General features: G+C 58.6%; 46 protein-coding genes (1 of these 46 running past the window's edge). 15 read left to right on the top strand and 31 right to left on the bottom strand.

From position 1 onward, the window contains the following. Positions 1 to 395, top strand: the 3' portion of a protein-coding gene (locus DQG13_RS13945; protein ID WP_113020383.1) for a sensor histidine kinase. 1,420 nt of this gene lie to the left of the window's left edge; 395 of the gene's 1,815 nt are visible here — the last part of the coding sequence; the start codon falls outside the window, past its left edge; it ends in the stop codon at positions 393 to 395. Positions 396 to 465: 70 nt separating this feature from the next. Here the strand turns inward: DQG13_RS13945 and DQG13_RS13940 are convergent, their stop codons facing one another. Beyond that, the gene (locus tag DQG13_RS13940; RefSeq protein WP_113020382.1) at positions 466 to 1,638 is read right to left on the bottom strand and encodes an aminotransferase-like domain-containing protein; all 1,173 of its coding nucleotides are present in this window, start codon (positions 1,636 to 1,638) and stop codon (positions 466 to 468) included. A 565-nt stretch (positions 1,639 to 2,203) separates the two neighbouring features. Here DQG13_RS13940 and DQG13_RS13935 point away from each other — a divergent pair. Continuing rightward, positions 2,204 to 8,143 carry an S-layer homology domain-containing protein gene (locus tag DQG13_RS13935; RefSeq protein WP_113020381.1) on the top strand — a complete coding sequence of 1,980 codons (5,940 nt, stop codon included), beginning with the start codon at positions 2,204 to 2,206 and terminating at the stop codon, positions 8,141 to 8,143. 113 nt (positions 8,144 to 8,256) lie between these two features. Then, positions 8,257 to 9,345 carry a Gfo/Idh/MocA family protein gene (locus DQG13_RS13930; protein ID WP_113020380.1) on the top strand — a complete coding sequence of 363 codons (1,089 nt, stop codon included), beginning with the start codon at positions 8,257 to 8,259 and terminating at the stop codon, positions 9,343 to 9,345. A gap of 109 nt (positions 9,346 to 9,454) precedes the next feature. On the opposite strand, the gene DQG13_RS13925 is transcribed toward DQG13_RS13930, so the two are convergent. Both DQG13_RS13925 and DQG13_RS13920 read right to left on the bottom strand, forming a co-directional pair. Further along, positions 9,455 to 9,910, bottom strand: a complete 456-nt coding sequence (locus DQG13_RS13925; protein WP_113020379.1) for a hypothetical protein — start codon at positions 9,908 to 9,910, stop codon at positions 9,455 to 9,457. A gap of 125 nt (positions 9,911 to 10,035) precedes the next feature. Continuing rightward, a complete protein-coding gene (locus DQG13_RS13920) occupies positions 10,036 to 10,497 on the bottom strand; it encodes a GNAT family N-acetyltransferase (RefSeq protein ID WP_113020378.1) in 462 nt (153 codons plus the stop codon). A 268-nt stretch (positions 10,498 to 10,765) separates the two neighbouring features. Between DQG13_RS13920 and DQG13_RS30780 the strand changes: the two genes are divergently transcribed. Next, the gene (locus DQG13_RS30780) at positions 10,766 to 10,909 is read left to right on the top strand and encodes a hypothetical protein (RefSeq protein WP_181592746.1); all 144 of its coding nucleotides are present in this window, start codon (positions 10,766 to 10,768) and stop codon (positions 10,907 to 10,909) included. A 156-nt stretch (positions 10,910 to 11,065) separates the two neighbouring features. Beyond that, positions 11,066 to 12,910 carry an asparagine synthase (glutamine-hydrolyzing) gene (gene asnB, locus DQG13_RS13915; RefSeq protein WP_113020377.1) on the top strand — a complete coding sequence of 615 codons (1,845 nt, stop codon included), beginning with the start codon at positions 11,066 to 11,068 and terminating at the stop codon, positions 12,908 to 12,910. Positions 12,911 to 13,193: 283 nt separating this feature from the next. Here asnB and DQG13_RS13910 read toward each other — a convergent pair whose 3' ends face one another. The 3 genes from DQG13_RS13910 to DQG13_RS13900 form a co-directional block, all read right to left on the bottom strand. Beyond that, positions 13,194 to 13,826 (bottom strand): XTP/dITP diphosphatase, encoded by a 633-nt coding sequence (locus tag DQG13_RS13910; RefSeq protein WP_113020376.1) that lies wholly within the window; start codon positions 13,824 to 13,826, stop codon positions 13,194 to 13,196. A 6-nt stretch (positions 13,827 to 13,832) separates the two neighbouring features. Beyond that, positions 13,833 to 14,585 carry a ribonuclease PH gene (gene rph, locus DQG13_RS13905; RefSeq protein WP_113020375.1) on the bottom strand — a complete coding sequence of 251 codons (753 nt, stop codon included), beginning with the start codon at positions 14,583 to 14,585 and terminating at the stop codon, positions 13,833 to 13,835. Between the two features lie 126 nt (positions 14,586 to 14,711). Next, positions 14,712 to 15,974, bottom strand: coding sequence for a hypothetical protein (locus tag DQG13_RS13900; protein ID WP_113020374.1), 1,263 nt, complete (start codon positions 15,972 to 15,974; stop codon positions 14,712 to 14,714). Between the two features lie 165 nt (positions 15,975 to 16,139). Between DQG13_RS13900 and DQG13_RS13895 the strand changes: the two genes are divergently transcribed. The 3 genes from DQG13_RS13895 to DQG13_RS13885 all read left to right on the top strand — a co-directional run bounded on the left by DQG13_RS13895 (position 16,140) and on the right by DQG13_RS13885 (position 19,220). Further along, complete coding sequence (locus DQG13_RS13895; RefSeq protein WP_113020373.1) at positions 16,140 to 16,763, top strand: TetR/AcrR family transcriptional regulator; 624 nt, start codon at positions 16,140 to 16,142, stop codon at positions 16,761 to 16,763. A 12-nt stretch (positions 16,764 to 16,775) separates the two neighbouring features. Then, entirely contained in the window at positions 16,776 to 17,474 is a 699-nt protein-coding gene (locus DQG13_RS13890) for a flavodoxin family protein (RefSeq protein ID WP_113020372.1), read from the top strand. A gap of 102 nt (positions 17,475 to 17,576) precedes the next feature. Then, positions 17,577 to 19,220 carry a glycoside hydrolase family 9 protein gene (locus DQG13_RS13885; RefSeq protein WP_258525675.1) on the top strand — a complete coding sequence of 548 codons (1,644 nt, stop codon included), beginning with the start codon at positions 17,577 to 17,579 and terminating at the stop codon, positions 19,218 to 19,220. Positions 19,221 to 19,908: 688 nt separating this feature from the next. On the opposite strand, the gene DQG13_RS13880 is transcribed toward DQG13_RS13885, so the two are convergent. From DQG13_RS13880 to DQG13_RS13870, 3 genes are read right to left on the bottom strand one after another with little or no spacing between them, the layout of a single operon-like run. Continuing rightward, complete coding sequence (locus tag DQG13_RS13880) at positions 19,909 to 20,991, bottom strand: glycosyltransferase family 2 protein (protein WP_258525674.1); 1,083 nt, start codon at positions 20,989 to 20,991, stop codon at positions 19,909 to 19,911. Then, complete coding sequence (locus DQG13_RS13875) at positions 20,988 to 22,334, bottom strand: nucleotide sugar dehydrogenase (protein ID WP_113020371.1); 1,347 nt, start codon at positions 22,332 to 22,334, stop codon at positions 20,988 to 20,990. Before DQG13_RS13875 ends, DQG13_RS13880 begins: the two co-directional genes overlap by 4 nt. Before the next feature lie 34 nt (positions 22,335 to 22,368). Then, positions 22,369 to 23,064, bottom strand: a complete 696-nt coding sequence (locus tag DQG13_RS13870; protein ID WP_113020370.1) for a glycosyltransferase — start codon at positions 23,062 to 23,064, stop codon at positions 22,369 to 22,371. Between the two features lie 193 nt (positions 23,065 to 23,257). Here DQG13_RS13870 and DQG13_RS13865 point away from each other — a divergent pair, with 193 nt between their 5' ends. Further along, positions 23,258 to 23,968, top strand: a complete 711-nt coding sequence (locus DQG13_RS13865; protein ID WP_113020369.1) for a GT-D fold domain-containing glycosyltransferase — start codon at positions 23,258 to 23,260, stop codon at positions 23,966 to 23,968. Between the two features lie 75 nt (positions 23,969 to 24,043). Here DQG13_RS13865 and DQG13_RS13860 read toward each other — a convergent pair whose 3' ends face one another. The 5 genes from DQG13_RS13860 to DQG13_RS13835 form a co-directional block, all read right to left on the bottom strand. Further along, positions 24,044 to 24,451 (bottom strand): hypothetical protein, encoded by a 408-nt coding sequence (locus tag DQG13_RS13860; protein ID WP_113020368.1) that lies wholly within the window; start codon positions 24,449 to 24,451, stop codon positions 24,044 to 24,046. 613 nt (positions 24,452 to 25,064) lie between these two features. Then, positions 25,065 to 27,377 (bottom strand): glycoside hydrolase family 95 protein, encoded by a 2,313-nt coding sequence (locus DQG13_RS13850; RefSeq protein WP_113020366.1) that lies wholly within the window; start codon positions 27,375 to 27,377, stop codon positions 25,065 to 25,067. Between the two features lie 63 nt (positions 27,378 to 27,440). After that, positions 27,441 to 28,454 (bottom strand): zinc-binding alcohol dehydrogenase family protein, encoded by a 1,014-nt coding sequence (locus DQG13_RS13845; RefSeq protein WP_113020365.1) that lies wholly within the window; start codon positions 28,452 to 28,454, stop codon positions 27,441 to 27,443. Further along, on the bottom strand, positions 28,451 to 29,398 hold the full coding sequence (locus DQG13_RS13840; RefSeq protein ID WP_113020364.1) for an aldo/keto reductase: 948 nt from the start codon (positions 29,396 to 29,398) through the stop codon (positions 28,451 to 28,453). The genes DQG13_RS13845 and DQG13_RS13840 overlap by 4 nt, the downstream gene beginning before the upstream one ends. 40 nt (positions 29,399 to 29,438) lie before the next feature. Next, positions 29,439 to 30,107, bottom strand: coding sequence for a cyclase family protein (locus DQG13_RS13835; RefSeq protein WP_113020363.1), 669 nt, complete (start codon positions 30,105 to 30,107; stop codon positions 29,439 to 29,441). 140 nt (positions 30,108 to 30,247) lie between these two features. Here DQG13_RS13835 and DQG13_RS13830 point away from each other — a divergent pair, with 140 nt between their 5' ends. Further along, complete coding sequence (locus tag DQG13_RS13830) at positions 30,248 to 31,270, top strand: LacI family DNA-binding transcriptional regulator (RefSeq protein ID WP_113020362.1); 1,023 nt, start codon at positions 30,248 to 30,250, stop codon at positions 31,268 to 31,270. A 91-nt stretch (positions 31,271 to 31,361) separates the two neighbouring features. Here the strand turns inward: DQG13_RS13830 and DQG13_RS13825 are convergent, their stop codons facing one another. Then, positions 31,362 to 33,431, bottom strand: coding sequence for a beta-galactosidase (locus tag DQG13_RS13825; RefSeq protein ID WP_113020361.1), 2,070 nt, complete (start codon positions 33,429 to 33,431; stop codon positions 31,362 to 31,364). 197 nt (positions 33,432 to 33,628) lie between these two features. Here DQG13_RS13825 and DQG13_RS13820 point away from each other — a divergent pair, with 197 nt between their 5' ends. Together DQG13_RS13820 and DQG13_RS13815 are read left to right on the top strand one after the other, a co-directional pair. Continuing rightward, complete coding sequence (locus tag DQG13_RS13820; protein WP_258525673.1) at positions 33,629 to 34,462, top strand: AraC family transcriptional regulator; 834 nt, start codon at positions 33,629 to 33,631, stop codon at positions 34,460 to 34,462. 49 nt (positions 34,463 to 34,511) lie between these two features. After that, entirely contained in the window at positions 34,512 to 34,703 is a 192-nt protein-coding gene (locus DQG13_RS13815; protein WP_113020359.1) for a hypothetical protein, read from the top strand. A gap of 554 nt (positions 34,704 to 35,257) precedes the next feature. Here the strand turns inward: DQG13_RS13815 and DQG13_RS13805 are convergent. Further along, positions 35,258 to 36,292: a GerMN domain-containing protein gene (locus tag DQG13_RS13805; protein WP_113020357.1), complete on the bottom strand. Its 1,035-nt coding sequence runs from the start codon at positions 36,290 to 36,292 to the stop codon at positions 35,258 to 35,260. Positions 36,293 to 36,466: 174 nt separating this feature from the next. Continuing rightward, positions 36,467 to 37,267: an HAD family hydrolase gene (locus DQG13_RS13800; protein WP_113020356.1), complete on the bottom strand. Its 801-nt coding sequence runs from the start codon at positions 37,265 to 37,267 to the stop codon at positions 36,467 to 36,469. A 171-nt stretch (positions 37,268 to 37,438) separates the two neighbouring features. On the opposite strand from DQG13_RS13800, the gene DQG13_RS13795 reads away from it, so the two are divergent. Further along, entirely contained in the window at positions 37,439 to 37,906 is a 468-nt protein-coding gene (locus DQG13_RS13795; RefSeq protein ID WP_309472237.1) for a VOC family protein, read from the top strand. Between the two features lie 20 nt (positions 37,907 to 37,926). On the opposite strand, the gene DQG13_RS13790 is transcribed toward DQG13_RS13795, so the two are convergent. From DQG13_RS13790 to DQG13_RS13735, 10 genes are all read right to left on the bottom strand, one after another. Continuing rightward, positions 37,927 to 39,075 (bottom strand): acyltransferase domain-containing protein, encoded by a 1,149-nt coding sequence (locus tag DQG13_RS13790; RefSeq protein WP_113020355.1) that lies wholly within the window; start codon positions 39,073 to 39,075, stop codon positions 37,927 to 37,929. Further along, positions 39,072 to 40,244 carry an N-acetylglucosamine-6-phosphate deacetylase gene (locus DQG13_RS13785; RefSeq protein WP_113020354.1) on the bottom strand — a complete coding sequence of 391 codons (1,173 nt, stop codon included), beginning with the start codon at positions 40,242 to 40,244 and terminating at the stop codon, positions 39,072 to 39,074. Before DQG13_RS13785 ends, DQG13_RS13790 begins: the two co-directional genes overlap by 4 nt. 50 nt (positions 40,245 to 40,294) lie before the next feature. Beyond that, positions 40,295 to 41,074 carry a glucosamine-6-phosphate deaminase gene (locus DQG13_RS13780; protein WP_258525672.1) on the bottom strand — a complete coding sequence of 260 codons (780 nt, stop codon included), beginning with the start codon at positions 41,072 to 41,074 and terminating at the stop codon, positions 40,295 to 40,297. Positions 41,075 to 41,089: 15 nt separating this feature from the next. Next, entirely contained in the window at positions 41,090 to 42,415 is a 1,326-nt protein-coding gene (locus tag DQG13_RS13775; protein ID WP_258525671.1) for a Gfo/Idh/MocA family protein, read from the bottom strand. A gap of 2 nt (positions 42,416 to 42,417) precedes the next feature. Next, positions 42,418 to 44,394: an alpha/beta hydrolase family protein gene (locus DQG13_RS13770; RefSeq protein WP_113020353.1), complete on the bottom strand. Its 1,977-nt coding sequence runs from the start codon at positions 44,392 to 44,394 to the stop codon at positions 42,418 to 42,420. 1 nt (position 44,395) lies between these two features. Next, a complete protein-coding gene (locus DQG13_RS13765) occupies positions 44,396 to 45,637 on the bottom strand; it encodes a Gfo/Idh/MocA family protein (protein WP_113020352.1) in 1,242 nt (413 codons plus the stop codon). A gap of 677 nt (positions 45,638 to 46,314) precedes the next feature. Then, on the bottom strand, positions 46,315 to 47,145 hold the full coding sequence (locus DQG13_RS13755) for a carbohydrate ABC transporter permease (RefSeq protein WP_113020350.1): 831 nt from the start codon (positions 47,143 to 47,145) through the stop codon (positions 46,315 to 46,317). Next, complete coding sequence (locus DQG13_RS13750) at positions 47,138 to 48,019, bottom strand: carbohydrate ABC transporter permease (protein WP_113020458.1); 882 nt, start codon at positions 48,017 to 48,019, stop codon at positions 47,138 to 47,140. The genes DQG13_RS13755 and DQG13_RS13750 overlap by 8 nt, the downstream gene beginning before the upstream one ends. A 78-nt stretch (positions 48,020 to 48,097) precedes the next feature. Next, positions 48,098 to 49,426 (bottom strand): ABC transporter substrate-binding protein, encoded by a 1,329-nt coding sequence (locus DQG13_RS13745; protein WP_113020349.1) that lies wholly within the window; start codon positions 49,424 to 49,426, stop codon positions 48,098 to 48,100. 534 nt (positions 49,427 to 49,960) lie between these two features. After that, the gene (locus DQG13_RS13735) at positions 49,961 to 50,992 is read right to left on the bottom strand and encodes a LacI family DNA-binding transcriptional regulator (protein WP_113020347.1); all 1,032 of its coding nucleotides are present in this window, start codon (positions 50,990 to 50,992) and stop codon (positions 49,961 to 49,963) included. A 162-nt stretch (positions 50,993 to 51,154) separates the two neighbouring features. Here DQG13_RS13735 and DQG13_RS13730 point away from each other — a divergent pair, with 162 nt between their 5' ends. Next, positions 51,155 to 52,468 (top strand): deoxyguanosinetriphosphate triphosphohydrolase family protein, encoded by a 1,314-nt coding sequence (locus tag DQG13_RS13730; RefSeq protein WP_113020346.1) that lies wholly within the window; start codon positions 51,155 to 51,157, stop codon positions 52,466 to 52,468. A gap of 101 nt (positions 52,469 to 52,569) precedes the next feature. Here DQG13_RS13730 and DQG13_RS13725 read toward each other — a convergent pair whose 3' ends face one another. Continuing rightward, entirely contained in the window at positions 52,570 to 54,219 is a 1,650-nt protein-coding gene (locus DQG13_RS13725) for a DUF6583 family protein (RefSeq protein WP_113020345.1), read from the bottom strand. Between the two features lie 231 nt (positions 54,220 to 54,450). After that, complete coding sequence (locus tag DQG13_RS13720; RefSeq protein WP_113020344.1) at positions 54,451 to 55,173, bottom strand: RNA polymerase sigma factor; 723 nt, start codon at positions 55,171 to 55,173, stop codon at positions 54,451 to 54,453. 150 nt (positions 55,174 to 55,323) lie between these two features. On the opposite strand from DQG13_RS13720, the gene clpP reads away from it, so the two are divergent. After that, positions 55,324 to 55,911 carry an ATP-dependent Clp endopeptidase proteolytic subunit ClpP gene (gene clpP, locus DQG13_RS13715; RefSeq protein WP_113020343.1) on the top strand — a complete coding sequence of 196 codons (588 nt, stop codon included), beginning with the start codon at positions 55,324 to 55,326 and terminating at the stop codon, positions 55,909 to 55,911. Here the strand turns inward: clpP and DQG13_RS13710 are convergent. Together DQG13_RS13710 and DQG13_RS13705 are read right to left on the bottom strand one after the other, a co-directional pair. After that, positions 55,883 to 56,905 (bottom strand): MBL fold metallo-hydrolase, encoded by a 1,023-nt coding sequence (locus DQG13_RS13710; protein ID WP_113020342.1) that lies wholly within the window; start codon positions 56,903 to 56,905, stop codon positions 55,883 to 55,885. The genes clpP and DQG13_RS13710 overlap by 29 nt on opposite strands. Continuing rightward, on the bottom strand, positions 56,902 to 57,642 hold the full coding sequence (locus DQG13_RS13705) for a class I SAM-dependent methyltransferase (protein ID WP_113020457.1): 741 nt from the start codon (positions 57,640 to 57,642) through the stop codon (positions 56,902 to 56,904). Before DQG13_RS13705 ends, DQG13_RS13710 begins: the two co-directional genes overlap by 4 nt. Positions 57,643 to 57,671 lie beyond the last annotated feature (29 nt).

Here is a 57,671-nt window from a genome sequence, read left to right as displayed (position 1 = left end):
TGGGGATGCCGGTGATGAAGCTGTCCATTCAGCCCTTTGTGGAGAACGCGCTGAAATACGGCTGGAGCCCCCGCATGAAGCCCGGAGAATTTGCCCTGCATCTCTCCGCCGCCAGGGAATCGGGGAAGCTGCGGATCATAGTGGACAATAACGGGGAGCCGATGAGCAGGGAAGTGCTGGACAAGCTGGAGCTGCTTGTGGCCGGGGACGGGGTCAGCGGGGATGATTTTTTCGCGTCCCATACGGGGATTCATAATGTGTTCCGCCGTCTTTATCTGGCCTACGGCAGCAGCGCCCGCCTCAGCTTCAGCGCAGGCGGCGGGGGAAAGGGAACCCGGGTGGAGCTGCTTTTGCCGCTGCATGAAGGAAGCCGGATGGCGGGGCAACAAACATGAATAAAGCAAGAATGCCCCGATATTTGACCGGGTCAAATTCGGGGCTTCCCTTATGGACTGCCGGGTTTCCTTATACGCCCGCCAGGATTTCGATTCCCTTGCGGATCTGCTCGTCCGAGGGTGTGGAGTAGTTAAGCCGGAAGGCGTTGCAGGGTTCGTCCTCCCGGATCAGGAAGGCATTGCCGGGAACTACTGCTACGCCTTGGGCGGCGGCTTTTTTGCAATAGTCGATCATGGAGATTTCCGGCGGCAGCATGCACCACAGGAACAGCCCGCCTTCCGGCACGGTGTAGGTGATGGCCGGGTTGAAGTGCTCCTTGATGCTGTCCAGCATCAGGCTGCTTTTGCGCCGGTACACCTCGCGGATGAGGGAGATATGGCTGTCATAGTCATACTCCGTCAGGAACTTGTAGGCCAGAAGCTGCGGCAGCATGGCGGTGTGGACATCCTCACCCTGCTTGGCCACCACCATTTTGTTCATGACGGTGGAGGGAGCCAGCACAAAGCCCACCCGCAAACCGGCGGAGAGAATCTTGGAGAAGGAGCCGACGTAGATCACCAGCCCGTCCTCGTCCATGGACTTCAGGGTGGGCAGGTCCTCACCCCGGAAGCGCAGCTCGCCGTAGGGGTTGTCCTCCAGAATCATCACCCCGTATTGCTTGGCCAGGGCGTAGATGGCCTTGCGTTTCTCCAGACTGGTGGTGATGCCCGTGGGGTTCTGGAAGCTGGGGATCAGATAGATCAGCTTCACGTTGGGCTCCGTCTTTAACGCATGCTCCAGGGCCTCGAGGTTGAGGCCGTCCTCCTCCATGGGCACGCCGGCCAGCCGGGCGCCCAGAGAGCGGAAGCAGTTCAGCGCGCCGATGAAGCTGGGGCTTTCGCAGATGATGGTGTCGCCTTCGTTGCACAGCACCTTGCACGCCAGCTCAATCCCCTGCTGGGCGCCGGAAACCACGAACAGGCTGTCGGACTCCCGCTCCGGCCCAAGGCTGGCGGCAAACCGTTGGCGGATGGTCTGGCGCAGCGGGGTATAACCTTCGGACAAGCCGTATTGCAGGGCGGCCACAGGGTCCTTTTCCAGGATCGCCTGGGTAAAGGAGCGGATGGCCTCTACGGGGAAGGTCTCCGCCGCAGGATTGCCTGCGGAGAAGGGAATGATGCCCTTGCCCTCGCTGGCCTTGAGAATCTCCCGGATAATGGAAGGCTGCAGCCCCGAGATGCGGTTTGAAAAGGAATAATCCATGGATGTCGTTCCTCCTTATGTCATCATTCTTTCCATCATACCGTATTTTGGCCGCGGCGTTAATACCCTCGCATTCCCTGCCCGTTACCTGCTTGCCCCGGCGGCCCGGACAGGGAATCCGTTATTTTGCCGAAATAGGCGCTTCTGAGGATTTCGCGGACACACGGTACGTTATTTCCTCAGCAAACCGCCCAAACCCGTTCTTTTCCATGACATAACGGATTCTGTGTCCGTCCCGATGGTAAAATCTCATTTTTGAGCCCAATAAAGGATCGTCTGTCCGTTTAAGCAGCCCATTCCGCATCTCTCCTGAGGATATATGCTGCACATCCCAGGTTATCTGCGGGTTATCCTCATGCTATTCTCGCACATTATCCTCCTCATATTCCCAAATGCGCAGATTTCCCCTGAACAAGTGGGCTGAGGATTATAGGCAATCCGGCCGCACATTGCGGATAATGGCCCTGGAGGCATAGCCGCCAGGCTTGTCCGCTCCGCGGTTGGAGCGGCGGCTCCTTGCGCCATGCCCGCGACTGCCATTTTATGCATGAGGGAGGAAAAGGAATTGCAATTTTTGTGGAATGGAAGAAAACGTGCGCTAAAGCAGACCGTTATCTACGCCATGCTGATGTCGCTTCTCTTCAGCCTGCTGCCCCCGGCCGCTTATGCCAGTGAGCCGCAGACGGGGCAAAGCGTCAGCTCACCCGCCTATCTGGTGAACGATACCTTCGAGGACGGTGTGCTGCCGCCGGAGTATGCCGTTGTCTCTCCCGGCAAACCGGAGGTTAACGGTGAAAAATCCGAGGTAAAGGTTGCGCCGATTCCCGCAGGGAATGCAGGAGAGTTTGCAAACAGCTCTTCCTATGCCTTAAACGTCAACAGCCTTGGAGAAGGGGATGTGAATTTTACACGCGCCTTCGAAGAGCAAGCCGGGGATTTCGTCGTGGAGGCCGACTTCATGTATCCCAAGGAAAGCGGCAACAGCTCCTTGTTTGAACTGGGCAGCTCCGACAATCCGACGAAGCCTGCTTTTGTTATCAGTGTCCGCAAGCCCAAGGAACCGGCCAATGCGGATACTGCCAACTACACCCTGGTCTACCGTAAATCGAATGCGGATTACGCTTTGGTTCAACCTGCCTTCAAAGCTGCCGGAGGTTATAAAGACCAATGGCATCATATCCGTCTCGCTGTAAAAACGGCAGAGAAAACGGCAGCCGTATTTATCGACGGCGTGAGAATAGAGGAATTTGCATTTACCAATCCGGTCACTTCCATTAATCAGCTTCAATCTAAAATTAATGGCACAGGAAAAGGCGGCTTCTGGCTGGATAACCTCCAAATCTACACCTCGCCAACAGGCGGCGGAGGGGATGGCGGAGACCTGGACGCCCCTGCGGCCCTGAATGGCTACGTAAACGAGGTTAACGGCGCGCCTGCCGTATGGCTCGGCTGGGAAGCCGTCACCGGCGCGGTTTATTACAACGTCAAGCGCAGCGACACCCGGGAGGGCCCATACAGCACCCTGCAATCCGTGGCCCAATCCGTGTATTCGGTGATGGACAACTCTGTTGCCGCCGGAAAAACCTACTTCTACACCGTAACTGCCAGCACCCATAATGTGGCGGCCGGAGCAACAGGAGGCGTCGAATCTGCTCCCTCCGCTGTATTCGAGATTACTGCGGCCCTGCCGGACAGCGGCATCGCCGTAAACATCCCCGCCTTCCCCGGCGCAGAGGGCGGCGGCAAATATGTCACCGGCGGACGGGGCGGCGAGGTCTATATCGTTGATACCCTGGCCGACTACACCAAGAACGAAACGGCCATTCCCGGCTCCCTGCGGGATGCGGTGAGCAAGGACAACCGCATGATTATTTTCCGCGTGGGCGGCACCATTCATCTGAAGGAGTCCCTGAACATTGCCGGCTCCAACCTGACCATTGCCGGGCAAACCGCGCCGGGAGAAGGCATTACCGTCAGCGATTATACCACCAACATCAACGCCGACAACATTGCCATCCGGTATGTGCGCTTCCGGCTTACGGACCGTTATGCCAGCGAGGATGACTCCTTGGGCTCCCGCTACCACAAGAACATTATCATCGACCATTGCTCCTTCAGTTGGGCGGTGGATGAGGTAGTCAGCCTCTACGACAATGTGAACACCACTGTCCAATGGTCCATTTCGTCGGAAAGCATGCTCATGACCACCCACCAGAAGGGCAGACATGGCTACGGCGGCATTTGGGGCGGCAAAAACTCCACCTACCACCACAACCTGATTGCCAACAGCACCAGCCGCAATCCCCGGTTTCCCACGGATAAGCGGGAATTTGACTCGGTGGATATGGCCAACAACGTCATTTACAACTGGGGCATGGCTTCCACCTACGGCGGCGGCGAAGGCGACTATAATATGCGGGACAATTATTACAAATACGGTCCCAGCACCTATTACAGCGTCCGCAGCCAGCTGTTCAGCGAAGCGGGAACCACCAATTACGACACCAACATGTACATTGGCGGCAACTATATGGACGGCTCTTCGTCCGTCACCCAGGATAACTGGAAGGGTGTCCTGAAGATCATTGACCCCACCGTTAAGCATGACACTCCCTTCGAAATCCGCGGGGAATATGACAACGGCGTGGCTCCCGAAAACTACGGCATCTACCAGTCCGTTCCGGCGCTGACTGCCTATGACCAGGTTCTGGCGGATGTAGGCGCGACGCTGCCCAGACGGGACGCCATCGACGCCCGGATTGTGAACGAGGTGAAAACCCGGACCGGCTACCACATCAACTCGCCCAAAGAGGTAGGCTGGCTCTACGAGGATTACACCGCAGTCCATTCCGATGTGGTGGATACGGACAAGGACGGCATTCCCGACAGCTGGGAAACAGAGCATGGTCTCGATCCCCGGAACGCCTCCGACCGCAACAAAACCAATCTGGCCGCAGCCGACAGCTTCGCCTCCATCGGCATTGTGCCCGGCTATACCAATCTGGAGGTTTATCTGGCCTGGTTGGTTGAGGACCTGAAGCAAGGAAGCAAGCATGTGGACAATCCCCGGGCTGCACTGCAATTGACCGACAGCCTGAACAACACACTGGGCAACAACACCATTGCCGAAACCGGCAGCAGCCTTACCCTGACGGCAACCGCTGAAGCAGGCGTAGGCAAAACCATCAGCAAGGTAGAGTTCCTTATCGACAGCCAGCTGGTGGGAACGGCAGCCTCGGCCCCCTACACCTGGCAATGGAGCAGTATCCCGGAGGGCACCCATTATCTGGTGGCCAAAGCTACCGACAGCGCCGGGCTGGCGACCCATTCCGGCAATCTGGCGGTTCATGTAAACACCTCCACCGCTACAGGCGTTTGGAGCTCCGCAGATATCGGCGGTTCTGCCTCCGGTTACATTCCGGGACATCTTGAGGTGAAGGGCGACGGCGGCATAACCCTGAAGTCTGCCGGAGACATCGGCGGCAAAGCCGACAGCTTCCATTTTGCCTATCAGGAGCTGACCGGCAACAGCGAAATCCTCGCCCGGATCGACCATATTACTGCTACGGATGACAATGCCGAAGCCGGTGTGATGATCCGCGAGTCCCTGGAGCCGGGTTCCAAAATGGCGTTAATGGCTATAGCCTATGTGAAATACGGCAAACAAGGCGTGATGCTGGTCCGCAATGAAACCGGCGGAAACACCCAGCGCATTGAGAATGAAGTATTTGTATCCACGCCCCACTGGGTCAGACTGGTCCGGTTCGGCAATCAGGTGACAGGCCTGCTTTCCGAGGATGGAGTGAGCAACTGGCGGAAAATCGGCACCGTGACTCTGGAGCTGCCCAACGACAAGCCGATTTATGTGGGACTTGCCGCAGACGCCTCCAAGCCGGATGACGATGTGTGGAAATACAATGCCTCTTCCTTCGGGCAAGCGGCCATCCATGCCCTGCCGGATGATTATCCGGTGGCTCCCGGAGGCTTGAAGACCTCCATTGATGAGGGCGACAATGAAATCAAGGTATCCTGGGACGCGGCGGAAAACGCCCACACCTATACCGTCAAGCGCGGGGATACCCCGGGCGGTCCGTACAAGGTGATCCAAACCGGCATTGCCGATACCTTCTTCACCGATTCCGGGCTGGTTGCCGGGAAAACCTACTACTATGTGGTGTCCGCCACCAACAAGGCCGGCGAGCAGGGTTTTGACTCCTCCGAGGTCAAAGGCACACCTACCGGTCCTGCGGAAAATATTTTCTATGTGGACGATAATTTCGAGGAAGAGGACATCGATGCCACACCGGCGGCTTATGTGCCCAGCCTGCCCAATAATGGCGGCTTTGAGGCCGTCAAGGTTGTCACGATGGAAAAGGACGGCAACCCGGACAACAAGGTTCTGCTTGTTGCCGACCAGGGAGCCAATTCGGATGAAATGCTGCAAAGCGTAAGCTTTTTCCGCCAGTTTGAATCCCTGAAGAATACGGTGGTCATCGAAGCGGACTACATGCTTCCGGAAGCAAGCGGCAACGCCGTCCTCATGCAGATCAAGAGCAGGGATGACAGCAAACGGGCCTTCTCCATCGGCATGCGCAAGCCGACTCTGCCTGCCGATGCCAATAAGAACGACATCACCCTTGTGTATGACAACGGCTCCTCCAGCTTTTATGCGCTGATGGATGTGCCGTTTGCCAGCTTCAAGAATCAATGGTTCCATATCCGGTTGAAAATGAATGTGGCCGAGGGCTATGTGACCGCCTACGTCAACGGCAAGGAAATCGCCACCTTTACAGACTACAAGGACATGGAGAACTTCAAGAACCTGGGCATCGGGCGGATATATTCCGCTACCCCGGGGGGCGGATCGGGAACGTATTACATCGATAATCTAAAAGTATATGTGGAGCCCATTGCCCATCCTACCGGGCTGGAGGCTGTGGCTGGCGACGGGGTGGTAAACCTGAGCTGGACCGCCTCGGAAAAGGCCGAGACCTACACGGTTCTGCGCAGCGCCAAGGAGGAAGGGCCGTTTACGCCCGTCGAGTCCACTGAGGCTCAGGCCAACCCGGTTGCGGCTTCGGAAACCCAATTTGCCGACGGAACAGTGGTCAACGGCGCAGCCTACTATTATGTGGTTATCGCCCAGAACCAGCAGGGCACATCGGGGTATTCCAACGTTGTGAGCGCAAAGCCAGCTGCTGCGGATAACGGCAGCGATGACGGAAACAGCGGAAACACCGGCAGCACCGGTGGCGGCAGTCCCGCTCCCTCCGCTCCTGACCAGCCTGCCGACCAGATTGTGTTGGGCAAGGACGCTGTCCAACTGCGGGAGGAGCAAACCGCCGATGGCGCTAAGCTGCAAGCCGCAGCCGTGGATGCAGCCAAGCTGGCGGATGCCCTGAAAAAGGCCGCAGCCGAAAAATCCGGCCGGGTCACACTGGATCTCAGCGCTTCAACCGGCGCAGCGGCAGTGCGTGCGGAGCTTCCGTTATCCGCCTTTGCCCAAGCGGGCAGCGCCGAACTGGTGATCAAAACCGGGCTGGCGGAAGTGAAGCTCCCGGCCCAGCTGATTCTGTCCCAGCTGAAGGATCAAGCGGCAGGCACTCTGCTGGCGAATCTTGCATCCGGAAGCGCGCAGCTTCAGGAAAAAGCTGCGCAAGCGGCCAAGCAGATGGGCTATCAGCTGTCAGCGCAGCCTGTGGCCGTATCCCTGGCTGTGGAAGCCGACGGCAAGAAGCAGGAGCTGGCGCTGAAGAATGGCTATGCTTCCCTGACATTGACCTACAACGGGCTGTTGGGCGGCGCTGCGGCTGCAGGCGTCAAAATTGATCCCGTTACCGGAGAAGCAAGCTTTGCCCCTGCCATTATTGAAACATCAGGGGGCATTACCCGGGTGACCGTGCTGCATGGTGGTGAGGGGATTTACACTATTGCCCAAATCTCCAAAATCTTCGCGGACACAGCGGGACATTGGGCCAAGCAGGATATTGAGCTGCTTGCCTCCAAGCTCCTGATCCAGGGAACCGATGCCAACCGCTACTCCCCGGATCAAGCCATTACACGGGCAGAGTTCGCCGCCCTTCTGGTCCGTTCGCTGGGCTTGCAGGCTTCCGGTCAAGCAGCCTCCTTCACGGATGTTGCCGCTGCCGACTGGTACGCGCAAGCGGTAGCCGCAGCCGCAGAGGCAGGTCTGATCGAAGGCCTGGACAACGGCGAATTCCGCCCGGACGCCACCATTTCCCGGGAGGAAATGGCTGTTATGGCGGCACGGGCAGCCCGCTATGCGGGGATGAATACCACCGCCTCCGCTCCGGCGGCAGGCTATGGCTATGCCGACAGCTCCGCCGTCAGCGGTTGGGCCCAAGCCTCCATGGCATGGGCCACGGAGAACGGCATTATCCAGGGAACCGGGGATCAGCTTCTGGCTCCCCAGGCTTCGGCCACACGGGCGCAGTCCGCAACCATCCTGAAGCGGATGCTGCAAACCATCGGCTTTATCAACTGATTCTGCGCTTGAATGAACAGGCAGAGGGGACCGGCTTCCCCTCCTGCCTGTTTTTGCTTGACGGCTTCTCTCATGCCATACTGGTACCAGGAATACTAAAGGAGGCAATCAGGATGAAACAGATACAATTTGCCATTATCGGAGGCGCAGGCTTCCGGGCCCAGGCCTACCTGCGGATCGCCCGCGCCCTGCCCCGCCATTTCCGCGTAACCGGACTGGTGGTCCGTCAGGCGGAAAAGGGACAAGCCATGGAGGTGGAATGGGGCATTCCCTCCTATCGGACCCTGGAGGAGCTGCTGGCTCACGGGCGTCCGGATTTTATTGTGGTATCCGCCGGCAAGGACGCCGCGGCGGAGATTCTGCCCGACCTGGCGGAGCGGGGGATTCCGGCGCTGCTGGAGACGCCTCCCGCCTCCGATCTGGCAGGACTCCGCCGCGTGCATGAAGAGCTGACCCTGCGGGGAGCCCTGGTTCAGGTGGCGGAGCAATACCACCTGTCTCCCCACCATGCGGCCAGGCTGGCTCTTATCGGTGAAGGCAGGCTGGGAAGGGTGACGGAGGCCACCGTTTCCATTTCCCAGTTTTACCATGCCATCAGCGTGATGCGAAAATATTTGGGCATCCAATATGAGGACGCAGAAGTGACGGGCATGCGGTTCCTGTCTCCGCAGATTGCCGGACCTGGGCGGGAGGGCGTTCCCCAGGAGGAGAAGCGGGTGCAGCAGCCACGGGACCTGGTCTGGTTCCATTTTGGCGACAGGCTGGGCATTTACGACTTTACCAAGGACCAGCACCGCTCCTGGATTCGCTCCAACCATGTTTCGGTGCGGGGAGAACGGGGCGAAATCTTCGACCGGCAGCTGAATCTGCTGGCCGATTACCAGACGCCGCTGCATCTGGAGCTCAAGCGGGTAAACCGGGGCGAGGAGGAAAATCTGGAGGGGTATTTTCTCGAAGGGATTCTTGCCGGGGAGCGCTACGCCTACCGGAACCCCTATACCCCGGCCCGGCTGCTGGACGATGAGCTGGCCATTGCCGGATGCCTGACCCGGATGGCCGAATATGCCGCCGGTGGCAAAAGCTTCTACAGCCTGGCCGAAGCCTGCCAGGATACGTACCTGGGCTTCGCAGCCGAGGAAGCCATCCGCACCGGCAAAACCCTGCGGACAGAGCCGCAGCCGTGGGCCGAACCGTCCGCCTAACGGCGCTGATCCATCAGCCATCGCGGCCGCCGCATTTCCGCACACATTCCAAAAAAGCAGGCCAACACTCCCAACCACGGGAGCGGGCCTGCTTTTTTAGCAAACACATCTATTCCACCGGACCGTCGGGACCGTCCAGCACATCCACCACGCCGACGGCAATGGCGCCTACCGCCGCCGTGTAAACCAGCCCCTTGACGCCGTGCTTCAGCAGGTCCTTATCCTTGTCGGCGATCCCCTTCGCCACATTGCCTGCATTCTCCGCCATATCGGTGAGGACATGGCCGGTGCCTTTCACCGTGGCGGTGACGGCTGCGCCGATATCCTGCATCCCTTCCTGGCGCTGCGTCTCATCCCGGGTTAACAGTCCTGCCGCCGTATCCCAGGTGCCGCTGGCCAGATTCCCCACGGTGCGCCCGGCGAACCGGCTGGTCCGCTCCACACCGTCGCCGATTTCCTTGACGAAATTGCTGCCGGTCAGCTCCCCCACCACCCGGACGGTGCCGCCCAGAACCAGCCCGGTCAGCTCTCCGGCTGCATTGCCGATCCCTTTTAACAAACGCATACGCGCTTCCTCCTCTATAGCCATCGGTGCCGCAGTTTGGTCCTCGCACCGGCAATCTTTTATCCAAGTATACGCGGCAGCCTGCAAAAGCGTTTCACGTGAGCGGGCAGCGGCGCGCCCGAACGCTACAAATATTTTTTCATGGTGATGTCCGTGGCCTGATAACCCGATTTTTCATACAGCCGCAAAGCCCGTTGGTTATGCCCGAACACATGGAGCCCCACCGACTTGGCCCCCAGCTCCTTCGCCTTCTGTTCCATGGCAGCCATGGTGGCTTTGCCCAGCCCCCGGCCGCGCCACTCCTCGTACAAGCTGATTTCGTAGAGAAACGCCTCCTGCTTGCCCTGATCCACATACAGCCAGATAAACCCGATTGGGACGCCGCTCTCCTCCTCAATCATGTACAGGTATTGATCCTTGGTGGCAAGCCCCTCCGGCAGCAGCCGAAGAATGGCCTCCCGGGACAAGTGCGGAGCTTCCTCCGCCCTCCAGACCCCTGCCTCCACCTTCTCCTTGGCATAATCGGGAATCAAATAATCAAGAAACGCCTGCAGCTCTTCCTCATTCATAGGCTTCAGCCTGACCATCTCCACGCACCTCTTTCACTTTAGTTTCTAGGGCGTGTCTGACAACCCGCTTGAGGGCATCTTTTACCGCCTTTTCGCCCCATGCTTCGTTACTTCCGCTTGACGTACCCCCGGTACGCCTTCACGAAAGTGCCTTGCCTGGAACGAAAATTCTGCAAAATCTGCTCCCCTCGGAGTTATCACACACGCCCTAAGCCGCTTTATTCATAATTGTTCCATATTGACGCATACTAAACCGGTGATCCTGCCGCTTAGGAGGTGAAATGCCATGGCCAGCAACGCTGTACGGGAGGAAGCCCGCAAGATTCAGGAAGCCTCCAGCAAGCTCCAGCACATGTCCACCGAAAGCGATATTGGGAATGAGCTGGAAAAAATCCGTCAATACTGCACCGCCATCGAGGCCCGCATTTAGCGGCGGCCTTGCCCGTCCCATCATCTGACCGAAGCCCCGAAGCCGGATCTCACCCCTGGCTGCCGGGGCTTTTCTCTTCGGGCGGGACACGCAACTAAGCCCACCCCACCGCATAGAGTATAGAATCATGTTTGTTTGAGAAAGGGTGAGGCAACCGTGTGCGGAATTACCGGATGGCTGAATTGGCAAAAAAATCTTACGCAATTTCCCAATGTGCTGGAGGCCATGACGGAGACGCTGGCTCCCCGGGGACCCGATGCGGCCGGTTCTTGGATTAACCATCACTGCGCCTTGGGCCACAGGCGGCTTTCCGTCATGGACCCGGCCAATGGCGCGCAGCCCATGGTGCGGGTTTTTGGCGAGGATACCTATTCCATCGTATATAACGGCGAGCTGTATAATGCCCCCGAGCTAAAAAAAGAGCTGGAGGGGCGCGGCCATGTTTTTCGGACCACCTGCGATACGGAGGTGCTCCTGGTTGCGTTTATTGAATGGGGCCGGGGATGTGTGGACCGGCTCAACGGGATTTTTGCCTTTGCCGTATGGAGCGACAAGGACGATGCGCTGTATCTGGTACGGGACCGGCTGGGGGTAAAGCCGCTGTTTTACGCCTACCGGGACGGGGAGCTGCTGTTCGGCTCCGAGCCCAAGGCGATTTTGGCCCATCCGGATTTTAAGGCGGAGGTGGATCAGGAGGGCATCTCCGAAATCTTCGCCATCGGCCCCGCCCGGACCCCCGGACACGGGGTATACAAGGGAATGGCCGAGCTTAAGCCGGGGCACTGCATGGTGGCAGACAAGAGTGGCCTCTCCATCCGGGCCTACTGGACCTTGGAGAGCAAGCCCCATGAGGAGAATGTGGAGGAAACGGCGGAAAAAATCCGCGGGCTGCTCAAGGATACCCTGGAGCGCCAGCTGATCTCCGACGTGCCCGTCTGCACCCTGCTGTCCGGCGGCCTGGATTCCAGCGCCCTGACGGCACTTGCCTCCACCTATTACGCCTCCACCGGGCAGGGGGTGGTGCCCACCTATTCGGTGGATTACGTGGACAATGACAAGAACTTCAAGTCCAGTGTCTTCCAGCCCAATGCCGATGCCCCCTGGATCAAACGGATGAGCGAGCATCTGGGAACCATCCATCACCCGGTGGAGTTTGACACCCCTGAGCTGGTCGATTCCCTGCGCGCCGCGGTCATTGCCCGGGATATGCCGGGGATGGCAGATGTGGACGGCTCGCTCTTGCTCTTTTGCCGGGAAATCAAAAAAGGCGCCACTGTGGCGATTTCCGGGGAGGCCGCAGACGAAATCTTCGGCGGGTATCCCTGGTTTCACCGTCAGGACGCCTTGGAGGCGGACACCTTTCCGTGGGCGCTGAAGGTGAAGGAGCGCACCTCGGTGCTGTCCTCCGAAGCCGCTGCCTTCATAAACCCGGAGGTCTATGCGAAGAACCGGTACCAGCAGGCCTTGGCCGAGGTGCCCCACCTTCAGGGCGAGGACGAAAAGCAGCGCAGAATGCGGGAAATCTCCTATCTCAATGTGACCCGCTTTATGCCCACGCTGCTGGACCGCAAGGACCGGATGAGCATGGCCTGCGGCCTGGAGGTGCGGGTGCCCTATTGCGACCACCGGCTGGTGCAGTATGTATGGAATATCCCCTGGGAGATCAAAACCGCCGGGGACCGGGAGAAGGGCATCCTGCGCAAGGCGCTCCAGGGCATTCTGCCCGACGATGTGCTGTTCCGCAAAAAAAGCCCCTACCCCAAAACCCACAACCCCAACTACATGAACGCGGTCCGCACGGAGCTGCGGGAAATTCTCCATGACCCGTCCTCGCCGCTTTTACCTTTGGTGAATGTGGCAGGGTTGAAGGAAATGACGAAGCCCGACAGCCCCAGCTCGGATTTCCCCTGGTTCGGCCAGCTGATGACGGGCCCTCAATTGTTCGCTTTCCTGATTCAGGCGGATCATTGGCTGCGCACCTACAAGATTTCCATTGTGTGAGTCGGCGGAGAGATAGCGATCAACAAATGTTCGCTATTGAGTCGCAACAGGCATTTTTCGGCTAATAGCGATCAACAAATGTTCGCTATCCCCTTAATCAAAGGCCCTTGCTCCGCCAAAAACGGAAATAGCACACATTGTTTGCCGCTTACATCCCTTTATGGAGCTTTCATATGCGAAATAAGATACATTGTTTGCCGCTTACACGCTGGAGATGCCCCTCATGATGGAAACCAAGCCAATTGCCCCATAAGCGCCGCATTCCACAATTAGGAAACTAAAATTAATAAACCAGCTCAATCAGCTGCCGGAGCGCCTTGCCCCGGTGGCTGATTTTGTTTTTCTCGTCGAGGGTCAGCTCGGCCATGGTCCTGCCGAACTCCGGCAAATAAAAGTACGGGTCATACCCGAAGCCGTTATGCCCCCGGGCCTCCCCCAGGATATAGCCCGGACAGCGGCCCTCGAAGCGGGCATGCTGCTTGCGGGCGGGATCGGCCAGGACGATGCAGCAAACAAACTCGGCTGCGCTCCACACAGGCGGATGCCCCACGGGCAGCTTGTCGGAGGGGAAGGTCAGCGCAAGCGACAGCTCCCGCAGCAGCTTGGCGTTGTTGTCGGCATCGTTGGCATCCTCCCCAGCATACCGGGCCGAGTATACCCCCGGCTTGCCGTCCAGCGCCTCCACCTCCAGGCCGGAATCGTCGGCAATGACGGGGACCTGCAAAAGCTCAGCCACATAGTGGGCTTTGATCAGGGCATTTTCATAAAAGGTGCTGCCCGTCTCCTCAATTTCGGGAATCCCCTCGTAGTCGTTCAGACTGTGAATCTGGAAGCCTCTTTTGCCAAACAGTTCTTCCATTTCCTTGACCTTGCCCTTGTTGCGGGTGGCGATGACCACCACCTGTTGCCTGTTCATGGGCTCCTAACACCTCCCTTTGTTTGCGCCGATCAGCTCCGCCACCGGGCCCAGCGCTTCCTTCTGCAGCTCGATCATCCGGTAGACGCCCTGCTCGCCCAGACCCAGAAGCCGGTCCAGCTCCTCCCGGGAAAAAGGCGCCTCTTCGCCGGTGCCCTGCAGCTCCACGAATTTGCCGGAGCCGGTCATCACCACGTTCATGTCCACCTTGGCCGAGGAATCCTCCTCATATTTCAGGTCCAGCATCGGTACTCCGGAAACTACGCCGACACTCACCGAAGCAAGAAAATCCCGAACGGGAAATACGCTCATCGGCTTCTCCTTGCACAGCTTGTGAATGGCCAGCGTCATGGCCACAAACGCCCCTGTAATGGAGGTGGTTCTGGTGCCCCCGTCCGCCTGGATGACATCGCAGTCCAGGGTAATGGTCCGCTCTCCCAGCTTCTCCAGATCCACTACCGAGCGCAGCGCCCGGCCGATAAGCCGCTGGATTTCCATGGTCCGGCCGGACAGCTTGCCTTTCACCGACTCCCGCTGGTTGCGGGTTTGGGTGGCCCGCGGCAGCATGGCATACTCCGCCGTGATCCAGCCCTTTCCCTGCCCCTTCATAAAAGGCGGCACCCGCTCCTCCAGAGTTGCCGTACACAGTACCTTGGTATCCCCTACTTCAATCCATACGGAGCCCTCCGCATGTTTGCTGTAAGGGGTAATAATATTTACCTGGCGGAGTTCGTCCGGCTGTCTTCCGTCTATGCGCATTCGATTATTCCTCCTGTAGTGGCGTTGCCCTGTCTTATCAAGCATACGCGTAATTGCCAATTGCTGTATCGACAAACACAAGTATACCTCATTTTAACAAAGGTTACGCCAGGTTGCACCACAGGATTACGGGTTCATCACCCACTTGTGGCCTATCCAGGTGGAAATATAGTACCAGCGTGTGCCGCCGGGGGAATCCCACACCCGCTCCGGGGTAACCTGCTGCCGGGTGAACACCAGAATCTCCTGGGGATTCTTCACCGCCCCCGGATACGGGTAATCCGTAGTGATAGTGGACTCGGAAATCTCAATGGGCTGCGTATATTCCTTTACTCCCAGCTCCCGGTCATGGTCCATGTCTCCAGTGATGCTGTAGGCAATCTCTGCGGACGGGTTCACCCATCGGCCCTCGCCGTTTACAAGCACCATCACCCAATCCCGGTGTTTGCCGATGGCTTGCAGCTCCTGGGGCGGCTCCTTCTGATCATCCGGTCGGAATGCACTGTAAGGGGTATCCTGCAGCCGAAAAGGAACCGGTATATGCAGTGTTTCGCTTACCTTTTCCACTCCTTCCACTCCCAAGCCGTACCGGCTGTCTTGCGCAATCCAGCGTTCACCCAGGGGAGTGTCAATTTTGTACCAAACTGCAGCAGGAGCCATACGTGCGTACTGCATGTACTTGGCCAAAGGCATCACCACCTGGGGCTGTATCTTCGGCTCATTTTCCAACGGCTGCTCATAGGGGTACAGATAAACCGGAGTTTCCCGGGAAACGGGGATGGCTCCCAGCGTCTCCACACCTCTGTATTTCTCCGCGTAATGGAAAGGCTTGATCCACATATCCCCCAGCCAGGAGGTATGGATCAAATAATAAGAATCCGAATTGTAGCAGGGGGTATACGGCTCGCAGGCAATAATGGACGCAACGGCCTGCACCTGTTGGGGAGCCAATGAATAGGGAGACGGCTTTCCAGGGGCATCAAACAGCACCGTCTCCTGCAGCAGATTCAGCGTCTCCTCTTTCGCTTCCAGCTTATTGAACTGGTAGGCCCCTTCCTTCAGATTGACCCATACGGGACCAAGCCAGGTATCCACCTCCACCTTCACCATGGCGGATAGGGAGAGCAGCTTATCCCGTTCGATGGGCGCCAGCTTTACAGACTGAAGCGGACTAAGGGCGCCCACAGCCTGATCCGGCCGGGTCTCCGGGCCCGAATACAGCGTAAACGAATCCACCAGGGTTACATAGGGCATTTGCTCCGGCGTCGCCATAACGGCTTCGGACGGCGGGGAATCGGCCCAAGCCGGGCTGCTCCCGGCTCCGGCTCCAAACAGGACAGCCAGAGTCAGCAGGGCGGCGGCTCCTTGGGTATGCCATTTATTTTTCAATGCGAAACATCTCCCTTCTCTACATAAATAAAAGACGTGTGCAAGTGGATAAAGTTGCTGCGGAGCCCACATTTCTCCACCCGAAGGGCAATTGGTTATTGGCAGACCCGCCGCTCTCCGCTATAATTAGGCTAACGATTGTTAGCCAAACGGAGATGGTCAACCATGAGGGATACCCGGTGGAGAATTATTCAAGAAGCCCTGCGGCTGTTTGCAGTCAAAGGGTATGACGGCGTGTCTGTCCGGGACATCGCCGGGGCGGTGGGGGTGAAGGAAAGCTCTCTGTATAAGCATTTTCCTGGCAAGCAGGCGATTTTTGAGGGAATTATCGGGGAGTTTCCCAAGCGGTATGGGGAAATCACGGAGAAGCTGGGAATCGGCCAGACTGACCCGGCGCAGTTGGCCCAGCACTATGCGGCCATGCCGGAGGAGGCCCTGCTGGAGCTGGGAGAGCGGCTGTTCCGGTTCTTTTCCGAGGATGAATTCAGCGCCTTGCTGCGGAAAATGCTGACCATGGCCCAATACTCCCACCCGCTGGCCCGGGAGGTTTACCGGCGGCTGTATCTGGAGAGTCCGGTTGAGTTTCAAAGCCGCCTGTTCCAGGAAATGATGGGGCTGGGCGTGTTCGTTGAAGCAGACCCGGGCAGTATGGCAGCGCAGTTTTATGGCCCGATTTTTTTGCTGCTGGGGTGGCGCGACCTTCATCCCGAAGGCGGGGAGCAGGCACTGGCCTCCCTGCGCAGCCATATCCGCCAGTTCAATGCCGTTTATGCCAGAGCCAAGGTCTAAGGAGGCCGCATCATGAAAATTGCCATCGTACATGGACAAATGCACCGCGGAAGCACCTTCCATATTGCGCGGATGGTCGCCGATCAATTGGCAGCGGGGGAGGAGGATGTGGAGGAATTTTTTCTGCCCAAGGACGGACCCGGCTTCTGTGTAGGCTGCTACAGCTGCTTCAATCAGGGGGAGGAGCATTGCGGCCACCACGCGCCGGTGCAGCGGATTGTGGAGGCGTTCTGGAGGGCGGATGTGATTATTCTGGATTCGCCGTGTTATGTTTTTGGGGTAAGCGGCCAAATGAAAGCCTTCCTGGACCATATGGGCTACGCCTGGATGTCCCACCGGCCCGACCCTTCCATGTTCCACAAAACGGCCCTGGTGATCTCCACCGCCGCAGGAGCGGGAGCCCGCGCCGTCACCAAACAGCTGAAGCAGAACCTCTTCTATTGGGGCGTGCCCTCGGTCTACCAGTATCCTTGCATTGTGGCCGCCGCCGGCTGGGCAGACGTTAAGGAGGAGAAAAAAGCCGCCATCCGCAGGGATACGGCAAGGCTGGCCGCCAAGCTGGGCAGGGCCGCAGGCACGGTCAAGCCGGGCTGGAAAACCCGGGCCATGTTCGCCATTATGCGTCTCAACCAAAAGCGGAACGCCTGGAATCCGCTGGACAAGGCGCATTGGGAGGAGCAGGGCTGGCTGGGGCGGAAGCGCCCTTGGTAGTTGGGCAGGATGTTTGCTTTACGCACTTTGGCGCTTGAAAATGTTAAACGCACACTGATGTGGTAAAATGAGGGCATCTCCATTGTTCCGGCAGACCAATTTATGGGCAAAGGACTGATTCTCATGCGTGATGCGCAAGACTCTGTATTTGTAAACCAGTTGGGCTATCCGCGGCAAGGGCTAAAAGTCTTTACCGCCGCTGTATCGGGGAAGTTCGAGCTGGTGGAGCTGGATTCGGGGCTCTCCGTTTTTGCAGGGGCAATGTCTCCCCTTAAGCAGGACCCGGCCTCCGGACTGGCCGTTGCCAAAGGGGATTTTACCGGTGTTGAGCGGCCGGGCAGTTATTTTGTGAGGATGAAGGAATCTGGGGCGGTTTCGCCGGTGTTTGTGATCGAAGAACGTCCTTACGCCTCCGTCGGGAAGGCGCTGCTCAAGTGCTTCTACTTCCAGCGCTGCGGCGTGGAGCTGACGGAGGAGTATGCCGGGCCATGGTCCCATGGCGCCTGTCATCTGGGGGATGCCCATGTCCACGGAAATCCGGAAGAACGGCACCCCCAGGCAGGAGGCTGGCATGACGCGGGGGATTACGGCAAATATACAGTGGCAGGCGTGAAAGCGGTTGCGGATTTGTTATTGGCGTATGAGCGGTTTCCGGGGGCTTTTGTTGAGCCTGCGGGAATTCCCAACTCCAGCGGGCTTCCCGATGTGCTGGAGGAGGTCAAGGTTGAATTGGAATTTCTGCTGCTGATGCAGCGCTCCGACGGTGCGGTGTACCATAAGGTGACCACCGCCGGTTTTCCGCCTTTGGACTGTATGCCCGAGTTGGATGGAGCGGAGCTGATCTTTTCGCCGGTGTCGGATACGGCGACAGGTTCTTTTGCCGCAGGTCTGGCCTTGGCCGCCCGAATCTACCGGGGGCTGGACCCGGACCTGGCGGAGCGCTGCGCCGATGCGGCCAAACGGGCCTGGCGCAGCCTGCAGGGACGGCCTGCGGCTGAGGGCTTCCGCAATCCGCCCGACATTGTGACGGGCGAATACGGGGACAGCTCCCGGGAGGATGAGCTGTATTGGGCGGCCGCCGAGCTGTTCCGGCTCACCGGAGAGGCGGAATATTTGCAGGCAGCAGAGGCCTTGGCGGAGGCAGGGGGCTTCCCCCTGTGCGAGCTGGGCTGGGCCGATACCGGCGGATACGGCACTCTGAGCCTGCTGGACGCCGGGCCCGGTCTGGTGCCGGAGGCTCTCCGCACCCGGCTCTTGGCTGCCTGGGTGGCGGAGGCGGAGCTGTATGCGGAGCGCAGCGCCGCCGACGGCTTTAGCATTTCCCTGCTGCCGGAGGAGTACATCTGGGGCAGCAATATGCTGGTGCTGAACCGGGCCATGCTGCTGATTGCCGCAGAGGAGCTTACCGGCGAACAGCGCTTCGGCCAGGCCGCTCTGGCCCACTGGGACTATCTGCTGGGCCGCAATGTACTGGGTTATTGCTATGTAACCGACTTTGGCGCCAAGTCGGTGCTGTATCCCCATCACCGGCCCTCCGAAGGGGACGGCGTAGCCGAGCCGGTGCCGGGCATGGTGGCAGGCGGGCCCAATCTCCACCTGCAGGACGAAGCGGCTGCCGCCTTGCTGGCCGGAGCCGCCCCCGCCGCCTGCTATGTGGACCATAAGGAAAGTTACTCCACCAACGAAATGACCATATACTGGAACTCGCCCGCTGTGTTTGTGGCGGCATATGCCGGGAGGCTTTAGCGGGTGACGCGGCGGGGCATTTTAGCCGAGTGATAAAAGTAACCCCGCGATATCACGCTCGCCGGGTGAATTAGCCGGGCAGCTTGAGCTCAGAGCTTAAGCTGCCTCACTTTTGCCGGTATTTTGGCGGAAGCTGAAGAACCCGGACACCGCTGCTTTATATCACCGCCTTTTGTTTTACCTTATATTTCCACTCTGCAAATGCAAAAATGCAATTAAAATCCAGGCTCGGCCGACATCTGCCAGCCCATCCTGCAATAGTGCAGTTAAATGTGGCCAAAACGGCATCCACTGCCGTCCACGAGCACAAATAACTGCATTTTTGCATTTGAGCCTGCCAAAATCCCGCAAAAACCTAAAAATAACTGCACTTTTGCAAGATGAGCACCTGCACACGCTGCCCTACACCTACTGCCCCGGCACCCACGGCCACCGTACCCCTGGCCACCGCACCCACGGCCACCGCACCCACGGCCACCGCACCCACGGCACCGCACCCCCGGCCACCGCACCCACGGCACCGTACCCCTGGCCACCGCACCCACGGCCACCGCACCCCCGGCACCGTACCTCCGGTCCCGGCACCTGCCACTCCTGCAGCTGGCGTCTCTGCACCCACGGCCACCGCCCCTGTACGCGCCAACAGGCGGCGGCCTCTCTGCATGCCGCCGCACCCAAGGCCCGGCGGTCAGGAGCGGAGCGCCGCTTCCAGCCGGGCCCGGTTGCCCAACAGGCCCGGGTCATCCGGCAGATGGCGCAGCGCCTGCTCATTGTGCCGGTAAGCCGCCCCGGCGTCCCCCAGCCGCAGGCATACCGCCGCCAGCCGGGCATGGGGCAGCCAGGTCAGAGCCGCCGAAGCCACCGGCCGCAAACCCGTGTCCAGGCCGCTGACCGCGATGGCCTGGGTGTACCAATAGGCGGCCGTCCTCCAATCGGCCCGCTCCTCGAACCACTCCCCGAGCTGGCAGCAGAAATCCGCCTGGGGCGGACCGTAGTGGAAGGAGCCCAGCAGGCTCTCCAGGCGGCCTCGCCCGTCCCCCAGCCGCCGGCAGCAGTCGGCCAGCCGGAAGCAGGCGATGAGCCGGTCCTCGCGGAAGCCCGACGGCTCCAAGAGCAGCTTCCGGTAGCCCTTGGCCGCCTGCCCGTAGTGTCCCCGCTCGTAGCAGATGTGGGCATACCACAGCAGCCGTCTGCCCGATACCCCCGGCTCCTCCGCAATCCACCGCCGCAAAATCCGCAGATTCCGGCGGGAGTGGTCTGCCCGGCCGGTATGCCGGATCATGGCGTCCCACACTCGGATTTCCCCCTTCCGGGGAAACTCCAGATACTCGTGCACCCGCCCGCTCCAGCGGCAGCCCGACTCCCGCCGGACCAGCCGGAGCCGGCGGTCGGCCACCAGCGGACGGCCGACGGCATCCTCTGCCAGACAATAGGGCATCACCACACCGGACACCTCCGCCGTGAGCTCCCTCTTTAGCGCCAGCAGCTTCTTCAGGTCCTCCCCGGCGATCCGGTCGTCCGCATCCAGCCACAGGATAAACGTCCCGTTGGCCAGGCTGAAGGCATAATTCCGCGCCGCTGCAAAATCATCCTGCCAGTCATACGCCGCCACCCGGCCATTATACGCCTCGGCCACCCGGCGGGTGCCGTCCACCGAGCCGGTATCCACAATAATAATCTCGTCGGCCAACCCCTGAACCGATGCCAGGCATCCGCCCAGCGTCTCCTCCTCATCCCGGACGATCATACACAAGCTGATGGTTGCGGTCACTGTCCCCCGCCCCCTCCGCCTTCGCCGCCTCTCCCCCCGCTTCCGCCGAAAAGCACAATCCTCCCGCCGATGCAGTCTCTGGCGGCATTCCGGGTGTCGAACACCAGCGGAGCATAATCCGCCACCTGCTGGTAATCCACCGCCGTATGGTCGGTAGCGATCACTACCAGATCCGCATGGGCCCACAGCTGCGGCTCTGCCGTCTGCGAGGCCCAAGCAGTGCCGTTAACCTGGCATACAGGCACATGGGGATCATGGTAAACCACCCGGGCCCCTTTTTCCAGCAGATGCTCCATCAGCTCCAAAGCGGGGGATTCCCGGATATCATCCGTATCCTTCTTGTACGCAATGCCGCATAGCACAATGCTTGCCCCCGCCAGCCGTTTGCCTTCTCCTTCCAGCAGCGCCCCGATGCGGGCGGCCAGCCGTTCGGGCATGCTCCGGTGCAGCTCATCCGCCAGCTCGATAAATTTCAGGCGGACACCCATCCGCCCCGCTTTCCACGATAAATAAAGGGGATCGACGGGAATGCAATGCCCGCCGACACCCGGCCCGGGGTAAAAGGGCATAAACCCGAAGGGTTTGGTGGCAGCGGCCTCCACCACCTCCCAGATGCTGACCCCCATCCGCTCGCAGAGCAGAGCCATTTCATTGACCAGGGCGATATTCACGCTGCGGAAGGTATTTTCCAGGAGCTTCGCCAGCTCGGCGGCCTCATTGGAGCTGACCGCCACCACCCGCTCGAACACCGCTGCATAAAAATTCCGGCCCACCTCCAGACAGGCCGGGGTGCTTCCCCCGATCACCTTGGGCGTGGAGCGCAGGGAGAATTGGCGGTTGCCTGGATCTACCCGTTCCGGGGAGAAGGACACATAAAAATCCCGGCCAGCCTGCCAGCCCTTCTCCTCCTCAATCCGCCTGCGCACCAACAGCTCCGTCGTTCCCGGATAAGTGGTGCTCTCCAGAATAATAAGCGTCCCTTTTCGCAGATACCGGACCATTTGGCCAACCGCCTCCTCAATAAAGGAGGTATCCGGCTCCCGCAGACCGTTTAAGGGGGTCGGCACACAAAGCACGGCAATGTCCGCCTGGCCCAGCACCGCATAATCCGTCCCGGGCCGGAGGGCGCCGCACGCGGTCCAACGGCTCAATTCCGCATCCGCCACATCCAGGATATAGGAGACTCCTGCCTGAAGCTTTGCCACCTTCCCGGCATCGGTATCGATACCGTACACTGTATAACCCGCACGGGCAATGGCCACGGCCAAGGGCAAGCCCACATAGCCCATCCCCACCACAGCCACCTTCGCTGCTCCGTCTTCAATTCCGGCAATCCGTTCCATGTCGTGTCCTCCTTCCGCCCTTTGCCCCAACGGGTCACTGCGGCGTCATAAATTGGCTGAGCACTTGCTGTATCTCCTGGGGCGTCAGCAGCTCCTTGCTGCGGATTTTCTTCGCTGAGCTGTTGGAGGCATGGATGACATTGACATAATTGCGTCGGGGGAAAATCTCATGGGGCAGCTCAATGACATTGCCGTGGGTGCCCCTGCCGGGAATCTTCACTCTGTAGCCCGCCAAAAATTCCGCAACCGGGTAGATAAACGTGTAGAACTGCGGGGAGCGGTGATAGTCCTCCGCCATATGGCCGGCCGTAATGTCCCACAAATACCCGTAGCAATTCACCAGCACTGCCGTCTCCGGCCGCGGCCGGTAATCGTGAAGCTGCTGGACGAAGCTTTCATGGTACAGATCATCGGAGTCGATGCGGGCCACATACAGCTCCCGGGCTCCCTGGACATACTCCTCCATCATCTGCTTGCACTCGAGGCTGGTTCCAAACCGGATATGGGGCGGCAGCGGCTCCTGGTTGCGGAGGATCTCCTCCACAATCTCCGTGCAGCCTCCCGCCAGCTTCAGAACCGTCAAAAAATTCTGGTTGGTCTGCTTTTTCAGGCTCCTCAGGGTCAGCCCTCTGAAAATGCCGATGCGGTTCTCCAGCCATTGGCGGCTGAGCCGGTCCGGATTAATCCCGAAATTGTTGAAGTTGATTTCAATCACGATTTTTCTGCTCATGGTTTGGCCTCCTTGAAAGGGCTGTACAATAGTCAACCTATGTAAGCCCCCCGCAAAGCTACACGGACAACGGACCAGCACAACGGAAATCGGGGCAAATTCGGCGCCCAAAATAGGGACGAATCCAATAATTCGCCCGCCTGCAATCATACAGATATAACAGTTGATCTATGAAAGGGGAACAGATAACCATATGGAAAGCATCCCGTTGAATATGATGCAGGTCCTGGACCGGCTGAACCTGGCGCTGGAGCAGCGTCTTCCCTTTTCCCTGGTGCGGATCGGAGACGGGGAAAATCTGGTGCTGGCCCAGGATTCGGTCTGGCCCATGGAAGCTGTGCTGAAGGAACGATGGGCCATCAAGGCCAACCGCGGCCAAAAAGGACTGCATCTGCCCAATTTGCCTCTCCGCGACGCTGTCCGCGATGCGGCGGCAAAGGCCGATGTGGTAGGCATTCTGCCCCATGAGGACACCACCATCCTCGCCCCCGCCTATTTGAAAAGGCAGCTCACCGATCAGCTCTTCCAGCATTACGGCCTCCGGCCCAAGGCGGTTTGCGATGCCCGGATCAACCGGGAAATGCTGTTCTCCCAAACCTTCTGGTCGGTGGTGACGCCCAGGCGGATCGTGCTGGCCACCCGGGACCCGGAGCCGCTGAGGCAGGCCTTGACGGCTCCCCCCTACCTGCTCAACATCGTCCACACCCTTCCTTTTGGCGATTACAGCCAGATGGACGCCACCCTGGAATGGTTGCGGCAAAACAGCGATACCTTTGATCTGGCGCTGTTCAGCTGCGGTGTCAATGCTGTGGTGCTGGCCCAGAAAACCGCCGAGCTTACCGGCAGGGCAGCCCTCGATTTCGGCAAGGCAGCCAACATTATTCTGAAGGGCACCCCCAATTAACAGCCCCTCCTCCAACGCGAAAAAGCCTTCAACCGGAAACCGGTTGAAGGCCAATGGAGGCGGCGGCCGTTTCGTTTATCTCATGGACGCAATCCCGTAAAAGGATTCCGGCCCGCTGCGGATAGAGGTGGATACCCCTGCAATATAGGCGGAATAATTGATAAACGGCTGGGTAGGCGGTGCAAAATCCGCTGTCTGGAACGAATGCAGCTCATTGCCGCCTGTGGTGGCGACGGTCCCCTCGGCGAAGTAAATGATGCTGGCCGGGTCGAATACCGTTCCCCGGACAATAAACAGCGTGAAGGGATCTCCTTCCTCCCCCGTCAGGCTGATGGTGCCCCCCAAGGAAATCACCGGATTCACATTGGACTGGGTGGCCAGCCCGATTGCGCCGAACAGCTCCGGGGCTCCCGTCAGCCCCGTATTGGGAAAGCCGGTATTGCCGGAGTTCACGGAAGTAGCCATATCAAGAAATTGTGCCATCGTGCCCTGGTCCTCCTCTCCTGGAAATGCTTCATATTATGACCAAGCCGGCGCGGATGCTTGGGTGGGACTTCCTCCTGTCCGGCAGATCCTTGTCCCATCCGCAGCCAAAAAGCCCCTTCAGAGAAAAGGGGCTTCCTGTATTTTCCTGTTTCCGGTGATGCATGACCCATTTTTTAAAGGCAACTCTCCCGGCTTCCTTCTCCCGCCAGCCCGGCAAGCCGCAAGCCCGCCGCTCCTGAAAATGGGTATTGCCCCGGCGGGAAAGTCCCAGACCTGGTAGCCCCATTGCAATACAACGCTCCCTGTCGAACCGCGCCGTTGCTCCCCGTCCTTTCCTTGAACGAAAGATTCATGCCCTTGAAGGGGGAAGAGCATCTGTCAAAATGCAAATGTGCATTTATTTTATGGATCATCCGCTTAAATGGGGGCCAAAATGCAAATGTGCATTTATTTCACGCGATTTCCATCCGTTTGGCGGTTTCAGCAAAAAATAGATGCACTTTTGCAGGATAGGAGCCCAAAAGAGGGCTCACGGTCAAAAATAACTGCACTTTTGCAAGATAGACTCGCCTGATGATAGTAGCCGTGCTGCAATTAGCCGCGGCGCTGATTACGGTTGGATCAAGTAGGTTTCCCCTGAAGCTGTGGGCCATTCCAGAAGGCTGCCTTGCTGCCGGACCGCCACCTCGGCGCCGTCGGAGCGGCTGACCCGCAGCTTGCCTTCGGCATACAGCCGGAGTGTGGAGCCGTTTACGGAGGTGACGGCCGCTTTCCTCAGCTTGTGGTCCTCCCACTCAAGATCCACCGTAAATCCGCCTCTTGCCCGGAGGCCTGTGACGGCCCCGGCGGGCCATTGGGGCGGCAATGCAGGCAGCAATTGAATATAATCCAGATGGCTTTGCAGCAGCATTTCGGCAATGCCTGCCGCAGCGCCGAAGTTGCCGTCAATCTGGAAGGGCGGGTGGTTGTCAAACAGATTGGGCAGGGTGGATTTTTTGAGCAGCTCCTTCAGATGGAGATAGGCTTCCTCCCCATCCAGCAGACGGGCCCAGAAGTTGATGATCCATGCCCGGCTCCAGCCGGTATGGCCGCCTCCGTTTGCCAGGCGGCGCTGCAGGGTCACCCTGGCGGCCTCCGCCAATTCCGGGGTCAAACCCGGGCTGATGGCGGAGCCGGGATGCAGGGCAAACAGATGGGAGATATGGCGGTGGCCGGGGTCCACTTCCTCATAGTCCACCAGCCATTCCTGGAGCTGCCCGTGTTTGCCGATCTTCATGGCCGGCAGCCGGGAGCGGATGGATTGCCATTCCGCCCGCAGGTCCCTGTCGGTGTCCAGGAGCGAAGCGGCTTCCGCGCAGGCATCCAGCAGCTCGGTGATGATCTGGGTGTCCATGGACGGCCCATAGCACAGAGTTCCCGCTTCCCCGCCCGGCAGCCTGTAGCGGTTTTCCGGCGAAACGGAAGGCGCCGTAACCAGGAAACCCTCCGGACTTTCCACGAGAAAATCCATAAAGAACAGGGCGGCCTCCTTCATGAGGCTGTAAGCCCGCTTAAGCGTCTCCTCATTCGGGTTAAAGCGGTAATGCTCCCAGGCGTGCAGGGTCAGCCAGGCGCCGCCCATCACCCACTGGGTAGCCGGTCCGTAAATATCCTGGGGAGCCGTATCCGCCCAGATGTCCGTATTATGATGGGCCACAAAACCGCGGCAGCCGTACATGGTCTGTGCGGTAACTCTCCCTTTCTTGATCATCCGCTCGATCAGCTCGAACAGGGGCTCATGGCATTCCGCCAGATTGCAGGTTTCGGCAGGCCAATAGTTCATCTGCGTGTTGATATTGATGGTGAATTTGCTGTCCCAGGGAGGCGTCATGGAATCATTCCAGATGCCCTGGAGGTTGGCGGGCAACCCGCCGGGACGGCTGCAGGAAATAAGCAGATACCGGCCGAACTGGAAGTACAGGGTGAGCAAACCCGGGTCATCGGCCCCTTCCTTCAGCCGCTCCAGCCGTTTGGGAACGGGCAAGCTCCCCAGACTCTCTTCGGAGGAGGACTGCTCCGCCAATTGAAGGGCAACCCGCCCGAACAAGGCCCGGTAGTCGGCCATATGCCGTTCCTTCAGCAGCGCATACGGCAAAGCCGCCGCCTGCTCCAGCAGGCCAAAGCAGTGCTGGTCCGGCTCCGGATGGCGGAAGGTGCTTGCCACAGCCAGGAGCAGCGTCACCTCATCCGCCTGCTCCACCAGGAGATGCTCGCCGATGACCCGGACGCTGCCGCCTGCGGCAACCGCCTTGACCACGGCGCTGTAGCTGCCTCCGTCTCGCCCTCCGCAATCATTGGTCATGACCAAGGTGCCTTGGCCGTGTTTGCAGACGGCATCCACATGCCGCCCCTTCTTGCGCTCAAACCGGGCCGTAAAGGTCAAGGCTCCGGGGCGGTCGGCGGTCAGCCGGATGGCCATCACCTGATCGGGGAAGCTGGCGAACACCTCCCGGCGGAAGGTGACTCCCCCGCATTCGTAAGAGACGGAAGCCAGCGCCTGGTCCAGATCCAGCTCTCTCCGGTACTGGACCGGCTCCCCCTCCCCGGCAGGATGCTCAAAGCGGATCATCAGATCGCCGGCGGTCAAATAATACCGCTGGTTTCTCGGCGTGCCGGAGAAGGCCGTCTCCGCCAGTTGATGAGCCTCCTTCAGCCTGCCCTCAAACAGCAGCTTCCGGATAAGCGGCAGATTTTCCAATGCGTCGGGATTGTTGCGGTTCCGCGGTCCGCCATACCAGACGGAATCCTCATTGAATTGGATCTGCTCCTGCTCCACCGTTCCGTACACCATGCCGCCCAAGCAGCCGTTGCCCACAGGCAGCGCCTCCTCCCACACCCGGGCAGGGGCATCGAACCACATTGCCGTTTCCGATCGAAGAGTCATGAACTGTACCACCTTTTATAGAAATGGAAAAATAATGACCTTACGTTCTTCTTCCCCCAGGAGCTACAGCTCCACAATAGCCTTGATCACGCCTGTCTCCGGACGGAGCCACTCCTCGTAATGCCCGGTCATGTCCCTGAAGCTGGCCCGATGGGTAATAAAGGAATCCGTGTCGATCCTGCCGGTCCGTATAGCCTCAATCACATCCAGGAAATCCTGCCGCATGGCATTGCGGCTGCCCATAATGGCCATTTCCCGCTTGTGGAAGTCGGGGTCATGGAAGGTAATATCCGATTTGACCAGACCCACATACACAAGCCTGCCCCCATGGGCCACAAAATGGAGGGCCTGCTCCATGGAGCCGCTGTTGCCGGTGGCGTCGATGACTGCTACCGGATAATCCCCTCCCGTTATCTTCTCCACCGCTGCCAGCGCCTCCTGCCCGGCGGCCACTGTCTCGTCCACGGAGGCCCACCGCTGGCAGAAGCGCAGCCGCTCCTCATTGATATCCATGGCAATAACCCGGGCTCCCGCCAGCTTGGCAAGCCGCATGGCGCCCAATCCGATGGGCCCTGCGCCGATAACCATAACGGAGTCGCCGGGACGGGCATTGGCCACCCGGACGGCATGGGCCCCGATGCTGAGGCATTCCACAATGGCGGCTTGCTCGGGAGCCAGCCCCTCCGTTTTGAGCAGATGCCGCAGGGGCACTGTCATATATTCCCGCAAACCGCCGTCCTGATGCACGCCCATGACGCTCATGCGGGTGCAGCAGTTGGTTTTGCCGCTGCGGCAGGCGATGCATTCCCCGCAATGCACATATGGAATGACGCAAACCTGATCGCCGGCTGTCAGATCCGGGCTGTGTCCGTTTATCTCCACAATCTCGCCGGACAATTCATGCCCCAGTATCCGGGGATATTCAAAATACGGCTGCTTTCCCCTGTAGGCATGAAAATCCGTGCCGCAGATCCCCACCCGGAGAATCCGCACCAGCGCTTCCCCCGGACCGGGTACAGGAACAGGCGCCTCTCTCATTTCCAAACGCCCCGGCTCCACACATACGATGCTTTTCATACCAGCCGCACCTCCTCATTATGCTCCGGCCTGCCGCTGATCCACGAGATCCGCTGGGCAGGCTTCAGAATCTCCAGCACCTGCTTCATAATTTCCATGTCCGGCTCTTCCATGGCATAAACGGCATTCTGGCAGATATTCTCCGCGCTGGCCGTACTGACCAGAGTTGTGGGGATGCCGGAATGGCCGACAGAAAATTGAATAGCCAGCTTGGGCAAGGAATACCCGTTGGCTTCGCAGAATTCATGGGCCCTCCGACAAGCCTCCCGGATAGGCGGAGTCGCCGGATGCCAAGCGGGCAGCGGGTTTCCGGTCAACAGCCCCATGGACAGCGGCGAGGCATTCACCAATCCTGTCCCGGCGGCGGCAAGTTCGGGGAGAAGCTCCGTCAACGAATCGTCGTTGAGGGAATAATGGCAGTAAGATAAGATCACATCTACCGGATGCTCCTTCAGCACCTTTTTGAAAATGGACAAAGGCAGGGCCGAAATACCGGTATACCGGATTTTCCCTTGGGCCTTCAGCTCCTCCAGGGCGGGCAGGGCCTCCCCGAGAATTTGGTTCACATCGGCAAACTCAATGTCATGAAGGTACAGAATGTCCAGATAATCCGTATGCAGCCGCCGCATACTTTCCTCCGCGCTCCGGATGATGCGGCTGTAGGAGAAATCAAATTCATTCTCCCCATAACGTCCGGCCTTGGTGCTCAGTATGCAGCTGTCCCGGGGGATGCCCTTCAGGGCCTGGCCTAGCACCCGCTCCGCCTTCAACAGCCCGTAATAGGGGGACACATCCAGATAATTCATGCCGCAATCCAAGGCGGTATGGACGGTGCGGACGCTTTCCCCATCGTCGGTTGCATGAAAAACAGAGCCCAAAGATGAGGCGCCAAAGCTCAAAACCGGCACATTCAAATCCGTATTTCCCAATCTGCGGTACTTCATTTGCAGTTGTTCCTTCTTTCTTTTGGGCTTTTGGGGATAGCTATTCCCACTGGATGGCGACAACTCTTGCAGGAGCTCCGCTGCTGTCTCTGATTTTCACCGGAAGGGAAAATACATGCCACTCCCCGCTCCGCAGCGCCGGGTCATCCAGCTGCAGGCCCTCCGCAATCCATATTCCGGATTGGAGCAGTGTCCGGTGGGTGGCTTCATTGTCCGGGCCGGTTCCCCCGATGCTGAAGTGGTCGATGCCCACTCCCCGCACTCCCCGCTCCGCCAAATATCCGGCCCCCTCGGGAGAGAGGTAAGGGGATTCATAAATAAACTCCCTGGTCCAGGACCGTTTTTGCCCCCAGCCCGTGTACAGGAAAACCACCGGCTCCCCGGACAGCCGGTCTCCGTAAGGCAGCAGGTCCGCCACCGTCACCGGTTCGCCCGGCTGCTTCCCGAAGAGATCAAGGACGACCAGTCTGCCCTGGAAGCGCTCCACGGGGATTGCATCCAGAGTCAGCCGGAAATCCGCCATATGGGCGGGAGCATCCATATGGGTGGCGGTGTGCAGATTCATGGTCAGCTGCTCCAGATTCCAGCCGTCCCGGGGCCCAACCAGTATATAGTCCAGCTTCGGCGGGGCAAACTCCGGAAGGACCGGGCAATTGTGGTACAGCTCCTGGGACAGGTCAATCATTTTGGCGATGTTCACCCTATCCATCCCTTCTTGATATTTTATTGTTACCGATAACAAAATAATAACACCCGCTTTTGCCCCGGTCAACCACATGGGACTTGAAAATTTACCGGGTTTGTTTCATCATGGGTAATAAGCAGAAGCCGAAAGGAAGAACCCCCTTTATGGTCACCATTTACGATATCGCCAAACGGGCCAATGTTTCTCCCATGACCGTTTCACGGGTCATCAACAAATCTCCGCTGATCAAGGAATCCACCCGTTTGAAGGTGGAGGCGGTGATCCGCGAGCTGGACTATGTGCCCAACAAGCAGGCCCGCAGCCTGACCTCCAAGGAAACCCGGCTGGTGGCGCTGGTGATTCCCGATATCTCCAACCCCTTCTTCACCAATGTCGCCCGGGGGGCGGAGGACAAGGCTTTGCAGCTGGGCTACCATCTGATTCTGGGCAATACCGACGAAAATCCGGACAAGGAGTCCCAATATATCAACATGCTCATGTCCGCCGGGGTGGACGGCGTGCTGCTGGTGCCCTCCGGCGAGGCTTCCGCCAGCCATGTCAAAAAGCTGGTGAAGCGGAATATTCCCTTTGTATACGTGGACCGCACCATTCCCCAGGTGCCTGCGGACTCCATCTCCGGGGACAACTTCCAGACAACCCGACAGCTGACGCAGCATCTGATTGCTTTGGGGCACCGGAAAATCGCCTTGATCAACGGGCCGTCCTCCCTCTCCAATGTCCGGGAGCGGGATCAGGCCTTCCGGGAAACGCTGCAGCTTGCCGGGATTGAGCCCAACCCTGCTTATATGATCGAAACCCACTTCAAGCAGGACAACCTCGGCGAAATTATCGCCAAGCTGGTTTCCCTGCAGCAGGGAGAACGGCCCACTGCCATTCTGGCGGCCAACAACTTCATTGGCGTGAATACGCTGCGGGCCCTGCGCACCCTGCAGATCCGCGTTCCGGAGGAGATGGCCGTCACTTGCTTCGATGATCCGGACATGATCCCGGATTATAATCCTTTCCTGACAGTGGCGAAGCAGCCCGCTTACGATATGGGCTTTCTCGGCATGCAGCTTTTGATCGAGCGCATCCAGTCCGGCGCGCCTGCCGCCACACGCAAAATTGTGCTGCCCTCCGAGCTGATCATCCGCAGCTCCACGGGGAAGCCGCAGGACGGAAATTAACTGCCGCACACGCCGCGGGGCAAAAAAAGGAACTGTTCCCACAGCAGATTAGTCTGCAGGGGACAGTTCCTTTGCCGCTTCCGGCAACAAATCATCCTTTCGCTTCCGGAAGCTCCAGAATCCACACGCCATAGGTCGGCAGGACCGGTTCCTTCTCCAGGACCGCTCCCGACAGCAGGTCCTTCAGCGCGGCTTTTAACCGGATCGGGGCAGGCTCCGCCGAATAATTCAGGACGAACAGGAAGCGTCTGTCTCCGGCAGCCCGGATGCCCAGCTCCACTTCCTCCGGTGCCTCCAGAAAGCGGTCCGCCGGAGAAACCAATTCCAGCTCATCCATGATGGCGTCGACTACAGCCTCCGAGAATGCCGCGCCGTAATACCAGGCCTGCCCTTTTTCCACCCTGCGCCGCGTCAAAGCGGGTTTGCCTGCATAATATTCCGTGGCATATTCCGCCAGAACCTCTGTCCCGGAAGCCTCCACCTGCAGCACCTCATTGAAGCCCTCGGCTTTGGCGCACTCCGCCAGGCGGCTTCCCTTCCAGCGCAGCTCCGCCGGGGCAACCGTCCCCTTCACCAATGTAAAATCCTCCACCGTAATGCCGCACAGTCCGGCAACCGGTCCGGGAAAGGGCCGCATATAGCAGTGGCCATGGATGTTCTTAAAGCCGGTGCGGGCGCCAAAAATGATGATGCCCCCCTGCTCCGCATACCGGGTGAGAAGCGCCGCCGTCTCATCGGTCATGATCGCCGGATGCGGGTACACGATGACCTTGTACCGGGCCAACTCCTCCAGAGCGGTGTTCTGCCGCAGGGTGATCATATCCGCCGGAATGTGTCGGTACTGGAGCCGCTTGTACCAGGCCCGGACGCTTTGGCGCTGGAGCGGACCGCACCAGGCATCCAGCTCCCCGTCCCAGCTGTTGTCGTAATCCTGCATGACGGCAATCTCCGCTTGATAAGCCGTCCCTATCAGTTCTTCTCCCAGCCTGGCGAACTCTCCGCCAATCTGCGCCACCTCCCGCACCCGGCGGTTGGGCCGGTTGTGGTAATCGTTAATGCCGTGCCAATATATTTCGGTGCCCACTGTGGCTGTCCGCCAGCGGAAATAGACCAGCAGATCCGTCCCGTGCAGCACGGACTGGTAGGACCACAGCCGGATTTGTCCCGGCCTTGGCGTACCCATGGCCATGCCGTCCACCCAGCCGCCCGGTCCCGACTGCTGCTCCATCACGCAAAAATTCGGCGAAATGGAGCGAACCTGCGCTAATTTCATGCTCCACGCCCGGTCCAGAAGCGGCGCTTCTTCCTCTCCCGAGGAGATGGAGCCAAACTGCGGGTAAGAATCATACGAGAAGAAATCCAGCAGCTCATCTGTCAGCTCATGGTTGTCCAGGTGCCCGAACATGCCGTTGGTGGTAATCCAATGATGCGGCGCCAGCTCCCGGATAATATCCGTTTGCAGCCTGGCGAAGGAAATGGTGACGGCGGAGATGAATCTTTTTTCGTCCAGGGCCAAATGGGGGTTGGGGGAACGGTTGACCATATGCCGGGTGAGATGCACCTGCTCCCAGGCGGTATAGGTCTGGCTCCAAAAAACAGCGCCCCACGCTTCATTCAGCTTGTCCAGCGTCCCATACCGCTCCTTCAGCCACTCCCGGAAGGCCATATGGTCGGTTTCGGCGTAGAATACATCCATGTGGCAGTTGAATTCATTGTCAATCTGCCAGCCGATGACGGCGGGATGATCCTTGTAGGCCTCCACCATTCTGCGGACGATTGTCTGACACAGCTCCCGGTATTTCGGGCTGGTGTAGTTGGTATGACGCCTTAAGCCGTGCCGGTACAAATCCCCCTTCACATCCGCATTGAGCACCTCCGGGTACTTATGGGTCAGCCAAACAGGGGGCGCCGCAGTGGGCGTGCCCAGAATCACCTTTAGCCCGTAACGGTGGGCCAGATCCAAAACCCGGTGAAACACGCTGAAATCAAATCGGCCTTCTTCCGGTTCAAAAATAGCCCAGGCAAATTCCGCCATCCGTACCACGGAAATATTCATCTCCCGCATTCTGCGGAAGTCATCCTCCCACAGCGACTCCGGCCAATGCTCGGGATAATAGCATACGCCCAGCGTCAATTGGTCCATACGAATCGACTTTGCCACCGGTCCACACGTCCTTCCATTCTTAGTCCCCTTCATTGTAGCTAGGGTTCCCCAGGTTTGAAATGACAAAATCCTGCGAATGGTATTAAAATATTGTTATAGGTTGCGATTCACATGTCGGAGTTCCATAGCTGCAACGAAATTATGTATCAAATTTTTGTGCTTATACGAGGTGACAGATGCAGGAGCATATTTTTTTGCCCAAGCCGGTTTTTCCCCGGCATATCTGCTTTCCGGATTTTCTGGGCGGCTACAGCGAATTTCCCGAGCACCGGGTAAACCGGGAGTACCGGACCACCGAAAACAACCTGGACCGGAATTACAATCTGCATATTGTGCTGGAGGGCAAGGGTTACCTCCACACCGAAACCAAATCCTACGAGCTGACTCGGGGGCAAGGCTTCCTGTACGGGCCCGGCCTCCGCCAAACCTACCATTCGGATTCCCGGGAGCCGTGGAATATCCGGTGGGTCCATTTTTTCGGCGTCCATCTGGAGGAGCTGCTGAACGGCAAAGGTCTGGATGAGCCGTGGCTGTTCGGCCTGTCCCATCTGGCTTCCATTGAAGCGCTTCTGGAAAAATTGCTGCACTTGGGCCGGGCCTACCAGGTGGATGACGAACACAGCGTGGCCGCCGCCTTGTACGAGCTTCTGACCCGGCTGCAGTCCGCCGCCACCCAGATGAACGTCCCGGCCAATCTGTCCGCGGACAAGCTCCGGGCTGCCGCCAACTATATCCGCGCCCATAGCCACGAGCCGCTGACTCTGGAGCAGGCGGCTGCCGTTGCCGGGTACAGCCCCCACCACTTCAGCCGCAAATTCAGCGCCGCCTTCGGCATGTCCTTCCCCGATTTCCTGCTGGAGGCCCGGCTGCTCCATGCCAAACGGCTGCTGGCCACCACCGGTCTGCCCGTCAAAACCGTGGCGCTGGAGGCGGGCTTCTCCCAAACCAGCTACTTCGGCAAATGCTTCCGCCAGCGGGAGGGGTTGACCCCGCTGGAGTTCAGGAGCCTCCACAGCCTGACGGAGTGAGAGGCAGGGACGGATGGGGAGCGGGTCAGAGGGATGGAAGGCTAGGTGATTGGCGGACTATGAAACTGGAGAGATTGGGGCGGGCGGCTGGGAGCGGGAGGACTGGGAGACTGAGGAGATCGGGGGTTCAGATTGGCGGACTGATGGCTGGGGACGGGAAACTAGCTGGCCGGAAGCGGCAAAAGTGGGGTGGTGCGTCAGCAATTGGCGTTACGGAACTGAGAAGCTCTTAATCAACTAAATCGACGGTTTTGCCTGTGTTGCGGAACTGAGAAGCGCTTATTCGCCGCTGTGCGCATCTGTTTCTGCTGGCTAAGCTGCCTAAGCCCAATAAGGAGCTCTCAGTTCCGCTAATTTTCCAAAAACGAACTTTTGCGCCAATAAGAGTCGCTCAGTTCCGTTCGCGTAATCCCCCTTACCCAGACGTAGCCTTGTCACCCCACTCTCCGCATCATGCCCCCCTACCCAGACGTAGGTCTTGCCACCCCACTGCCTGCATCATGCTCCCCTGCCCAGACAGAGCCTTTGGCGGCCCTGATCTCTGCATCATGCCCACACCCTGCCCAATGGGCAACAACAGCGGCGCAACCGCGCGCGACTCCGGCTCAGACAGGCAGGAGAATGCCCCCACCGGCAGCCCCTCCCCGCGCCCCAACACAAAACAGCCTGCTGAGCGGACTCAGTCAGGCTGTTTTATCAGTGCGCCGGGCAGCGGAGAGGCCGCACACCTGCCGGCGAAGCAAGCTGCCGCATCGGCTGCTGGCTACCGCCGCCGCTCCTCACGCCATCGCTGGGCTACATCTTGGCGGGATTAATATGATCCGGCGCAGCCACCGGCTTGGCGTAGCTGGTTTTGTCCGTAGCCGAAACCTTGGTGTCCCCGTTGACCATCAGCTGCACCTTGCCTGCGCCGGTGGTTTCCGTCAGGGACAGAATCAGCGCCTGGGCTGCGCTGGCTGGGATCAGCTTGTCGGAACCCAGCAGCTTGTCATCGAAGTTGGCGGTGACCACGCTGTTGTCCTGGGACAGCTGGATTTGCAGCAGTCCGGTATCCGCCGCCAGCACGGAGGCCAGCCCCTTGCTGCTGTCCGGGCCCTTGATCAGCTGCTCCACGGCAGCTGCGGCAATATCCTCGGTCCGCTTGACCATCCGGGTAACCGGCACATAATAGCTGAATTCATCTTCCGTTTTATTTTGGAAGTAGAGCGTTACCGGAACGGACTGGCCGAGATTAAGCCCGCTGCCGAACTCCAGATTGATGCCCATAGCCCGGCTCATTTCCGTATCCACCGGCGTTTTGGCAAGAGCCATCTGCGTAAGCTCCTTGCCTTCTACCCGCAAAGTTACCTTTTCCACATTGTCCAGCTCCGTCAGCGTCCAGACCACAGCCTCCAGAACCTTCCGCTCGTCCTCGGCCTTGTAGTTATTGAATTCTTTGGAGAAATCCACTACAGCCAGCTTTTGGTCGGCCTTCAGGTCAATACCCTTAATGGCAGTGCCTTTGGGCAAAAGCGCCTGGAAGCCGTTGGGAACGACAGCCGTCCCTTCCACCATATACTCCAGAGACTTCCGCGCCACCTCCAGGGTTTTCGGAATGTACACGGATAATGGCGCCACCATTCCCTTAGGGTCCTTGAAGTACAGCGTAACCTGCCTTCCGGTTTCGGCGGTGACGGGAACGGCGGAGGTTTGAACCACGGCATCCGCGCCGGTGGGAGGCGGATCAATGGATTGTGCCCCCTCCTTCTTGTTGATCAGGGAGCAGCCGGTGGAGAGCATGGCGGTGACGGTTGCCACAGCGGCCAGCCGCAGCACGGTTTGCAGTTTCATGCCTGAATCCTCCTCTTGTTTGCCGCGGGACTTGCCCGCGGATTGTGGACTTGTTCAACTTGTACTATATGTATACGGGCCTGGCCGCATTTTATAACCTCATATTGTCCACTGGGCAAAAGAATCGGATCATCCGCAAAAACTCACAAAAACTGCCGCTGCCAATGTCTGCCGTCAATCCAGCGGGGCATTCAGCCAGGCTTCCTCCGTGCCGCCGGGAATGTGCGGTCCGCCTTGCTTCCGCTCCTGCTCCAGGACATAATTGCGGATGGCCCCCGCCACCTGACTCAGACTGTTCAGAGTGAGAAACGCCCCTTTGGGCTCCACCGCAATGTCCACCACATTGTAATGCCATTCGTTGGATGCGGGAATATAGATGACATTGATCCCCTGCTCCAAGCCGGGAAGGACATCCGTTCGCAGAGAATTGCCCACCATCCAGGTGACAGCAGGCAAAAAAACCATCCGGTCCATAATTTTGGCCAAGGCATCCCGATCCTTATGCCGGGAAACGAATACCCGGTTGTCAAAGTAAGCCGCCAGCTGCAGCTGGGTTATTTTGCGCCACTGGTTTTTTTCCTCGCCGCCGGTATGCAGGTACAGGTCATGTCCCTCCTCCTTCAGCTCCTCCAAGGTTTCATACATGTGGGGTAGGGGCTCGACAGGCATGGTGAAAACGCTATAGCCCAACTCCTCCAGTTCCTTTATCTCCTCCCCGCTGGGCGTTCTCCCGGTTTCCTTGCAGAAATAGCCGTAGGCCGACAGAAAGGATTGGGGCACATGGTCCACCGTCAGGCCGTTTTTGTCCACTACCGCCAGGTCGTATTCAATCTGCTTGGCTCTTACCGTTTCTACAGGAACGCCGGGAAACCATTCCTTCATCCGGGCAGCATATAGCTCGTTGACGAGATGGAAATATTTATTGCATTCGATCAGCGTATCGTCCAGATTGAAGATAATATTTTGCTTCTGCATGCGCATCCCCCTTTTCGCTTCATTATTTCCCCTGCCAGGTTCTGCTACTCGCAAAAAGTGCGAAAAAAGCAGCCTCATAAGAGACTGCTCCGGCTTCCGCTATAATCTTTCAGCAAAATGGGGTACACTTTGTATGGGAAGATACCATTACGAACAGAGGGTGAATGCGCTATGGTGGTGGGTGTAGAAATTGATTTTGTTGTTCCGGACAGCCTGGAAGCCTTGCATTGGCTGGAAGCCGTATTTGAGGTGGAACGTGTCGAGGTGTCCGATTTTGTCAAAGGGCAAAATGAGGTTGTGTTCAACCTCTACGGCACCCGGTTTCATCTGCTGGATGAAAATCACCAGTATCATTTGTTCGCGCCCAAAGCGGACAGCTCCAAGTCCATGTGGCTGAATATTGCCGTGCCCAATATCAAGGACACATACCAAAAAGCGATGGACAAAGGCGGCAAGGAGGTCCAGCCGGTTACCGAAATGCCGGAAATGGGCATTGCCAATGCCGTGTTCGAGGACCCTTTTGGATACGTATGGATGCTGCATCAAATCGACACAATCGTGGATCATGAGGAGCGGGTCAAGATTCTGGAGGAGATGGGCTTTGAACGGAAATCCGCCTCCGATGAGGCCAACGCCTGACCCGATTAGCCCCTTCCGCCCTACTCGCGGAATTCCTCCGTTTGCAACCCGGCCAAAACAGCGGCGCCAGAGTTCTCCGCCACTCCTTCGGGAGGAATAAAGCCGCTTCGCGCCGTAAACCATCGTCCTTCCTCAAGGAGCCTGCGGGCTCCTTTTTGCAGGGCGGTGGAGGGGGTATGGCGCCTGAAGTCCTCCCGTTTTTTGTCCATGCCGAATATCCACTTATAGATTAGCTCATGCTCCCGCCGCTGTCCCGCACAGCGGGTGAACAGCCGGGAGAACCGGACCAGATTGGCATCCTCCGGAAGTATCTCCGCCACCTCGTCGCTGAGCAGCCAGCTGGAGCAGACAAAACCCCGGTAGCGGGCATCCGGGAAGTACCGTTTTCCGAAAGCCCAGGCCATCTGCAGAGAGACCGCCACATCCCCGGCAGACATCTTACCGTCGGCGGGAATATGAATGTCGATGACCGGATCGCCGTCCCGGACCACACAATCGTAGTGTCCGTCAGGCAGATGCACCTTCTCCCGGAGAATATTGCCCGCCGGGTCGATGCGGTTGGCCGTCACTGCCTCTTCTCCAACCTCCAGCTCCGTCACGAATACCCCTTCCCCGGCAACGGCAACAAAACCCTGCCCGTCCACCGCCAGTCCTCCCTCCGCCACTGCCGTCAGGGAGCCGTCCAGGCGGCCTCTGTATATCTGCGTTCCGTAAACGAAAGGTCTGTTGTACACAAACTGGAGGCGTCCCAGCCGGAACACCGTTCCCGTCATATGCCGGGTCAGCCAGCGGTAATCGTCAATGCCCGCCCGTCCGCCATGCATATCCCGGTAGTTGCGGGCGCGCAGATCGAAGTCCGACAGGGTAGCGGCCAGCACCTGCCTGGGGTAACCACGGCGCTCATAGAGAGCAGCCAGTCGGGGGAAGCCCAGCTCATACACATAGGCCAGGTAGCAGTCCGCGTCCTCTCCCAGAAGCTGCTCCAGCTCCTCCCAGCTGCGGGTGTACAAGGCCCAAAACTGCGGCTCGCCCCCTTCTCCATAAAGAAGGGCAAGCAGCTCGGCCGCCAGTTCCGGCAGCCGTCTGTTGCCCTCCGCCGCCCGGGCTACCCGCTCCATACCCGCCAGAAGCTCCCGGTCGGTAATATAGCCGGACAGTCCCTCTGTCATGACCGGCTCATACCGGGGACGCGGTAGACGCTTGTTCCGGCTACCACTGTTTCCCGCACCCGAATGGCGCCGGCGGTGGAATCATAATCGAACAGCGTCAGGTCAGCGATGACGCCTTCCGCGAGAATTCCCCGTCCGGCCAGCCCCATCACCAGAGCCGGACGTTCGGTTACCGCCGCAACCGCTTCAGCCAGGTTCATATCCGTATAGCGCACCGCATTGGCGATGCCTGAATCCAAGGCTGCAGCGGAGCCTGCCAGAATGGCCGGGTTGGCCGCGGTTTGCAGCCGCTCATTCTCCAGAAGCTCCACCTCTCCGCCGATCAGGCTTTGGTAGCGGCCCGGAGGCATTCCGCCGAATTGGGTGCAGTCGCTGACCAGAACGGACCGGCCGCCCTTGGCCCGCAGCATGGCCTTCAGCACAGGCGGAGCAAGATGGTGGCCGTCGGGAATAAAAGTGCCCCATAGCCGGTCCTCCGCCAGCTGATGCCAAATGTAGTTGGGGTGGCGGGGAAGTATCGGCTGGGAGCCGTTGCCCAGATGGGTGGAAACCGTAGCCCCGGCCTCCACCGCCGCCTCAATTTCCTCTCCCGCAGCCATGGTGTGGCCAATGGCGACGACAACGCCGCTATCCGCCAGCCGCCGGATAAAGGGAATGGCCCCCTCACGCTCCGGGGCCAGCGTCACCATCCGGATCAGCCCCCCGGCCGCCTCCTGGAGGCGCTGGAATTCATCCCAGTCCGGGTTGCGGATATGCTCCCTGGGGTGGGCTCCCCGGCTGCCGTCCTCGCCGGAGAGATAAGGGCCCTCCATGTGAATCCCCCACACAGAATGAGCCTCCGCACAGCCGCTGCCGCAAAACGCCGCAACCGCCGCCATCGCCTGGCGCATGCGCTCATAGCTGCCCGTGATGACCGTGGGCAGGAAACCCGCCACGCCACGTTTGTGCAGGGCGCGGGCTACTCCCGACACATCCTCCGGGACAGTGGTCTCCCCGTTCAGGTCATACCCGCCGAAGCCGTTTACCTGCAAATCCATCCAGCCTGCGGATATCCAGGGCAGACCGGGAACCTCCTCCGGGAGAGGACGGATCTTCCCGATCCTTCCCCCGGCATCCGTTTCAATTTCTACAGCCGCACCGTTTGCGGCCAATTTTCCTTGCCAGATCATACTGCCCCTCCTTCCTCCGGCGCCTTCCGGGCTGCCTCAGCCGCCGGGCATTAGCACCAGGCATATACCAAACCCGCCGATTCCTTGTCCAGGAACAATTGCCAGCTGGCGTGAGTTTTCAGAATGGTGGCCGGATACTGGCAGTCCACCTCCTGCTTGACCGTATCGGCAATGGCCTGGGCCTTGGCGGCATGGGGCACCACCGACACAATGTGGCGGCTCCGGAGAATTTGCTTCACCGTCATGCTGATGGCCTGCTTGGGCACCTCGCCGGAATTGGCGAACCAGCCCTCGTTGACCTGCTGGGCTTTGCAGGTGTCGCTGAGGTTCACTACCATATACGGCTCCTCCACCTCAAAGTTGGCCGGCGGATCATTAAAAGCAATATGCCCGTTTTCGCCGATTCCGATCAATGCCAGGTCCACCGGCTCCTCGGCTATCCTCCTGTTCAGCTCCTCCACCATCTGCCGGGGATCGCCTTCGCCGTCCACCAGCCATGCCTTGCCCACCGGGACGTATTGCAGGAACCGTTCCTTCAGATACTTGCGGAAGCTGGCGGGATGGGATTCCGGCAGTCCTACATACTCATCCAGATGGAACATCTCCACCTTGTCCCATTCGATATCCATTTTCACAAAATGCTTCAAAAATTCAAACTGGGAGGCTCCGGTAGAGAGCACAATTCTGGCCTTGCCCTGGGCCCGCACCGCTTCCTGCACAATCTGCGCGCTGGCCCGCGCCGCTTCCAATCCCATTTGATCCGCTTGTTCGTATATGTTCATTTTCATGTTGATTTTCCTCTCCTCATGAATCGTTGTTTGCTTGTTCATTGGCCGGACGGCTCCTTAAGCTTGCTGGAACTCCTCCAGCCGGACCATCCGTTTTTCCAGCCGGGAGCGCTCTGCGGCGAAGGCCATCAGATGGCTCTGGATCGAAGCTCTGGCCGAAGTGGCGCTGGTATGGGCCCCTTGGGTGCGGACGGTTCTGAGGAAGTCGGCCACCAGCCGGCTGTCGCCGCCGCCATGACCCACATGTCCTCCCGCATCCGTCAATTGGATGGTTTCCTCCGTGCCGCTGCCGAAGCGGCGGATTTGAATCTCATTGGTTTCCATAGTAGCCCGAAGCTCGCCCTCCGTGCCCATCAGCTTCAGGGTCCGGTTGCATTTTTCCGTGAAGGCGCTCATGGTGAAAACGGCGGTGATGTCATGCTCAAATTCCATGCTGACCACCTGATGGTCCACAACATCGTTGTCGCAATGGTAGACGCAGCGGCCGAAGGGGCCTTCCTTGATGGCTTTGTACCGGGCCTCGTAGCTGGGGTCGCTGCAGGCGGCCTCGGCTTTCCAGCCTCCATTTTCGATCAGATAGATGTTGGGCGCATAATACTTGCACTCCTGTGATACGGGACAGCCGTCGAGACAATACTTCGGCGCCCCCGGGGGAGCGAATTCCGGGCGAAAATAGGTAAGATGCCCGTAGGAAGCCACGCTTAGGCAGTCGCCGCCCGCCAGCCAGGCCATAATATCCAGGTCATGGCAGGACTTGGCCAGAATCATCGGACTGGCTTCGCCGCTTTTGCTGAAATAGCCCCGGACATAGCTGTGGGCCTGATGCCAATATGCCACATTCTCATTGTGCTGAATGGACATCAGACGCCCGATCCGCCCTTCATCCAACAGCCGCTTGATTTCCCGGAAAAACGGGGCATAGCGCAGCACGTGGCAGATGGTGAGAATCCGGTTGTACTGCTCCGCCTGGCGGCCAAGGGCCACACATTCCTCCCAGTCGGGAGACATGGGCTTCTCCAGCAAAACATGATAACCTGCCGCCAGAGCCTTCATGGCCGGCTCGAAGTGGTCCTTGTCCCGGGTGCAGATGAACACCGCATCCGCCAGCTTCGGCCCGGCAAACAGCTCATCCCAGTTGGCAAAGCATTTGTCGCTTGGGATGGAGAATTTCTCCCGGAACCGCTCCCGGCGTTCTGTCCGGGGATCGGCTACGGCCACAATCCGCATGTTGTATTGGCGGTCCAGGGCAAAGCTGCTGTAAATCATGCCCCGCAGGCCAGCCCCAATTACGGCGACTGTCACTGTGGCTGACGGGTTGTTCCCATTCTCCCCGCCGCCAAAATCCTCCGGCCCCGCCGCCGCAATCTTCATCTTCCTGTCCATTGTCATTCCCTCCTGTGGGCTGTCGCCGACAGCCACTGCTCAAGCTCCGCCAGGTCCAAAAACCCAAGAATCCCCGGCATAACCAAACTCATGGCATCCTCTTCGTCATAATTCGACGCGCCAACCCATTCCTCTATTCCGGCAAAAGAACCGCTTGCCCTCTCCGTCTCCACCCGTTCCTCCAACGCGGTCGCCAGGCGGGCATAGAGGGCGTACTGGTCAGGGGTGTAAAAGGTGATCCGCTTCCCCGCCGCGCCCAGCCAATCCGCCAGCTCCAGGGTCCGCAGCACATCGTGGACGCGGAGGGCGGCCAGACTGTCTCCCAGCCACAACAGCTCATCCGCCAGCTTGTGCATGATGCCGAAAAAACGCCGGGACGGCTTGCCGTAAAGGGGATAAGGCTCGTGGGGGCCTTCCCCCGACACATTCAGCACCAGCACAGAGCGGCCGGCGCGGCAGGCTTCCGCAAGCCACTCCCAATGGCCGGCCAGCCGGGAGGTGCCCCCCTGCCAAACCGCCACCGTCAAGGGAGACGGTCCGTCAGAGGATGGCGCGGCGCTGCGGAACAGATAGCCGCTGTTCATCAGCCCCGGCTGGGACCACCAGAGCAGGTAATCCGCCAGCAGTCCGTCCGTCTCCCCCAGCGGCACCCGCCGGGGATTCAGGCTGCAGGACTGCCGCGGGGCAAGCACCCGGGCGGCCAGCCAGTCCCGGGCCCGCTGCAAGGCTTCGCCGGGGCCGTGTCCCGCCCGCTCCTGCCTGAGCCGGGCGGCTATTTCCCGGTTCTCCTCCAGCACCGAGCGGGAGCGGGGAGCGGGCATATCCAGCCGCACCTGTCCCGTGGCGGTGCAGATCAGGCAGCCCGTGGGCAGCGCAGGCAGCTCCTTCGCCGGGGCTGTCCATTGTTTCCCGTTCAGCAGCGTCCGGGCGAAAAACGCGGCAGCCTCCAACGCCAGCCTATCGGTATAGCGGTGGGTTGTGGCGTCCTCCGCGAGGATAAGTTCCTCCTCCCGGCCCAGCATGCCCCAGAACCTGCGGCAGCGCTCCACCGTCCGCCGGGTTGCTTCAATGGGGAAAAAATCATATTGAGCCGCCAGCACCAGAAGCGGCTTGGGTGCAAAAGCCAGCAGCAGGTCCTCATGGTCGAAGCCCTCCGCCGACCAGCCCGGCCACACCTGCTCCGCATCCTGCACCCCTCCGGCATGCATGTACTGCTGCCGGTTCATGATGAAGGTGCCCGGCGCAGCAGCCGCCAGCCTGTCGTCGCAAACCATCAGCATGGCGGTTTGGGTGCCTCCGCCGGAGTTGCCGGTGACCCCCAAACGGGCCGGGTCCACCTCGGGACGGGCGGCTAGGTAATCCAAGGCCCGGATGGCATCGTGAACGAAGTAGCGGGCGATGCTGTGACCCGCCATGTAGCATTGGGCCCCCAATTGCTGATGCTCCTTCGTGCCCCATACGGTCGGACGGTCCGGGTCCAGACTCTCCGGCCAGGACAGCCGCTCCCCCTGGCCCAGAGGGTCAAGGGCCAGGACGATTAAGCCTGCCTGCACCAGCCTTAACACTACCCGGTGATAATACGGGCTGTGTTTGCCCTCCAGCTCATGGCCGCACAGGAACAGCACCGCTCCGGTCCGTTCCTCTCTTTCATGGGGCAAATACAGATTGGCGGTTGCATAATGCCCCGGCCGCGGCTCCAGCACAAGGTTTTCCACCGTGTACCCGGCCGCTTCATGCCGCCCCGTTGCCTTCGCCTCAAGAGGCCCGTTGTCTCCGGGAAGACCGCCAATGGCGCGGAGGAAAGCCTCCTTCACCTGCTCTTTGCGCCGCTTCAGCTCCGTCTCACCGGAAATGCTGTCCCGCGTCTGGTCTCCCCTGGCAAAAGCCTCGTCTGCACGTTCGAAGATATGCCGCTTCAACTGATCCTTCGTATCGTACAAGGTGCAAACATACTGCTCCAGCCCGGCAATGCTATCCATATTAGCGGATCACATCCTTGTCCGCGGCCCCCATGCTCTCCACATCGGGAAACGGCAGAGCCCGCCCTTCGGCAATGGACCGGTTGGCCACCGCGCCGATCAGCAGGGATTCCGCGCCTACAGCGCTGCCTGCCTGCTGGCCCAGCGGGTCCTCCACATCCCCCAGGAACAGGGCCCGGCGCAGCTTGGCATCCCCGCCGCCATGTCCCGAGGCGGAGGTGTCCACCTCTACGGTCTCGGCGGTTCCGTCCGGACGGAAAATCCGGATGACGCTTTTGCCCGATTGCATGTCCGCATTGCTGTAAATATTGGTCAGCTCCATCCGGCCCCCGCTGCCGTTGATGGCTGCCCGCCAGCCTTCATAAGGGCTGTAGGCTACCAGGGAATAGGTGAGCATGGCCCCGTTCTCGTACCCCACGTTGACCGACATGGTGTCATAGATATCGATCCGCTCATCGAACAGGCAGCGGTCCCGGATATAGCCGTCCTCATGTTCGGCCTGGTAATAATATTTGCGGATAAAGGGGTCCTGCTCAATGTCCATGTAATACTCGCATTCCGCCTTATAGCCGCAGGTCAGACAGCGCTCGCCGCGCTCGGTGCGGCCATCCCCGTACACCCGCCGCTGCCCGAAGGCATGGACCTCCCGGGGGCGGCTGTCCATCCACCAGTTGATAATGTCAAAGTGGTGGGTGGATTTGTGGACCAGGAGCCCCCCGCTGTTGGCCATCTCCGCATGCCATCTGCGGAAGTAGTCCGCGCCGTGGCGCCGGTCCAGGAACCATTCCAGATCAATATGGTACACCTGCCCGATAGCCCCGGAGAGAAGCAGTTCCTTCACTGCCGCAAAATAAGGGGCGAACCGCAGATTGAAGGTCACCGTCACCTTTTTGCCGGTTTCCTGCTCCGCCCGGAGAATGGCCCGGCATTTTTCCTCGTCGATGGTCATGGGCTTCTCGGTAATGACATCGCAGCCGAACTCCAGCGCCTCGATGATATAGGTGTGATGGGTATAATCCGTGCTTGCCACAATCACCGTATCCGGCTTCGTTTCCTCCAGCATGCGGCGGAAATCCCTGAACACCGGCACCTCTCCGCACTCCTCGCTCAAGAGGTTGGCCCGGACCGGGTTGATATCATATACCCCCTTGAACAGGAGCGTATCCTTCCATTCGGTTGCCATCGGTTTGGCGAACATGTGCAGGGCCCGGGAGCCCGCACCTACCAGCACATACGTTTTCATGTTGACCTCCTGAAAGCTTTCCCGGAGGGAAAGCTTACTTCGTAAGCATCTACTTGAGCTTTCCGTAAGGAAAGCTGACTTCGTAAGCATCTACTTGGGCTTTTCCCGAGGGAAAGCTTGCTTCGTAACCTTCTGCTGAGCTTTCCGTAAGGAAAGCTGACTTCGTAAGCATCCGCTGGGCTTTCCACGAGGGAAATCTTGCTTCGTAAGCATCTACTTGGGCTTTTCCCGAGGGACGGCTTGCTTCGTAATCTTCTGCTGAGCTTTCCGTGAGACCGTGGCGGCTATGTTTCTAACGGCGGTGAGAGCCGCTATTTGCCCCAAAACAGGGGGCTGCAAAATCTAACGGAAGCAGGAGACGCTATTTGGTTAAAACAGGGCTTGCAGCAGCACATTTGGTTCAAATAGCGGCTCTGGTCGCCGTTAGAATTGGGGAGACGGTATTTTCGCGGAAATAAGGGCTCTAGCCGCCGTTAGAATCCGTCGATGCCTCTCGGACAACAAACATCCGCCAGACTTTCTGCTCCTGCCGCCTCCGCCTGCTCAACCAAACTCTCTTCTCCCGCTGCCTCCGCCTGCTCCGCCAAACTTTTCTGCCCACCCCGCCTCCGCTTACTCTGCCAAGCTTTTCTGCTCCCCTCGCCTCCGCCTGCTCCCCCGGGTATTCCCCTAAGCAATTAGCCCTTCAGCCCCGTTGATGCGATGCCCTGCACAAATTGCTTCTGGGCGAACAGATAAACAATGACGACAGGCAGCGTAGTCACCACCGCTCCCGCCATCAGCAGCGCCTGGTTCACATTCTCCGACTTAAGATACAAGAGCCCCAGGGGCAGGGTATACAAATGTTTGTCCTGCAGGTAAATCAGCGGGCCCAGCGTATTGTTCCAGGCTCCCATAAAGGTGAATACCCCCAGCGCCGCCAAAGCCGGACGGCACAGCGGCAGGTAGATCCGAAAGAAGATTCCCGGCGGCGAGCATCCATCAATGGTAGCCGATTCATACAGCTCCTTGGGCAGCGAACGCAGATATTGCAGCATCAGGAAAATCCCGAAGGCGCTGCCGAGATAGCTGGGAATGACCAGCGGATAATAGGAATTAAGAGCATGGAACTGCTTCCAGATGAAATAGGTGGGAATCATCGTCACCTGGGACGGAATCATTAGGGTAGCCAACATCACCAGATGAATGGGACCCCGGAGCTTAAATTTGAACATGGCCAGGCCGAAGGCCACCATGGAGCAGGACAGAAGCGCCCCGACCATCTCCAGCGCCACCAGGAAAAAGCTGTTCCAGGTATACCGCCCGAAATCCACCTTGCTCCAGATGGTGGTGTAATTCTCCCAATTCAGCGGATTGGGAATCAACTGAGGGGGCATCTGGGAGATGGCCCCCACTGTTTTGAGAGAGGTGGAGAGCATCCAGATAAACGGGAACACCATAAAAACCGCGCCGGCGATCAGAAGCAGATAAATAGGCACCCGCAAATAAAGCGGCGTTGTTTTAGTCATAGTGCACCCACCTCTTTTCAAAGTATTTCTGGAACAGGGTGAAGGCCAGAATCACCAGGAACAGCAGCCAAGCCGTAGCCGAGGCGGGCCCCATCTTGAACAGCAGGAACGCATCCCGGTAGATCAGCAGGTTGGGCACCATGTTTTGCTCCGGAATACCCGTGGTAATGGAGCCGAACAGCCCCAGGAATACGTCAAAGGCGTGGAAAGCCGCAATGGTGGACAGAATCATCACCAGATAGACCATCGGCGTCACAATGGGAAACACAATATGGGTCAGCTGCTTCCAGCCGGAGGCCCCGTCAATCTGCGCCGATTCCAGCACCTCCTTGGGCACATTCTGCATACCCGCCAACAGAATAATCATGGATTGCCCGGCGCCCTTCCACACATTCACCACGGCAATGCTGGCAATGACCACCAGCCAGTTGGGGCTGTCGATCCATTTGCCCGGCCCGATGCCCATGGTACCCAGAAACCAGTTGAGCACGCCGTACTGGTTGTTGAATATCCATACCCACACCACACCACCTGCAATCCAGGGGGTGACAACCGGCAGAAAGTAAACCAGCCGGAACAGGGACTTGGCCCGGATGGACTGGTTCAGCAGGAAGGCGACGAGAAAAGCAAGCACCGTCTGCAGGGGAACAAAAAACAAAGCGAATACAAACACATTCCGAAGGGATATCCAGAACTCATGCTTTTGCAGCGTACGAACCCAGTTGTCCAGCCCGATCCACTGGGGAGGATTAAACAGATCCCACTCGGTAAAGGAAATATACGTGGAGAAAATAACCGGAAACAGCAGAAATACAACCACATTCAAAACAAACGGAAGGGTGAATACATATCCCCATTTTCCTTGTTTGTGCATAGCAAAACCAGCCTTTCCGCTACCCCCGGAGGCTCGCCGCTTCATGCCGCTTGGCCTCCGGGGGACTGCTGTCTAAATCTATTTCTTGCCGTCCAATACGTCCTGCACCTTCTTGTGAATATCCTTGGCTCCGTCCTCCACCTTTACGTTGCCCTTGATGATCTCGTTGACCACCTGCTGGACCAGGATTCTCCACTCGCTCCATGTGGCGTTTTCATCCAGGGTTACTCCGCCCTCGGCAATCCCGTCGGTGAAAGCTTTTTTGTTCAGGGGTTTGGTTTTGCTGTCATTGAGCAGCGCATTGGCCGATTTCTTCACCGGCAGGGTGGAGCCGCTTTGAGCCACAATCGCCTGCGCCTTGTCGCCCAGATAATACTTGAGGAATTCCCATGCTGCACCCTTGGCATCCTGGGAGGCCCGGGAGGAAATCAGCCAGGAGTTGGCCACCATGGGCACATAGCGCTTGCCGTCTGCGCCTTTGGGGATTTTCACCGTATCCCAATCCGCGTCGGGGAAGTTCTTGTTCATATTGACCTGGAGGCTGTACTGCATAAAGTACATGGCCGCCTTGCCGCTGGAGAACGCCTCCAACTCGCCGCCGCTGGCCTTCACAAAATCAATGTCGGCAAAATATCCGTTCTTAAGACCGTCATAAAGCTGCGTCAAACCGGCAATGGTCTTGGGATCATCAAACCGGGACTTGGTTTTGGTATCGTCCAGAGCGGAGCCTCCGGCTTGCTTGATCCAGGGAAACCAGCCGTTGGTGATGGAGTAGGAGCCAATGAAGCCGAATTGCGACGGTTTGCCGGAGGCATCCTTCGCCGTCAGCTTTTTGGAGGCTTCGATTAGATCGTTGAAGGTCCAATCGTCGGTAGGCAGCGGCACTCCGGCTTTTTGGAAGACGGTTTTATTGTAGGCCAGAGCCACCGGGTTAATGCCATGGGGCACACCCCATACCTTGCCCTCGGGGGTTTTGGCCGAAAACAATCCGTCGATGTAGTCATCCGCCTTCAGATCCTTGGCGATGTACGGAGCCAAATCCTCAGCCACTCCCCGCTTCCCGTAGCTTAAGATAGTAGCGTTCTCCTGAAACCAAATATCCGGCATCGTATTGCCGGCAATCTGGGTGGCAATTTTGGAGGTGAAGTCCCCCCAGGGAGCCTCTTGAATTTCCACCTTGATATGGGGATGCTCGGCAATAAAGCCGTCAATAATTTCCTTGCTGGTCACCTCGTAGCTGCCCGGCAGACCCAGCTTCAGCGTAACCTGCTTCTTGGGAGCGGTGGACGCGGCTGCGGAGCCACCCGGACTGGGGGACGAACTGCCGCCGGAGGAAGAAGACGAACATGCGGCAAGAGTCATTGCCCCCGCCAGCAGAAGAATGCCTGCACTTGAACCTTTTTTCATTTTCACATGCCTCCTCAAAGATAGTTAATCATAGTAATCGATTTCTTATGTGAGAGTATATCACACTGATCTGTATTTCGCCAGAAGGAAATCTGATAAATCAGGTTTTTTATGATATATAAACTTACGCCACATTCGCTTTTCTCATAAAAGTTTAAGCTTTTCTTTAACAAATAGCCAAATTCCTGTGACCCGCCTCCATACACGTTATAATTTCTCCCAATAAAAGAAGCGCTTACAAAATTCGACTGTTTATACATTGGTTTTCCCCTGGTTCATCCGGCGGAAGCAGCCGCCTTCCATATTCTTCACTCTCCTTTCAATTTCAGCCATTTGCGCCTTCTAGCGCTCCCCCATCCATAATTAATCGCTTGCAATCTCCTTCAACCTGAACATCTGCCGCATGGCAAGTTGTTTAGTAATCGATTTCTATTGAGATTATAACATGGGATTGTTATTTTGAATAGTCTTTTTTCACATCCGCGGCGGGGATGCGCCAGCACCCCCTTTTCTACGGCAGATCGCCGGGCCGCATCAGTCTTCCGTAATGTCGCGGACCGATTTGCGCTCCAGCAGCTTGGGCTGTAGCACAATATCAAACAACGGCCCCGCATCACCCATCATATCCATCAGCATTTTGCAGGCCAGCTTGCCCATTTCATAATCGGGCTGCTTGATGGATGTTAGCGGAGGATGAATCATTTGCCCCACATCAATCCCGTCAAAGCCCACCACCGAAACATCCTGGGGCACCTGAAGCTCCCGCCGGGACAGCTCGTTGATAACGCCGAAGGCCATCATATCGTTGCAGGCAAAAATCGCCGTAGGCGGATTGGGGCGGTCCATCAGCTTGCCGGCCAGTCTTTTGCCGGAATCAAACTCGTACACGGCGTTATAAACCTCATCCGCGGGGGATTCCTCCACCATGGGCTCCAGCCCGGCCGACTGCATGGCCTCCAGATACCCCTGGCAGATGCTCTGGCGGCTGGGACGGTCGATTTTGGAGGTGACATAGCCGATTCTCCGGTGGCCCTTGGCCTGAAGATGCCGGGTGGCCATCGCTCCGCCCTTGTGGTAGTCGAATTCGATTTGGGAAATGCCCTCCCCTTCGATCTTCTGGTCGATGGCGATCACATGAAGCCCGCGGTCCATCAGGCTTTTCAGCAATCCCTTGTCCTTGGATATAGAGGAGATAATCAGTCCCTTGACCTGCTTTTCCACCAGCGTGCGGATATATTCATCCTCCAGAGCCGGGTCCTGCAGCGAGTTGCAGGTAATCACCGTAAAGCTGTGCTGGCGGGCCACCTCCTCCACGCCGAACAATACGGACGAGTAGAACGGATTGACGATGGAGGGGATAATAACCGCAATGGTCATGCTGGAATTCATTTTCAGCTGCTTGCCCAGCATATTGGGAATGTAGTTGGACTCCTTGGCAATCCGCTGAATCTTTTCCTTCAATTCCTTGCTCACGGGGTAGTTGCTGTTGCTCAGCACCCGGGAGACCGTAGCCGAAGAAACATTGGCCATTCTGGCTATATCATGGATGGTGACCGGCTTGTTCATACCTTCTCCTCATTTTACAGTAATCGGTTACTATCAGTATACAAACTAGGCGGAAAGAAAGCAATACGGGCCGGTCTGAATTCGGAGACAAAATCCGGCGAATCAGGTACACTATTCACTATAACCGCAAGACCTGCAATCAGCAGCAAGGAGGACTTGGCCATGGAACTGCGCACACTCCGCATTATGGGCGATAAAGATAAATCCAGCGACGACCGCGACGAATACGAGCGGGACTACAGCCGTCTCATCGGCTCCCCCGCCTTCCGCAGACTGCAAGGCAAATCCCAGGTATTCGGCGCGGGTACCGGGGATTATTACCGGACCCGGCTGACCCACTCCCTGGAGGTGTCCCAGATTTCCCGGGAGCTGGCCGGACGGCTGAACCGCAAATACCCGGCGCTGGCCACGGAAACCCATCCCGGCCTGGTGCTGGATAAAGCGGTGGTGGAAATCGCCGCTCTGGCCCATGACCTGGGGCATCCCCCCTTCGGACACAAGGGGGAGGAGGTGCTCAATGGCATCCTGGAGAACCGCTACGGCATGAAATATGAGGGCAACGCCCAGAATTACCGGATTCTCATGTTTCTGGAGAAACGGGCGGGCAGCGACCGCGGGCTGGATTTGACGGCGGCGGTGCTGTTGGCCATCAACAAATACCCTTTTTCCCTGGAGGAGGAGGGCCGGATCAAGGGGGTCTACGGAGCGGAATGGGCGGAGATCGCCAAGCTGCGGGCTTTGTGGGGACTGCCCCGGGGCTGCCTGACCCTGGAGGCGCAGCTGATGGACCTGTGCGATGACATTGCCTACTCCACCCATGATATCGAGGACGGTATCCGCGCCGGCAAAATCCAGATGCACGAAGCCTTTTTCACCAATCCGCGGCTTGTCCGCAATCTGGTCCAGGAAATCCGCCGCGAGGAGGGAAACGGCCGGTTCTATTGGAACGGCGTGGATGTGGAGAACACCGTGCGCCGGGTGCTGGAGCAGTATTGGGAGCAATGGAGCCGGATTTTTGCCGAATGCGGCGGCGAAACCTCCCAGGCCAGGCGGGAGCTGAAGGCCCAGTGGGTGGGACTCTACGCCGGATCGGTGGGCATTGTGGACGATGGGGCCAAAGGCTGGAAGCGGATTGCCTTCGTCAAGGACGGCAAGGAGGATCTGGAGCTGCTGCGGACCATGGAGGTGCTGAAGAAGCTGGCCTGGGTGACCATGATCACGGACTTCCGGGTGCAGCGCATCCAGAAGCGCAGCGAGAATATTCTGGAGAAGCTGTGGGAGGCCTTCGATGATCCGGTAAAAGCGCCGCTGATTCTCCCGCCGGACTGGAACGCCCGTTATGAGAAGAACCAGGACAAATGGCCGTGGCCGCGTTTTATCGCCGACTATATCGCCGGCATGACAGACGCTTACGCGGAGAAGGTGTTCCAGGAGCTGTACGGCAACCGCAGCGGCTCCATTTATGAGCGGGACTGATACGTGTTTGTGCGGCAAAAAAAGACTTTCCGGGCAGCTGCGTTGCTGCTTGCGCGGAAAGTCTTTTTGCGTGGAGGCGAATATTGCCCCGCGTTGTGCGATTACATAAAGGGCGCCAGCAGCTCCAGCAGGTCCTCATTGCTGAACAGAAGCTTGTAGACGCCGCCCATCAGGTCGTTCTGCAGCTGCGCCATATCCTCTTCCGTCATGGTGCTGAGCTCGCGGCTGTTGGCTGCGGTGAATTCCGGCCAGGAGGGATTGGATAATTGCTCCATTTCCTGGTTAATAGCCAGATTGACATTGACCTTCCCGGCCGGTCCTGCTGCCGGTTTGGAATCAACGGTAATCTCAACGGCGCTGTCGGTGCTTGTTTTTTTGCCGTCCTCCGAACCGGTTTTGGTGGTGTTCAGGTTGGCGGTGAGGGCATACTGGTCATCCTCCAGCTTGGGAGAAACCTTCACCGTTTGCTTCACTGTCAGCTTGCCGGCGGCTTCCTCGGCTTTTTCCCGGTGATAGTCCGCTTTGCCGCTGGTTTCCTCCTCGCCTTCGGACACCAGCTTCCATTCCAGAGCGTGATCCGCCGCTTTACTGTCGTAAGTGTAGGTGTCGGTCAGCGTCAGGAGATTCTCCTTGCTGTTATCCTTGGCAATGGGCTTGATCGACGCCGCAAAGCTTCCTTTGCCCGCCCCCTTATCCTCCCATTGGCTGGAGGCATAAGCAAGCTCGATGCCTTCCTTGGTTTCGGTGTCGGTAAAAACTGTGTTGATCTTACGGTCGACGATTCTGCCGTCCTTGTCCGTTACCACCTTCATTTGGAAGCCGCCGGTGAAGGCCGTTTTGGCCAGTTCCTCCTTCATTTTGGAGAAGGCCTGTTTCAGCTCCTCCGAGCTTGCGGGCAGCGAAGCTCCATTGGCTGCGGCGGCGGGAAGATTGAGCCGGGCGGCGGGGTTGGCATTTTTCACAATGAAATCAAGAAGCTTGTCGTCGGTTTCCGCCTTGCTGAGCAGAAGCTCCAGCGTCCCCTTCACCTCGCTGTCCGAAAGAGTCAGCGTATATTCCCTCAGCTTCTGGGTTTCGCCGTAAGGAGTGGTATAATCTATTTTTTGGAAGGTGACCTGGTCATCCCGGATATTCTCATAGATAAGCTTGAAATAGTCCTTGGCGTAGGCCTTCAGGTCTTCCTCCTGTCCGCCTGCCGTCTTGAAATAGTCAAAAAAGTTGAAGGCCTCCGGCCCCTCATAAGAGGGGTCCAGTTTTTTGGCGAAGGCGCCCACTTTGTCATTCTGCAGGGTCACATAGGACGGAAGCAGCTGGGGCACCTTCAGGGCGGTAAGCTTGGAATCGGTGTAAGCCTCCACCGACAGAAGCTCCTTCTGGTTATAGTCCCAACCCAGCTTCAACTGGTAATGGGCGTTTGGCTCATCCATGGTTTGCTCAAACCGCAGTGCGCTTTTCTCCAGCAGGTCCAATACCGGCTGCATCTGCTGCTCTGTGGCCGCATCCATGCCGTCCACCTTCACCTTGCCGCTCAGCTGCAGCTTTTGATGAAAAGGGATGCCGGTTTTCATATTCGTATAGAGCAGATCCGTTTTGAGGACCTCGCCCATCTGCCGTTTGGTCCGGTCAAACTGCTCCGCTTCCGCCTTGAAATAGGCATTCTTCGGATTTTCCTCTACAAAATACTGGTACGCGTAGGCTGTTCCCCCTGCACAAACAGCCAAAACCGCCGCCTCGATAATGATCTTTTTCATTCCCCCACCTCCAGAAATTAGCATTTTAAAGTATACCTGATTTCCAAGAGATGGCAAGAGTAAAATAAGCTTCTATCGAAGTTTTTTCGAGAAGCGGGTTCGTCTTTAGGGGAAGCTTATTATGCCCTCCAAGAATTTAGCTTTCGGCATGGCCGAAACTTACAAATTCTTTGCGTGTAAAAAATGGAAAAAAGCCTCCCTTTTTGAGAGGCTTCGTCGGTTGGTGTCGTTTTATGCCGCGTAGCGCATGGAAGAACGGGACGGGCTTTGCCCCATCCGCCGGGCGGGAAGAAGGTCCAGCCGAGGCTTTGTGCGGGCGCTGCTGTAGAGAGAGGCAGGCGCCGCCGCTTGATGGAGGGCCCCCTCTTGGAGCAAATGCAGGAGGGCGGCCACATTACCGGAGCGGTAAGCGGCGGACAGCTGCTCCAGCCGGGCGTTCAGCTGCGGGTCGCGCTCCCCTGCCGCAGCCAGGGAGAGCTCCTGCCGCACCGCCTCCATCATCTGTCTGGCCCGGTGCAGAGCGGATTTGACTGCCCCCTCCGACATCCGGAGCCGCTCCGCCGCTTCTTTAATGGAATAATCCAGCACATCCGCCAGCAGCCAGACGCTCCGCTGTTTGCCGGTCAGATGCTTCAATACCGCCGCGAACATTTCCTCCACTGTCCAGGGCAGCCCGGCATCCGGCATGGCAGGATCAAAAGCGCCGTTCTGCAGCAGGCGGGCAAACCGCTGCTGTCTGCGGCAGCGGTCAATCCAGGTGGTTTTGGCAATCCGCAGCAGGAGGGCCTCCGGATTGGGGTGGCTTTGGCTTGCGCCGTTTGCCGCCGCCGTTGCCTTGACCCACGCATCCTGGGCCAAATCCTGGGCATCCCATGGCGAACCGGTAAGGCTTTTGCTGTAGCGCAGCAGCGCGGCGTACAGCTCCTTGGTATTGGCGTCGGCGATGGTTTCCATACGGCACTTCCTTTCTTAAGGCGGGGCAGAGCCCCTTTTGAAATGCAAACGAACGGCGGGAGCAAAAGGATACGCGGTTCAAAATATATTTTTTGCGCGAATCCATCCGGAGGTTTGGTTCGGTTACCTGTATAAAAGGAGGATACCATTATGCACAGCAGCTTTATTCCCTATGTGATCGAGCAAACCGGCCGCGGAGAGCGTTCCTATGACATCTACTCGCGGCTGCTGAAGGACCGGATCATATTCGTCGGCTCCGAGATTGAGGACCAAATGGCCAACAGCATCGTCGCCCAGCTTCTGTTTCTGGATGCTGAGGACCCGGATAAGGACATTCACATGTATATCAACAGCCCCGGCGGCTCCACTACGGCAGGCTTTGCCATCTACGATACCATGCAGTTCGTGAAGCCCAAGGTGAGCACCATCTGCACGGGAATGGCCGCCTCCTTCGCCGCCCTGCTGCTTCTGGCAGGGGCCAAGGGCAAACGCTATGCGCTGCCCAACAGCGAGATCATGATCCATCAGCCCCACGGCGGCACCCAGGGCCAGGCCAGCGATATTGCCATCCGGGCCAAGCGGATTCTGGAAATCCGCGACAAAACTACCCGGATCACCGCAGAACGGACCGGCCAGACCTACGAGAAGGTGGCAGGGGATATGGACCGGGACTACTTCATGACCGCGGAGGAAGCGAAGGAATACGGCATCATCGACGAAGTAGTGAAGAAGCTGTAGGGTTGCGACTGGCCCCGAAAAACACCACCGCGCCCTGCCGTTCCTCCCGTCTGATCCGGCCCTGGCCTTCCAGATGGATCAGATGGGCCAACGTTTCGGACATGGCAAACCGGAACTGGTGCACCGTCAGGCGGGTGCCGAACAGGCCGGTGCAGCATTCATAAGCGGTGCAGGGGCCTGCGCCGATCCGCTCCTCCATTTGGCCCAGCCGCCTGTCGTGATGGGCAATCAGCTCGCAGCAGCGTTTGGCAAAACCCTGAAAGCTGTCCCGGTGGCCCGGATAGGCCCGCTCCACGGCGTATTCGCCCAAGTGGCGGAGCCCCTCCAGGAAGGAAGCCAGCGGGTCCTCCTCCACACCGGGCATATACCCGATATTGGGAGAAATCCGGGGCAGCACTGCATCGCCGCAGAACATTTCCCCCGTCTCCTTGCGGTAAAAGGACATATGGCCGGCAGCATGGCCGCCGGTCTCCACCGCCTCCCACAGGCCGTCGCCCAGCTGGAGCATGTCACCGCTTTGGATCGGCGCCGTCTCCGGCCGGGGGGAGACCAGCTCCACGAAGCCGGCCATATGCGGCAGCATGGCGTCCGCCATAGGCGCATCCATGCCGTGCTGGCGGAACAGCCTCCAGAGGCGGCGGGCCGCTTCATCGCCGTTGCCCCACAGATCATCCGCCTGGCGGCGCCCCCATTCCGAAAGGAACACGGGGGCGCCGCTTTTGTGCTGGAAGTATCCGGCGAGACCGTAATGGTCCGGGTGATGGTGGGTCAGGACGATCCGCTCCAACTGGCCGAAGCCGATGCCTAATGTGCGGAAGACCCCCTCCCAGAGCTCCAGCGCCTCCGGCGAGTGAATCCCCGGGTCCAGCACTGTCCAGCCACTATCCCCTTGAATCAGGTAGGCATTCACATATTGCAGCGGATAGGGCACCGGCACCCGCACCTGGAGAATATACGGGTTATCCTGGCGGACCATTCCATATATGCTGTTCATGCTTCTTTCCGCTTGCTTCCAGTCATGATCAGCCGCAGCGAGGTTTCCGGGTCATAAGGCGTACCGTCATAATGGCCGTACGCCGCTTCAATGGCCAGCCCCGTTCCTTGGGCCAGCCGCCGGAAATCCTCCAGCCCGAACAGCCGGACCTGCTCCAGGTATTTCCGGTCAGGCTGTCCCGGTTCGCTTAAGGTGATGCGCTTGCGCACAAAACCGTCCTCCACTGCCCGCTTCTCGTCGATCAGCACATTGCCGTCCCGGCGCTGCGAATGGGGCACCAGGTTTTTTTCCACATAGCTGGCATTCAGGAAGTCGATAATGAACTTTCCCCCAGGGGCAAGCACCCTGCCCATCTCCGCCAGCACCCGGGTATTCTCCTGCTCCTCCTCAAAATAACCGAAGGACGTGAACAGATTCACCACGGCGTCAAAAGGGCCGTCCAGGGGCAGGCTCCGCATGTCGCCCTCCACCCAGGTGATCCGCCCGCTATTGTCCAGCTTGTGGGCCTCCGTCAAAAGCACCTTGGACAGGTCCAGGCCGGTGACCCGGTAGCCCTCGTCCGCCAGCGCCACGGAATGGCGGCCCATGCCGCAGCACAGATCCAGAATGCGGGACCCGGCTGGCAGCCGGAGCCAATTGGCCATCCGTTTGACCTCCGCCTGGGCTCCGTGCAAATCCCGATGCTTATATACCAGGAGATAATCCTCCCCGAAGCTTTCCTCATACCATGCCGCCACTCTTCGTTCCTCCCAAACCGGATAATGAT

This window comes from Paenibacillus sp. YN15 (assembly GCF_003285005.1).
Lineage (GTDB): Bacteria > Bacillota > Bacilli > Paenibacillales > NBRC-103111 > Paenibacillus_AR.
This window is presented reverse-complemented; position numbering and strand designations above follow the sequence as displayed.

Coding starts and splice junctions, on each gene's coding strand:
- rph (WP_113020375.1), bottom strand. CDS start 14,585: ATGCGCATAGACGGAAGACAGCCGGACGAACTCCGCCAGGTAAATATT.
- DQG13_RS13865 (WP_113020369.1), top strand. CDS start 23,258: ATGGAAAGCATCCCGTTGAATATGATGCAGGTCCTGGACCGGCTGAAC.
- DQG13_RS13720 (WP_113020344.1), bottom strand. CDS start 55,173: ATGGAAACCATCGCCGACGCCAATACCAAGGAGCTGTACGCCGCGCTG.
- DQG13_RS13805 (WP_113020357.1), bottom strand. CDS start 36,292: ATGAAACTGCAAACCGTGCTGCGGCTGGCCGCTGTGGCAACCGTCACC.
- DQG13_RS13875 (WP_113020371.1), bottom strand. CDS start 22,334: ATGGAACGGATTGCCGGAATTGAAGACGGAGCAGCGAAGGTGGCTGTG.
- DQG13_RS13850 (WP_113020366.1), bottom strand. CDS start 27,377: ATGACTCTTCGATCGGAAACGGCAATGTGGTTCGATGCCCCTGCCCGG.
- DQG13_RS13860 (WP_113020368.1), bottom strand. CDS start 24,451: ATGGCACAATTTCTTGATATGGCTACTTCCGTGAACTCCGGCAATACC.
- DQG13_RS13770 (WP_113020353.1), bottom strand. CDS start 44,394: ATGGATAGCATTGCCGGGCTGGAGCAGTATGTTTGCACCTTGTACGAT.
- DQG13_RS13840 (WP_113020364.1), bottom strand. CDS start 29,398: ATGAAGTACCGCAGATTGGGAAATACGGATTTGAATGTGCCGGTTTTG.
- DQG13_RS13745 (WP_113020349.1), bottom strand. CDS start 49,426: ATGAAAAAAGGTTCAAGTGCAGGCATTCTTCTGCTGGCGGGGGCAATG.
- DQG13_RS13795 (WP_309472237.1), top strand. CDS start 37,439: ATGGTGGTGGGTGTAGAAATTGATTTTGTTGTTCCGGACAGCCTGGAA.
- DQG13_RS13910 (WP_113020376.1), bottom strand. CDS start 13,826: ATGAACAGGCAACAGGTGGTGGTCATCGCCACCCGCAACAAGGGCAAG.
- DQG13_RS13885 (WP_258525675.1), top strand. CDS start 17,577: ATGGGCAAAGGACTGATTCTCATGCGTGATGCGCAAGACTCTGTATTT.
- DQG13_RS13870 (WP_113020370.1), bottom strand. CDS start 23,064: ATGAGCAGAAAAATCGTGATTGAAATCAACTTCAACAATTTCGGGATT.
- DQG13_RS13845 (WP_113020365.1), bottom strand. CDS start 28,454: ATGAAAAGCATCGTATGTGTGGAGCCGGGGCGTTTGGAAATGAGAGAG.
- clpP (WP_113020343.1), top strand. CDS start 55,324: ATGCACAGCAGCTTTATTCCCTATGTGATCGAGCAAACCGGCCGCGGA.
- DQG13_RS13895 (WP_113020373.1), top strand. CDS start 16,140: ATGAGGGATACCCGGTGGAGAATTATTCAAGAAGCCCTGCGGCTGTTT.
- DQG13_RS13735 (WP_113020347.1), bottom strand. CDS start 50,992: ATGAACAAGCCGGTCACCATCCATGATATAGCCAGAATGGCCAATGTT.
- DQG13_RS13750 (WP_113020458.1), bottom strand. CDS start 48,019: ATGCACAAACAAGGAAAATGGGGATATGTATTCACCCTTCCGTTTGTT.
- DQG13_RS13780 (WP_258525672.1), bottom strand. CDS start 41,074: ATGAACAAGCAAACAACGATTCATGAGGAGAGGAAAATCAACATGAAA.
- DQG13_RS13785 (WP_113020354.1), bottom strand. CDS start 40,244: ATGATCTGGCAAGGAAAATTGGCCGCAAACGGTGCGGCTGTAGAAATT.
- DQG13_RS13725 (WP_113020345.1), bottom strand. CDS start 54,219: ATGAAAAAGATCATTATCGAGGCGGCGGTTTTGGCTGTTTGTGCAGGG.
- DQG13_RS13890 (WP_113020372.1), top strand. CDS start 16,776: ATGAAAATTGCCATCGTACATGGACAAATGCACCGCGGAAGCACCTTC.
- DQG13_RS13710 (WP_113020342.1), bottom strand. CDS start 56,905: ATGAACAGCATATATGGAATGGTCCGCCAGGATAACCCGTATATTCTC.
- DQG13_RS13830 (WP_113020362.1), top strand. CDS start 30,248: ATGGTCACCATTTACGATATCGCCAAACGGGCCAATGTTTCTCCCATG.
- DQG13_RS13930 (WP_113020380.1), top strand. CDS start 8,257: ATGAAACAGATACAATTTGCCATTATCGGAGGCGCAGGCTTCCGGGCC.
- DQG13_RS13765 (WP_113020352.1), bottom strand. CDS start 45,637: ATGAAAACGTATGTGCTGGTAGGTGCGGGCTCCCGGGCCCTGCACATG.
- DQG13_RS13800 (WP_113020356.1), bottom strand. CDS start 37,267: ATGCAGAAGCAAAATATTATCTTCAATCTGGACGATACGCTGATCGAA.
- DQG13_RS13775 (WP_258525671.1), bottom strand. CDS start 42,415: ATGGACAGGAAGATGAAGATTGCGGCGGCGGGGCCGGAGGATTTTGGC.
- DQG13_RS13790 (WP_113020355.1), bottom strand. CDS start 39,075: ATGACAGAGGGACTGTCCGGCTATATTACCGACCGGGAGCTTCTGGCG.
- DQG13_RS13925 (WP_113020379.1), bottom strand. CDS start 9,910: ATGCGTTTGTTAAAAGGGATCGGCAATGCAGCCGGAGAGCTGACCGGG.
- DQG13_RS13835 (WP_113020363.1), bottom strand. CDS start 30,107: ATGGATAGGGTGAACATCGCCAAAATGATTGACCTGTCCCAGGAGCTG.
- DQG13_RS13940 (WP_113020382.1), bottom strand. CDS start 1,638: ATGGATTATTCCTTTTCAAACCGCATCTCGGGGCTGCAGCCTTCCATT.
- DQG13_RS30780 (WP_181592746.1), top strand. CDS start 10,766: ATGGCCAGCAACGCTGTACGGGAGGAAGCCCGCAAGATTCAGGAAGCC.
- DQG13_RS13730 (WP_113020346.1), top strand. CDS start 51,155: ATGGAACTGCGCACACTCCGCATTATGGGCGATAAAGATAAATCCAGC.
- DQG13_RS13755 (WP_113020350.1), bottom strand. CDS start 47,145: ATGACTAAAACAACGCCGCTTTATTTGCGGGTGCCTATTTATCTGCTT.
- DQG13_RS13920 (WP_113020378.1), bottom strand. CDS start 10,497: ATGGTCAGGCTGAAGCCTATGAATGAGGAAGAGCTGCAGGCGTTTCTT.